The sequence below is a fragment of the Achromobacter insolitus genome (genome assembly GCF_002209555.1).
GTDB classification, from domain to species: domain Bacteria; phylum Pseudomonadota; class Gammaproteobacteria; order Burkholderiales; family Burkholderiaceae_B; genus Achromobacter; species Achromobacter insolitus.
This window is the reverse complement of record NZ_NJIF01000001.1, coordinates 569,539-626,171: the sequence shown is the minus strand read 5'-3', so window position 1 is coordinate 626,171 and position 56,633 is coordinate 569,539. Positions and strand designations below refer to the sequence as shown.

Here is a 56,633-nt window from a genome sequence, read left to right as displayed (position 1 = left end):
CCAAGGCCGCCGATTTCACGGAAGCTACGGCGCAGATCGGCACTGACAGCAATTACCGCGCAACGATCGACAGCAACTGGCGCCTGGCCGACAAGGCGGCGTTTCGCCTGAACGTCATGGGCAACAAGGGCGATACCCCGGGCCGCGACGACGCGGTGAACTTCGAGCGCTGGGGCGTGGCGCCATCGCTGACGCTGGGCGTGGGCACGCCGACCCGCATTACGTTGAGCTACTACCACTACCAAGACGACAGCATGCCGGATTACTCCATCCCGTATGACCCGAAGACGGGTCAGCCGGTGACGGAGACCATGGGCGTGAGCCGCAAGAGCTTCTACGGGCTGAAGGGCCGCGACTTCATGAAGACGCGCGACGACGTCGCGACCGTGGACTTCCAGCACGACTTCTCCGACAAGCTGCAATTGCGCAACGTGACGCGCTACGGCCGCGGTACGACCGATTTCGCGGCGACCAACCCGGACGACAGCAAGGGCAACATTCCGAACGGCCTGGTGTACCGGGCGCTCAAGTCGGGCTATTACGTCACCAAGAGCTTTGCCAACCAGACCAACCTGACCGGTGAATTCGATACGGGCAGCCTGAATCACTCGTTTGACCTGGGCTTCGAGTACAGCAACATCAAGCAGGACAAGGATGGCTACACCGAGTCGGGCGTACCCGCCGGTACCAGCGGCTGCGTGACGGGCACGGCGAACGGTAGGAATACCTACGCCAATCCGGCCCTCTGCGCCTCGTTGTGGGATCCGGACCCGGGCACCTATTACCCTGGCCATTTGCAACGCAACGGCAACCCGGCTCGCTACAACACGGATACGGTCGCCCTGTACGGCTTTGACACGATCAAGTTCAACGAGCAATGGCAGGCCAGCCTTGGGCTGCGCTGGGACAACTACCGTACCAGCGGCAGCAATATCGCGAAGGGTCGTAACGATCCGGCCAGCACCCCGGCGTTCTACAGCACCAGCCGCGAGGACAACCTCTTCAACTACCAGGTCGGCGTTGCGTATAAGCCGGTGCCCAATGGCACCATCTACGCTACCTACGGCACCTCGTCCACCCCGTCGGCCATCGCTGCAAGCGCGATCAGCGACGCTGTGTCGGTGACGAACCAGTCGCTCGAGCCGGAAAAGAGCCGCACGGTGGAACTGGGCACGAAGTGGCAAGTATTCGATGACCGCCTGACCCTGTCCGCGGCCGCCTTCCAGGACATCCGCAAGAACACCAGCGTCGCCGTGTCGGCCACCGAGACCGCGCAGGTTGGCGAAGCCAAGGTGCGTGGCTTCGAACTGGGCTTCTCGGGCAGCATTACGCCCAAGTGGAACGTGTTCGGCGGCTACACCTTCATGGACAGCGAAATGACCAAGGGCGCCTACAACAGCGGCGCCGTGGGCCAGGACCTGCCCAATACGCCCCGCAATGCCTTCAGCCTGTGGACGACCTACAAGGTGCTGCCCAAGTTGACGGTCGGCGGCGGCGCTTACTACGTCGACAAGGTGTACGGCAACTCGGACTCCACGAAGAACGCCGACGGCACGCCCAAGGCTCGCTGGGTGCCTTCGTACTGGCGCTTCGATGCCATGGCGGCCTACGAATTCAACGAGCATATGTCGGCGCAGCTGAACGTGCTGAACATTTTCGACGAAACGTACTACACCAAGGCCTACGCGGCGCACTATGCGGCGCTGGGTACCGGCCGGGCGGCGCTGCTTTCGCTGCGCGTGCGGTACTGATCCATCGAAGCAATGAAAAAGCCACCGAGAGGTGGCTTTTTTTATGTCGGAACGCGGGGATCCCGGCGCGTTGTGGTCAGCTTTCGAACCAGTTCAGCACCCCGTCCAGTCCCGACACGTTGAGCGCGTAGCGCGTCTGTTGCCGCACCAGCGGCTTGGCGTGGTATGCCACGGGGAAGCCCGCGATGCCGAGCATCTTGAGGTCGTTGGCGCCGTCGCCCATGGCGATGATCTGTTCGCGGGACGCGCCATGCTGGCGGGCGAACTCGCGCAGGTGGGCCTCCTTGGCGTCGGCATCCAGGATGTCGCCCAGGACCTTGCCGGTCAGCACGCCGTTGGCGACTTCCAGGGTATTGGCATGGGCGCTATCCAGGTTCAGGCGCTGCCGCAGGCGCTCCGTGAAAAAGGTAAAGCCGCCTGAGACCAACAGTACCTTTATGCCGGCTGCCTGGGCCGTGGTGATCAGGCGCTCGGCGCCGGGATTCAGGCGCAGCTTTTCCTCGTAGACCTGCTCCAGCGCAGAGGCGGGCACGCCTTCTAGCAGGGCAACCCGACGGCGCAGGCTTTCCGAGAAATCCTTGATTTCGCCGCGCATGGCGGCCTCGGTAATTTCGGAGACCTTGTCCTTCAGGCCTGCCATGCCCGCGATCTCGTCGATGCATTCGATGTTGATCAGCGTGGAGTCCATGTCCATGGCCAGCACTTTGCATGCCGACAGCTTCGTGCCCGCGGGCAGGAAGGCAGTGTCGACGCCATGGCGCTCGGCCCAGCCCACGACGTCGGCGCGAGTGGCGTCGTCGTGCTGCACGTCGAGCAGGCGGGCGGCGGTGGCGCTGATGCGTGCGACGCCTTGCGCCTGGGCAAGCGCCGCCAGCTGTTCCGCATGTTCCACGGTCAGGCCGGGGGATTGGACAACGAGGTGATGGGTAGTCATGGAAATCTGCATGGGTTGGGCAATTACTTCAGGGCGCGCAGCACGGCGCGCACGGCGTCGGCGCGGGCCGGGATTTGCGCGGCCTTGATCTCAACCCGCAATTTATCCTGTCCCGCCAGTTTGATGTGGCGCTGGCGCTGTACGAGTTCGATGATCTTGGCGGGGTCGACCGAGGTCTTGGGGCCGAATTGCAGCAGCGCCTGGGTCTCGCTGGCGTCGATCTTGACGATGCCCAGGGGCTGGGCGGCAAGACGCAGCCGGTGAGTGCCAAGCAGCGTCTGGGCGGCTTCGGGCAGTTTGCCGAAGCGGTCGATCAGTTCTTCCTGGATCTGGATCAGGTCGTCTTCATCCGCGGCATGCGCCAGGCGCTTATAGATGCCCAGGCGGGCGTGGACATCGGCGCAATAGTCGGATGGCAACAGCGCCGGAGCGTGTAGGTTGACTTCGCAGGCCAGGTTGAAAGGCGCGTCCAGATCCGGTTCTTCGCCGGCGCGCAGCGCGCGGACCGCCTCGTTGAGCATCTCGTTGTACATCGAGAAGCCCACCTCCTGGATATTGCCGGATTGCGAATCACCGAGCACTTCGCCCGTGCCCCGGATCTCCAGGTCGTGCATGGCCAGGTAAAAGCCGGAACCGAGCTCTTCCATGGCCTGGATCGCTTCCAGGCGCTTTTTTGCGTTATTGGTGATGGCGTCTTCGCCTGGGGTCAGCAAGTACGCGTAGGCTTGGTGGTGGGACCGTCCGACGCGGCCGCGCAGCTGGTGCAACTGGGCCAGCCCGAAGCGGTCCGCCCGGTGGATAACGATGGTGTTGGCGCTGGGCACGTCGATGCCGGTCTCGATAATGGTGGTGCACAGCAGCACGTTGTAGCGCTGCTGGTAGAACCCCTTCATTACCTGTTCCAGCTCGCGCTCGGGCATCTGGCCGTGGGCGACCGCGATGCGGGCCTCGGGCACCAGCTCTTCCAGGCGGGCTCGGCGGTTGTGGATGGTCTCGACCTCGTTGTGCAGGAAATAGCACTGGCCGCCGCGCTTGAGCTCGCGCAGCAGCGCTTCGCGCAGGGTGCTGCCGTCCTCGCGCCGCACGAAGGTCTTGATGGCCAGGCGCTTTTGCGGCGCCGTGGCGATGACGGAGAAGTCGCGGATGCCTTCCAGCGACATGCCCAGCGTGCGGGGAATGGGCGTGGCGGTAAGAGTCAGCACGTCGACCTCGGCGCGCAACGCCTTCAGAGCTTCCTTCTGGCGTACGCCGAAACGGTGTTCCTCGTCGATGATGACCAGGCCCAGGCGCTTGAACTTCACATCCTTGGACAGGATCTTGTGGGTGCCGATGACGATGTCCACCCGGCCATCGTTGATGCCTTCGATGGCGGCGGAGACCTCTTTGGCGGAGCGGAAGCGGGACAGCTCCACCACTTTTACGGGCCAGTCGGCAAAGCGGTCCGAAAAGGTCTGCGCATGTTGCTCGGCCAGCAGCGTAGTGGGGCAGAGCAGGGCGACCTGCTTGCCGTTGGCCACGGCCAGGAATGCGGCGCGCAGCGCCACTTCGGTCTTGCCGAAGCCGACGTCGCCGCAGACCAGGCGGTCCATGGGCCGCCCGGAAGTCATGTCGGCGATGACGGCTTCGATGGCGGCGGCCTGGTCGGCCGTTTCCTCGAAGCCGAAGCCTTCTGCGAAAGCCTGGTAGTCGTTGAGCGGCAGATTGAAGGCGTAGCCTTCGCGCGCGGCGCGCTGGGCATACAAGGCCAGCAGTTCGGCGGCGGTGTCGCGGACCTGGCGGGCCGCCTTGCGGCGCGCCTTGTCCCACTGCCCGGAACCCAGCTGGTGCAGGGGCGCGGCCTCTGGATCGGCGCCGCTGTAGCGGGCGATCACGTGCAGCTGCGACACGGGCACGTACAGCGTGCTGCCATTGGCATATTCGAGATGGAGGAATTCCATTCCTCCCTCGCCCATGTCCATGTTGACCAGGCCGTGGTAGCGGCCAATCCCGTGCTGCGCATGCACGACCGGGTCGCCCGCGCGCAGCTCGGACAGGTCCCGCACCATGGCTTCGACGTTGCTGGCGCGTTCCTGGTCGCGCTTGCCGCGACGGCCGGTGGTCGCCAGGCCAGGATACAGGTCGTTTTCGGTCAGGAAGGCCAGGTTGGCCTGGGGTAGCCCGAAGCCGGTGGAAAGCGGCGCGGCGACGATGCCGAAATGGGCGTCCGACGCCAGGAAGGCTTCAATGGTGTCCGGTTGCGCGTCGGGGGTGACGCCGAACTCATTCAGCATCTGCACCAGGGTCTCGCGCCGGCCGGCGGAGTCGGCGCACAGCAGTACGCGCGTCTGGCCAGACTGCACCAGCGTTCGCAGCTTGGCGATCGGGTCCTCGGAGCGCCTGGCCACGCTGACGTCGGGCGCGGCACGAAAGTCCGGATGCGGTTGGCCGGCGGCAAGTGACAGCCGGCGGAATTCTTTCAGCCGGGCGTAGAGCGCCTCGTTGTCCAGGAACAGTTCGGACGGCGGGAGCACCGGCCGCTCGCGGTCGCTCTTGAGGAAGCCGTAGCGGCTGGAAGTGTCCTGGTTGAAGCGCTGGATCGCGTCGTCGATGTCACCCACCGTGACGGTGACCGTGCCTTCCGTCAGGTAGTCGAACAGCGTTGCCGTTTCCTCGAAGAAGAGCGGCAGGTAGTACTCGACGCCTGCAAACGGAATGCCATTGCCGATGTCCTTGTAAGGCAGCGCGCGCGACGGGTCGCCCTCGAACACTTCGCGAAAGCGCGCGCGGAATCGGTTACGCGCGTCCTCATCCATGGGGAATTCGCGACCGGGCAGCAGTTGCACCTCGCGCACCGGATACAGGCTGCGCTGCGTATCCACGTCGAAACTGCGGATGGTCTCGATCTCGTCGTCGAACAGGTCCAGGCGGTACGGCACCACCGAGCCCATGGGAAACAGGTCGATCAAGCCGCCGCGCAGGCAGAATTCCCCGGGCGCCGTCACCTGCGTGACGTGGTTGTAGTTCGCCAGCGTCAGCTGGGCGCGCAGCGCCGCTTCGTTGAGCTTGTCCTTTTGCTTGAACGAAAACGTGTAGGCCGCGAGGAAGGAGGGAGGCGCCAGGCGGTACAGCGCGGTCGTGACCGGCACCGTCAGCACGTCCACCGACTTCGTCATCAGCGAATGCAGGGTGTGCAGGCGCTCCGAGATCAGATCCTGGTGCGGCGAAAACGCGTCGTAGGGCAGCGTTTCCCAGTCGGGCAGCTGGCGCACGCGCAGGTCCGGCGCGAACAGCTGGATTTCCTCGGCCAGGCGCTGGGCCTCGACGGGCTCGGCGGTCAGGATGACCAGCGGCGCGGAGGCCTGCCGCGCCAGGTCAGCCAGCAGCCAGGCGTCGCCGGAACCCGGAGGGCGCGGCTGAGCATAGCGCGTACCGGCCTTCAGGGCGGACAGGGTGGGGGCCGTCGCGGGAACGGGAGGCGCGGCTGTGGCGGAGGTAGAGGGGGCGGGCATCAGGCTGGAAGCAGGCATCAAGCGGAAGATTATAAAATCACCGCACCATGTCTGCCTCCCTCATTGCAATCGTGCCCGCAGCGGGCGTAGGGGCTCGCGCCAGCCGGCCCGGGCACGAAACCGTGCCCAAGCAATATCGTCCGTTGTCCGGACAGCCCATGCTGCGCCACGCGGTATGCGCACTGCTGGCCGACGAGCGCATCTCGCAGGTGCGCGTCGCCGTGACCCCCGGCGATGGCTGGGTGGACGCCGCGCTGGCGGGCCTGCCCCGCACGGTATGGCGGGCCTGCGGAGGCGCGACGCGCGCCGATACCGTGGCTGGCGCGCTGGCCGATAGCGGCGTGGCCGACGATACCTGGGTGCTGGTGCACGATGCCGCGCGTCCCGGGCTGCCGGCCGCCGCACTCGGACGCCTGATCGACGCCTGTCTCGGCGACCCCGTCGGGGGTTTGTTGGCATTGCCGGTGGCGGATACGGTCAAGGCAGGCCATGAGCGCGTGGAGCGCACGTTGGACCGCAATGGCCTGTGGCTGGCGCAGACTCCGCAGATGTTCCGGGCTGGCGTGCTGCGTGACGCGCTGACGGAGGCTTCCGTGAGCGGCGTGGCGGTCACCGACGAGGCTTCGGCCATCGAGGCGGCGGGCTATGCGCCGCTGCTCGTGCCCGGTGCCATGCGCAATTTCAAGGTGACATGGCCGGATGATTTCGAACTGATGGAAAAATGGTTATGAGTATTCCTTTCCGCGTCGGCCAGGGCTTTGACGTGCATGCGCTGGTCGAGGGCCGCCCGCTGATCATCGGCGGCGTGACGATTCCCCACACGCATGGCCTGCTGGGGCATTCGGATGCGGACGTCCTGCTGCACGCGATTACCGACGCGCTGCTTGGGGCCGCTGGCCTGGGCGATATCGGGCGTCACTTTCCGGATACCGATCCGGCCTTCAAGGGCGCCGACAGCCGCGTGCTGCTGCGCGAGGCCATGGCACGCGTGCGCGCGGCGGGCTGGGAACCGGTGAATATCGACGCCACGCTGCATGCGCAGGCGCCCAAAATCGGTCCGCATGCGCCGGCCATGGTGAAGAACATTGCCGCCGACACGGGGCTGGCCGAGACCGAAGTCAACATCAAGGCCAAGACCAACGAGGGCCTGGGCTACCTGGGGCGCAAGGAGGGTATCGCGGCCACGGTGGTGGCGCTGCTGTCGCGCGTGGCGAGCTAGCCGCGCTAGGGGTTTTAGCCAGCGTCCGAATGCATTTTTTCGCTATTCATTTAGTTTGGATACATCTTTAACAAATGAATAAGCGAGTCGAATTGATCTGGCATATTCTGCGCTACTTCATTTCGACTACAGAGACATTCGGATGCATTTACGTGGCATCGCCCTGGTTGCCGTCTTCGGCGCATTGAGTTCACCCGCGCACGCGCAGTATGAACAGCAGCTAGGTCCGCTAGCCGGCGTGGTCAAGCAGCAGATGCAGGAGGGTTGGACCGCCGGCGTGCAGGACGGATGGTTCACTCTGCATAACGCCTCGAAGGCCGACAGCGAACAGACCCTGTACATGAATGTCGGCCCGGCGCCTGACTCGGGCCGCGTGACCGACGTCAATGTGGTCGTCAAATCCCCGAATCCCAAAGCGTCCATCGGCATTGCCCTGAGCAACCGCGCCAACAAGAGCCTGTGCCTGCTTGAATTGACTGCCGACAAGAACACGCTGTTGTTCTGTCTGCAGGGGCAGAACCGCCGGGACATCGCCTCGCTGCCCAATGTGGCGAAGCTGGACGGTTCCGACCGGATCCGCGTGGTCGAGTTGCCCGGCGCGGCCCGCTTCATTGTGAATGGCAAGCAGATCGGCGACGTCAGCAACGAGCCCGCGACGGGCTCCGAACTCGGCATCATGGCCTACGATGTGGGCACTTTCGGCGTCGCCGACTTCAAGATCACCATGACCGGCCAGTCCGAGGCGGCGCCGGCGGCCGGCACCCTGCCGACTCGCGGCGGCTCGGGGGCGGCGCAGAAGCCCCAGGCGCAGGCGCCCACTGCCGCGCAAGGGGCCGGCAACGGCGGTGCTGCCTTGCCCGGAGCGGGGCCGTATCCGCGCTTTGGCGGCGACACCATGCGTATCGTGTCGGTGTATATCGGCATCATGCGCAGCATCTTCATGCACGAGTTCGGGCACGCCCTGATCGGCGAGCTGGAGCTGCCCTCGACGGGAGCGGAAGAGGATGCCGTCGATATCTACTCCGCGTTGCAGATCGTCGAGCCGACCATGTATCCGTCGGACAACAAGGAAGTGAACATCATGGCGCAGGATGCGGCGAAGTACGCCGCCTTGCAGTGGTATTACAGCGGCAAGCTGGCCGAGCGCAGGGGGGCGGACACTTCCTCGGCGTGGCAGGATGAGCACACTGGCGACCTGAAGCGGTTCCGCAACATGCTTTGCGTCATGTATGGCGGCAACCCTGGCGTGTTCGAGTCCATCGCCAAGCACGTCGGCCTGGAAGACCGGACCCGCGCGCGCTGCGCGGACGAATTCAACAAGCAGAACCGCGCCTGGCGCAAGATCCTGGCGCCGCATACCCGCGTGGGCACCTGGACGCCCGAGGGTCTGCAGCCGGCGAATGCGCCCGGTGCGCCGGTGAACGTGGTTTTCCAGCCGTCCAAGCGCAAGATCGGCAACCTGTTCGCGAACAATCTTTCGGATGCGATCACGAACAACATCAAGCTGCTGGGGCAGACCTATGTGTTGCCCCGTCCGGTGAACGTGGTGTTCAAGGACTGTGGCCAGTTGAATGCCTGGTACGCCCCGCGCGAGGGTTCCATCACGATGTGCTACGAGCTGATCGAGAACATCGCGGTAATGATCTCGGATATCGAGATGGGGACCGTGGGGGGCGAGGTTGCCGAGCAGGGAGGCGCAGCGCCGGCGGCGCCGCGGCAGCAACCGGCGCCTGGGCAAGGCATGCCTCCCAGCGCCATCGACGAGCTGAAGGACTTCGGCGTGCCCGCCACGACCATGCTGTTCACCTCGCCGTACAAGGGGCCGACGCCAAACAAGATCTACCGCGCCAAGGTGATCACGACCGGCGACCTGATCGGGATGATCCAGAACGACAAGAATCTTCTGATCGTTGATACGAGCGGTTTGCGCGATACGGTGCCAATCGCCTATCCGCTGGCCGATGCGGGCTCGGACGGCAGCGTGACCGACCATCTGCAAACCGAACTCGATGCCTGGCTGCTGAAGCAGAACGGCGGCAAGCGGGACGCGCCCGTCGTATTCCTGGGCGCCAGCATGAATGATCGTTCGGCCTACAACGCGGCGCTGCGCGCAGGCACCCTGGGATGGACTGTGTACTGGTACCGTGGCGGCGTGGAGGCCTGGGCCGCCAATGGCCTGCCCACGACCTCGACCATGCCGAAGAAGTGAGCCATCGCAGCATCGCCCGGCAATAGAAAAACCCGCCTGCGCAATGCAGGCGGGTTTCTTTTTGCCTTGCGCCTTACTTGCCTTGGGCGGCCAGCGCCAGGGCTGCGGCGTTGACTACGGCAGCGATGCGGCCGGCATCACGCAACTGCTCGGTCGACAGGCCGTCGTTCTTCAGGTTTTCGTAGTGCGAAGCCACGCAGAAATGGCACTTGCCGATGATGGAGGCCACCAGGGCAAACAGCTCGAAGCGCTTCTTTTCCACGCCGCCGTGAGTGGCGTAGGCGTTCATGCGCAATTGGGCCGGCAGGCTCTTCAATTGGGCATCGCCCGTCATTTCCACGTACGGATACCAGGTGTTGTTCATGCCCATGAGGGCCGAGGCCGTCAGCGCGGCGTTGGCGTCGCCTTCCGACAGGCCGCTCTTGAAGGCTTCGACCAGCACCGGGCTGCGCGCGGCGTAGGCGGCGGACAGGGCGGCGCCCACGGCATCTTCAGGGGCCAGCGTCGAGCGGGCGATCACGGCGTCCAGATTCAGGCGGATGTCCTTGGCCCAATCCGGCAGCTGTTCCTTAATGGTCGTAAGAAATTCCATAGTTTTTACCTATAATCTAGCGCAGTTAAAGCCCAGCGCAGGACCCGCCAGCGGGTCCCGGGCCGGGCTGGAAATTACAGCGTGGCGCCGCCAACCGTACGGTTGCACGGGCACAGCTCGTCGGTTTGCAGGCCGTCGAGCAGACGCAGAACTTCTTCCGGGTTACGGCCGACGTTCAGGTTGTTCACCGAAACGTGCTGGATCGTGTTGTCCGGATCGACGATGAACGTGGCGCGCAGGGCAACGCCAGCGCCCTTTTCACGCACGCCCAGTTGGTCGATCAGGGCGCCGGTGGTGTCGCCGAATTGGTAGTGACCCAGCTTGTTCAGGTCCGGGTGCTCACGACGCCATGCCAGCTTGACGAATTCGTTGTCGCTCGAACCGCCCAGCAGGACGGCGTCGCGGTCTTCGAAATCCTTGGCCAGCTTGTTGAAGCCGACGATTTCGGTCGGGCAAACAAACGTGAAGTCTTTCGGGTAGAAGTAGATGACCTTCCACTTGCCGGGGAACGAGCTTTCGGTGATGTCTTCAAACGCCGACACGCCATTTTCTTCGTGTTGGTTGAAGCCGGGCTTGACGCCGGTGACCTTGAAGGGCTCGAGTTTGTCGCCAACAGTTTTCATGTTTACTCCCAGTTGTTGGTGGAATTAAGGCCTGTGCCTCAAACCATAAATTCTACGCTATGGATTTTCATTGTCTAATTGATAATTCCTAAACTTCGCTTTGGGCAACTCTATCCTTGCGGTCAGGCCGCCGCCTTCACGGGGCAGCATGCGCAGCGAGCCGCCGACGTGCTTGAGCAGGCGCTCCACGATGGCCAGTCCCAGGCCGGCGCCGCTGACTCCGGTGCGTGCCGCCTCGCCGCGCGAGAAAGGCCGCAAGAGGCGATCCACGTCCTCGGGGGCGATGCCGGGACCACGGTCCGAGACCTCGATCACGATCATGGAGCCTTCAGCTTGCAATGTCATGACGAGATGCGCCATGCCATCGCTGGAGCGGCCATAACGCCGGGCGTTCTCGATCAGGTTGCTGACGATGCGCTTGAGGTCCAGCGCCGTGATGCGGGCGCGCAGGCCCGGCTCCAGAGTGGCCTCCAGCTCTCCGCCCACGGACGCCGTATGGCTGCGTTCGCGTTCGTAGAGTTCGGCCAGCACCGCGGAAATATCCGTGGCCAGTTGAGGCAGCGTGCCGGCCGGGCGCGCGTACTCCATCAATTGGCCGATACTGTGGTCGATCTGGCCCAGATCCTCGTCGATGGCCTGGCGCGCGTCCTCGGATACCCCGCTGAGCTCGATTTCCAGGCGCATGCGGGCAAGCGGCGTGCGCAGGTCGTGCGAGATCCCGGCCAGCATCAGCTCGCGGTCGGCCTCGGCCTGTCGCAGGTCCTTGGCCATGCGGTTGAACGAAGCGTTCAGGTCGCGGATTTCCAGGGGGCCTTGCTCGGGCAGGGCAGCGGGGGTCTCACCGCGCGAGAGCACCTGGGCAGCCCTGGCCAGGCGCGATAGCGGCCGGTTGACGAAGCCCACGCTGACCGCGGCGCCCACCAGAGATAGCAATAGCGCCGTGGCGCCCCAGCCCAGCCATTCGATCCCACCGGTCAGGCCGATCTGCTCGCGCTCGAACACCAGCCAGTAAAGGTCTTTTTCTATCTGGAAACTGACCCAGAAGCCGGGCACCTGGTTCACGCCCCAGGCGATCTGCGTCTCCGGGCCAAAGCGCGTGCGGATGTGCTGGGCAACGCGTTGCCAGTAGTCGTCGTCGGGAAGGGCCTCGGCGAAGTCGGTGACTTCGCGCGGATAGACCTGGATGCCTTCGTTGGTGGCCAGGTCCAGCAGGAGCTTGCTGCGTTCGTCGTTATGGGAGTAGATCAGCGCGGTGCGCGTGATATTGACGGCCGTGATCACCCGCTGCGCCATTTGATTGGCGCGCGGTCCCAGCTCCATGCTGAAGAAAACTTGTAGCCACGCGCCCAGGCTGACGAGCATCAGCGCGGCGAGCAACAGGAACGTGCGGCCGAACAAGCCGAGCCGCAAACGTGATGTCAGGTTCCTGAAGGTTCTGCGCAAGCGGGGCACGAGGCTGCGCTCCTGCCCGGGGCGGGCGAGTCGATCAGCTACCACCGTCCGGCACGAACACGTATCCGAGACCCCAGACGGTCTGGATGAATACGGGCTTGGACGGATTGGGTTCGATCAATTTGCGCAGGCGCGAGATCTGCACGTCCAGGCTGCGATCGAAGGCTTCGTATTCGCGGCCGCGCGCCAGTTCCATGAGCTTGTCGCGCGACAGCGGGATCTTCGGGTGGCGGGCAAACACCTTCAGCACCGAGAATTCGCCGGTGGTGATGGGCACTTGTTCGCCATTGCGCGTGAGCGTGCGGGTGGACAGGTTCAGCGTGTAGGGGCCGAAGGCGATGGATTCGTTTTCCTGGCTGGGGGCGCCGGGATGTTCCTCGGTGCCGCGGCGGCGCAGGATCGCGTTGATCCGAGCCAGCAGTTCGCGAGGATTGAACGGTTTGGACAGGTAATCGTCCGCGCCCATTTCCAGGCCGACGATGCGGTCGATTTCTTCCGCCTTGGCCGTCAGCATGATGATGGGCGTGTTGTCGTGACCACCGCGCAGCCGGCGACAGATGGACAGGCCATCTTCCCCGGGCAGCATCAGATCCAGCACGAGCAGGTCGAAATGCTCGCGTTGCCAGAGTTTGCCCATCTCTTTGGCGTCTTCGGCAACGAAAACGTTGAATCCCTGTTCGGATAAGTACCGACGCAGCAAATCGCGCAAGCGCGGATCATCGTCGACGACGAGGATTTTTCGGGTGGGGGTGGTGTTTTGCGTATTCATGGCCGGAAATGTAACAGTGGCAAGAACCAGCGGCTAGTGGGCGTTCACAAGATATTACACATTGCGATCCATGGTTGAAATCCCCCTGACATCCCCCTGATAACCGGGGGCGGAGTCGCGGTATTTCGTACAATCTGCACCTATGGAACTAAACCTGCTGGCTTTGGAAACTTCTTCGTCCCGTTGCGGCGTGGCCCTGCTGCGGGCGGCCGATGGCCGCCTGGAGGTCAGTGTCAGGGAACATGAAGGCTCCCAGGAGCACGCGGAACGGCTCTTGCCCATGGCCAACGAGCTGCTGGCGGCCTCCGGACTTGCGCCTTCCGCCTTGCATGCGGTGGCGTTCGGCCAGGGGCCGGGCGGCTTTACCGGCCTGCGGGTGGCTTGCGGCGTGGCTCAAGGCATGGGCTTGGGCCTGGGCATCCCGGTACTTCCCATTGTCTCTCATCAGGCGGTCGCCGCACAGGTGGATGCCACGCCTGCGGACGCGATCGTGGTGGCGCTGGATGCCCGCATGAATGAAGTCTATCTGGCCGTCTACCGCCAGGCGGACGTTTCGGATGGTGAAATTTCCTGGGAAGTCCTGCAGGCGCCGCTACTGATTGCTGCAGCTGAAGTGGTGCCCTGGACCGCCCATCATCTGCCTGGATGGTCGGCCCGCGCGGGCCGGCCGCTGGACCTGCTGCTGGCCGGCGATGCCTGGGATGCCTACGCGTCGGAGATGCAGTCTCCCTGGCGGCGAGCCGCCGGCGCGCAGCGGCCCGAAGCGGCCAGCGTCGCGCGCCTGGGACGCCAGGGCTGGATGCGGGGCGAGGCCCTGGCGCCGGAGCTGGCCGCGCCGCTGTACGTGCGCGACAAGGTGGCGTTCACGACGGCCGAGCGCATGCGCGGCGAGGGCGGCAATCCGAAAGCCCAGTCCTCGCTGGCCGCTTCCGTGCCTCAACCGATGACCGACGCCGATCTGGAAGAGGTCGTGGCGCTGGAAGCGCACGTGCAGGCGTTTCCCTGGACCCGCGGCAATTTCGCCGACGCCCTGGCGGCGGGTTATGGCGCCTGGGTGCTGCGGCGGGAAGGCAAAGTGGCGGGATTCTGCGTGCTGATGTTCGCGCCCGACGTGGCTCACCTGCTCGTGATCGCCGTGGCGAAGCCGTTGCACCGCCAGGGCCTGGGCGGCGTGTTGCTCGATTGGTGTGAACAGCAGGCGCGCGAACGGGGCCTGGAGGGCGTACTGCTGGAAGTGCGCCCGTCCAACGCCTCGGCCATCAGTTTCTATAAGCGGCACGGATATCTGCAGATCGGCATGCGCCGGGGCTATTACCCGGCCGAGAAAGGCGGCAGGGAAGATGCGCTGGTCATGCAGAAGCATTTCGCGGCGGGTGGAGGGGCGGCATGAGCCAGCCCACTGCAGCGCCGCCGTCGGCCGCGCCTCGCGTCAATCCGCTACAGCGCATCTGGCTGCGCGAGATCGGCATGGAGCGGCTGTGGCTGCGTCCGGCGCCGGCCGTCAACCGGCCTGCCGCGGAGCCGCAAGTTCTTGTTTCCAAGGAGGTTTTGCCGCCTTCGGTGCAAACGCCCGCAGCCGAGGCGCCGCCTGCGCCGCGGTCCCCCCAGGTCGGCACGCCGACCGCCCAGGCGCAGGCTCCCGACGCCTCGGCTCCCGCGGAAGCCGTACCTGGACGTCCCGGCATACCTGCGTCGATCCTGAACCGCAGCGGCCCGCCGCCGCGTCCGGTCCCGAAGGTTGAGGCCGAGGCGCCGCCACCGCCGCCGGTCCCTGTGGCCGAAGCGATCCGCAACGCCACGCTGGAAGAAATGCATGACCAGGTCCTCGCCTGCGAGGCCTGTGGCTTGTGCAAGGGCCGGCGCAACGCGGTGTTCGGCCATGGCGGCCAGCCGACCCGCTGGCTGGTGGTGGGCGAGGCTCCTGGCGAGCAGGAAGACCGGCAAGGGCAGCCTTTCGTCGGCCGTTCAGGCCAGTTGCTGGACGCGATGCTGTCCTCGGTGTCCATGAGCCGCGAACGCGATGTGTTCATCACCAATGTCATCAAATGCCGTCCGCCTGGCAACCGCAATCCCAAGCCTGAGGAAATTGCGGCGTGCAGCCCCTACCTGATGCGCCAGATCGCGCTGCTCAAGCCTGAGCGGATCCTGGTGCTGGGGCGTTTTGCGGCACAGACGCTGCTGGGCACCGACGCCACCATAGGCAGCCTGCGGGGCCGCATCCACCAGCTGAAGACCGACGAGGGTCTGGAGATTCCGGTGGTTGTGAGCTACCACCCCGCTTATCTGCTGCGCAGTCCGAGCGAGAAGGCGCGCGCGTGGCAAGACTTGCGGCTGGCGGTTGCGCGGTTGGGCTGAGGTCGGCGCCGCTGGATCTGCGGACCAAATAAAAAAACCGGGCCATCGCCCGGTTTTTTTCGTTCTGAACCTGCTTGCGTCTAGTGCGAGGAGTCCAGTGCGCGGCCGTGGCCTTCCTGGCCGATCTGATCGTGCAATTCGGGGTTGGCCTGCAGATTGCGCTTGCTCCAGCGCATGAAGACCACCATCAGCACGGCGACCACGGTGCCGAAAATCACAATGATGATGTTGATGGGCAGCTGCAGCCACAGCAGCACGGTATACATGGCCACCATCAACAGGATGTTGAGCTGTTCGTTGAAGTTCTGCACGGCGATGGAGTGGCCCGCCGACAGCAGCACGTGGCCGCGGTGTTGCAGCAGCGCGTTCATCGGCACCACGAAGAAACCGGCCAGGCCGCCCGTGATCAGCAGCAGCAGGTAGACGCTCCAGGGTGAGTAGACCAGCGGCATCAGGAGCACGACCAGACCCATGGCGGCGCCGACCGGCAGGACGGCCAGGGCGCGCCGCAGCGGAATGCGGCCAGCCAGGATGGATCCGACCACCGTGCCCAGCGCGGCCACGCCCATCAGCATCGAGGCTTTATCCAGCTGGTATCCGAGGTGGCTGCGGCCCCATTCGATGACGATCAGCTGCAGGGTGGCGCCGGCGCCCCAGAATAGCGTGGTGACGGCCAGCGAGATCTGGCCCAGCTTGTCCTTCCAGAGCACGCGGACGTAGCCCCAGAACGTGCGCACGAGCCGGACGGGATTCTTCTGCTGCGGCGGGTAGCGCACGTGGGTGTGCGGAATCATCAGGTTGCACAGCGCCGCCAGCAGGTACACGAACGAGATGACCAGGATCGCGGCCTCGGCCGGGGTGTGGACCAGCTTGCCGATGAAGGAATGGCTGAGCAGGGCGGTGGAAACGGAGGAGGAAATCAGCAGGCCGCCCAGGACCGTGCCCAGGATGATGGAGAAGACCGTCAGGCCTTCGATCCAGCTATTGCCCTTGACCAGCATGGCCGGGGGCAGCATTTCCGTGACGATGCCGTACTTGGCGGGAGAATAGGCCGCGGCGCCGATGCCGACGATGCCATAGGCCGCACAGACCAGGTAGGTCTGGTATTGGGGGGCGACGCCGATGCTGGCATACGAGAACATCAGCATGCAGCCGGCGACCTTCAGGGCGTTGGTGGAGAACATCACGCGGCCCTTGGGGAAAGAGTCCGCCAGCGCGCCGACAAAGGCGGCCAGGACGACGTAAGCCAGCGCGAACGACCACTTCATCATGGGTGCCAGCCAGTCCGGCCCATGCAGTTCCTGTATCAAGGCGATGGCTGCGATGAACAGCGCATTGTCCGCCAATGACGAGAAGGCCTGCGCGGCCATGACCAGATAGAAACCACGTTTCAAGAATGTCCCCGTTCTTTGGCCTGGCCCCGGCCAGTCCGCGTGAAAATTTATGTGTCGTGCAAAAAAGTGTCAGGGAGTATAGCCGGAGCCCCGGTGGCAGCCATTGAGCGTTTGCCCGTGGATTGACCGCCGGCAAGCCTTAGGGACAACGCGCCTTGACCCTTGCTGACGTTTGGGGACAGACTGCCTGCGGTATCATACGACCCATCTGTGCGCCGGCCCTACAGGGGCCGGTTTGCAATCTGTGCGGCAGGTCCGTTAACGCCTTTCGTTCAACCCACCCCGTCGTCATCGTATTGTGCGTCTTACTCAGCTAAAACTCGCCGGCTTCAAGTCCTTTGTCGATCCCACCGTGATTCCCGTGCCCAGCCAACTGGTGGGCGTGGTGGGTCCCAATGGCTGCGGGAAATCGAACATCATCGACGCCGTGCGCTGGGTGCTGGGCGAGGCCAAGGCCTCGGAACTGCGCGGCGAGTCCATGCAGGACGTCATTTTCAACGGTTCCGGCAACCGCAAGCCTGCGGCGCGGGCTTCGGTGGAGATGGTGTTCGACAACAGCGAAGGCCGCGCGGCCGGCCAATGGAGCACGTACGCGGAAATCGCGGTGCGCCGCGTGCTGACCCGCGACGGCACCAGCAGCTATTTCGTCAATAACCAGCAGGTCCGCCGCCGCGACATTCACGACATCTTCCTGGGCACCGGCCTGGGCGCCCGCGGCTACGCCATCATCGGCCAGGGCATGATCAACCGCCTGATCGAGGCGCGCCCGGAAGAGTTGCGGGTGTTCCTGGAAGAGGCGGCCGGCGTGTCCCGCTACAAGGAACGGCGCCGCGAAACCGAAAACCGCCTGTCCGACACGCGCGAGAACCTGACCCGCGTCGAAGACATCCTGCGCGAGCTCAACAGCCAGCTCGAAAAACTGGAAGCACAGGCCGAAGTGGCCACGCGCTACCGCGAACTCCAGGCGGACGGCGAAAAGAAGCAGCATGCGCTGTGGTTCCTGAAGGAAACCGGGGCGCGTGAAGAGCGCGCCAAGAAAGCCCAGGAGATGGCGCAGGCCCAGAACGAACTGGAAGCCGCCATTGCCGGCTTGCGGGCGGGCGAGGCCGCGCTGGAGTCCCGGCGCCAGGCCCACTACGCCGCCAGCGACGCCGTCCATGCCGCCCAAGGCGCGCTGTACGAGGCCAATGCCCAGGTCAGCCGCCTGGAAGCCGAAATCCGCCATGTCGTCGATTCCCGCAACCGCCTGCAGGCGCGCCGGGATCAGCTGCAGCAGCAGATCGGCGAGTGGACTGCCCAACGCGAACATTGCACCGAACAGATCGCGCAGGCCGAGGAAGACCTCGCTGCCGGCGCCGCCCGCACGGAAGAGGCGCGCGCCAAGGCCGAGGACGCCCAGGCCGCGCTGCCGGCCGTGGAACAGCGCGTGCGCGAAGCCGCCTCCGGGCGCGACGAGATGCGCGCCGCACTGGCGCGGGTTGAACAGAACCTCGCCCTGGTGGCGCAGTCGCAGCGCGACGCGGACCGCCAGATGCAGGCCCTGGAGCAGCGCCGCGAGCGTCTGCAGCAGGAATTGCGCGAACTCCACAGTCCGGATCCGGTGCGGCTGGAACAACTGGCCGGCGACCGCGTCGCCGGCGAGGACCAGCTCGAGGAAGCCCAGGAGGAACTGGCCACCCTGGAAGGCCGCGTGCCGGAAGCGGATGCCGAGCGCAGCCGCGCCCAGGCGGCCGCCCAGACCGAGGTGCAGAATCTGGCTCGCCTGGAGGCCCGTCTTTCGGCGCTGGTGAAGCTGCAGGAAGACGTGCAGAAGCAGGGCGCGCTGGAGCCTTGGCTGGCCAAGCATGAGCTGGCCGGGCTGTCGCGCCTGTGGCAGAAATTGCACATTGAGCCCGGCTGGGAAACCGCCCTCGAGGCCGCCCTGCGCGAGCGCATGGCCTCCATGGAAGTGCGCAACCTGGATTGGGCCCGCGCCTTCGCCGAGGACGCGCCGCCCGCCCGGTTGGCCTTCTACCAGTTGCCGGTGGCGGCGCCCACGCCGGCCGCGCCGGCCGGTCTGACGTCGCTGGCCAGCCTGCTGCGCATTACCGATCCCGACCTGCGCACGCTGCTCAACGAATGGCTGGGCGGCATCTACACGGCTACCGACGTGACCCAGGCCCTGGCCATGCGCGCCAGCCTGCCCGCTGGCGGCGCCTGCGTGGTCAAGGCCGGCCACCTGGTCGATGCCCATAGCGTGCGCTTCTACGCGCCGGATTCCGAACAGGCCGGGCTGCTGGCCCGCCAGCAGGAAATCGAGAACCTGCAGCGCGAGATCAAGGCGCAGCAACTGATCGCAGACCAGGCGCGCGCCGCGGTCGCCCGCGCCGAAGCCGCCTGGCAGCAAGTGTCCCAGGCCATTGCGCCAGCCCGCCAGCGCGTGGCCGAGGTCACCCGCCGGGTGCACGACATCCAGCTTGAACATTCGCGCCTGCAGCAGCAGGCCGAGCAGTCCGGCGAACGCGCCTCGCGCCTGCGCCAGGACCTGGAAGAGATCAAGGTCCAGGAAGAAGACCTGCGCGCCACCCGCGAAGAAGCCGAGGCCCGCTTCGAGGCGCTGGACGAAGAGCTGGCCGAACACCAATCCCGGTTCGCCGACGCCGAGATCGACGGTGAGACCCTGGCGGCGCAGGCCGAAGCCGCCCGCGCCGGCCTGCGCGAACTGGAACGCGCCGCCCAGGAAGCCGAATTCGCCGAACGCGGCATCCAGGTCCGCATTACCGACCTGCAACGCAACCAGCAACTGGCTGCCGATCAGAGCCAGCGTGGCAGCGTCGAGCTGGAACAGCTGCTGGTGGACTTGGCCGAACTGGACGCCTCGGCATCCCAGGCGGGCCTGCAGGACGCGTTGGAAGTGCGCGCCGAGCGCGAGGAAGCCCTGTCGCGTGCGCGCCAGGAACTCGAAAACCTGGCGGCTTTGCTGCGCGGCGCGGACGAAGACCGTCTGCAGCAGGAGCAGACGCTGGAGCCGCGGCGCGCCCGCATCATGGAACTGCAACTACAGGAGCAGGCCGCCCGCCTGGCCGAAGAACAGTTCACCGAGCAACTGAACGCGCGCGAGGTCGACCGCGAGGCGCTGGCCCAGGATCTGGCCAACCAGCCCGACGAATGGCGCCGCGCAAGCTGGCTGCAGTCGGAAGTCAGCCGTATTTCGCGCCAGATCGAAGCCCTGGGCTCGGTCAACCTGGCGGCGCTGGACGAACTGAACACCTCGCGCGAGCGCAAGGGCTTCCTGGATTCTCAGCATCAGGACCTGATGACCGCCATCGAGACTCTCGAGGACGCCATCCGCAAGATCGACCGCGAGACCCGAGAACTGCTGCAAGAGACCTTCAACGTCGTCAACGGCCATTTTGGCGAGCTTTTCCCCAAGCTGTTTGGCGGCGGAGAGGCCAAGCTGACCATGACGGGCGAGGAAATCCTCGACGCCGGGGTCCAGGTCATGGCCCAGCCTCCGGGCAAGCGCAACAGCACCATCCACCTGCTGTCCGGCGGCGAAAAGGCCCTGACCGCCACCGCGCTGGTGTTTGCGCTGTTCAAGCTCAACCCCGCGCCGTTCTGCCTGCTGGACGAGGTGGACGCGCCGCTGGACGACGCCAACACGGAGCGCTATGCGAACCTGGTCGCCAACATGAGCGAGCAGACCCAGTTCCTCTTCATCTCGCACAACAAGATCGCGATGCAGATGGCCAAGCAACTGATCGGTGTAACCATGCAAGAGCAAGGGGTTTCGCGTATCGTTGCGGTAGACATAGACTCGGCCGTCCAGATGATGGCCTCCGAAGCGGCATAAACCCAATATTCAGAAGGGCGTCGGGGTTTCGGCGCGGGATTTATACATGAGTGATTTGCAGATCGGGCTGATAGCCCTGGGCGTATTGCTGATACTGCTGGTGCTGGGATTCAACTGGTGGCAGGACCGACGTGTCCGTCGCAAGATGCAGACCCATTTCCCATCCTCCGAACAGGATCCGCTCTTGGGGGCGGGGGCCGGGGTGGCCGCCGGCGCGGCATCGGCAACGGGCGCGGCAGCGCGCCGCGAACCCGGCATGGGAGGCGATGCGCCTCGCGCGCAGCCCGGCCAGCCGGTGCCGGTTGACCCCGGTAGCGATGCCGACGATACCGAAGAGCCCGATCCCGCCTGCGAGGTGGTCATCGAGATCAACTTCGCTGAAGCGGTGCGCGGTGCCGACCTGCTGCCCTACATGCAAAGCCTGCGCCACGTGGGCCGCAAGCCCATGCGCGTGTTCGCCGAAACCGACCAGCGCCGCCATCGCGCGCGCGTTCATGCCGGCGAATCCTATGCCTCCATGCAACTGGCTGTGCTGCTGGCCAACCGCAGCGGCCCATTGACCGCCATCGAATGGTCGCAGGCCTGGGCCCGCGCCCAGGACATGGCCGAGCGTTTCGACGCCACCATCGAAGGTCCGGACCAGCAAGCCGTGCTTGAGCAAGGCGCCCGCCTGGACGATACCTGCGCTGCCCTGGATACCCAGGTTGGCCTGACCCTGCTGCTGGGCACGGCCCAGCCGGCCGCCGAAGTCCTGGCCGTGGCTCGCGACCTCGGCTTCGTCGCCGACGGCAGCCGCCTGGCCTGGCCGGCGGAAAACGGCGTGGCCCGCTTCACGCTGGCGCGCGCCGATGGCGCGGCGTTCGATGCCGGCATGGGCGGAATCGAACGCCTGTACCTGTTGCTGGACGTTCCCTGCAGCCCGGCGGACAGCCGCGCCTTCGGCCGCATGGTCGACGTGGGCCGCGACCTGGCCGCCCGCCTGCGCGCGGACCTGGTCGACGACCAGGGCAAGCCGCTGGCCGACGGGTCGGAAACGGTCATCGACGAGCGTCTGCAGGTGTTGTTCGGCCAGCTCGAACAAGCGGGCCTGCCCGCCGGCAGCGAGCGCGCCCAAAGGGTGTTTGCCTAAATGAGCGGCGCGTCTGGCGGTGAAAACCCGGCGCAAGCCGCGGCGCGCCTGCGCGCCGAGATTGAACAGCACAACGTCCGCTACTACGTCTACGACGATCCGTCGATATCGGACGCCGAGTACGACGGGCTGATGCGGGAACTGCAGGCCCTGGAGGCCGAGCATCCTGAACTGGTGACGCCGGAGTCCCCCACGCAGCGCGTGGGCGCGGCGCCTGTCTCCGCCTTTGGCAGCGTGCGCCATGTGGTGCCCATGCTCTCCCTGGGCAATGCCTTCGACGAAGAGGACGTGCTGGCTTTCGACCGCCGCGTGACCGACACGCTGCGCGGCGCGGGCCTGCTGGGGCCGGCCCAGGAAGCCGATTACTTCTGCGAGCTCAAGCTGGATGGGCTGGCGATCAGCCTGCGCTACGAGAACGGCCGCCTGGTGCAGGCCGCCACGCGCGGCGATGGCCAGACGGGCGAGGACGTCACCTCGAACATCCGCACGATCAAAGCGATTCCGCTGCAGCTCAAGGGCTCATTTCCGCAGGTGCTGGAAGTCCGCGGCGAAGTACTCATGAACCGCGCCGACTTTGAAAAACTGAATCAGGCCCAGGCCAAGCGCGACGAGAAAGTCTTCGTCAATCCGCGCAATGCGGCGGCTGGCAGCCTGCGCCAGCTGGATCCGCGCATCACCGCCAAGCGGCCGTTGCGCTTTTTTGCCTATGGTTGGGGCGAGGTCCAGGGTTTGGCGGGCACACAGGGCGGCTTGTTCGCCGAGGCATCGGCGGGCGCGGCCCAGGCGTCGCAGTTGCCCGAAAAATCCCATGGCGCGATGCTGGACTGGCTCGCTTCGCTGGGGCTGCCGGTGAACGTGAAGCACAATCACCGCGCCAGCGGCGCCGAGGGCCTGATGGCCTTTTACGCCAAGGTCGGACAGTTGCGGGCCGAACTGCCCTACGACATCGACGGCGTGGTCTACAAAGTGGATTCGCTCCCGGCTCAGAAGGTGCTGGGTTTCGTGGCGCGCGCGCCGCGCTTTGCGCTGGCGCATAAGTTCGCCGCCGAAGAAGCCACCACCACCTTGCTCGACATCGAAGTGCAGGTGGGCCGCACTGGCGCCATTACGCCCGTTGCGCGCCTGAAGCCGGTGTTCGTGGGCGGAGTTACCGTTACCAACGCCACCCTGCATAACGAGGACGAAATCCGCCGCAAGGATGTGCGCATCGGCGACACGGTCATCGTGCGCCGCGCGGGCGACGTGATCCCCGAGGTGCTGGCGCCCGTGCTCGACAAGCGGCCGGACGATGCCCGCGAATTCGTCATGCCCACGGCCTGTCCGGTCTGCGGTTCCGCCATCGAACGCCTGGAAGACGAAACCATCGCGCGCTGCACGGGCGGCCTGTTCTGCGGGGCGCAGCGCAAGCAGACGCTGTGGCACGCCGCCAGCCGCAAGGCGCTGGACATCGAAGGCCTGGGTGAGAAGCTGGTCGATCAGTTGGTCGACAGCGGCCGGGTCAAGACCTTGGCGGATCTTTACAGCTTGCGCCCGCTGGAGCTGGTGGGCCTGGACCGCATGGGCCAGAAGTCGGCCGACAATCTGGTGGCGGCCATCGACAAGGCGCGCGCGCCGGCGCTGAGCCGGTTGCTGTTCGCGCTGGGCATCCGCCACGTGGGCGAAACCACGGCGCGAGACGTGGCTCGCCATTTCGGCAGCATCGAGGCCATCATGGACGCCGATGAGGACGCCCTGTCCTCGGTGCCCGATGTCGGGCCGGTTGTGGCGGCGTCGATCCGCCGCTTCTTTGCCGAGCAGCACAACCGCGACGTCATCGAACAACTGAAAGCGCAAGGAGTGAACCCGGTAGCCGAGGCGGCGCCGCAAGGCACGACCCTGGCCGGCAAGACCTTTGTGTTGACCGGGACGCTGCCCAACTGGACGCGCGAAGAGGCCTCCATGCGCATCCAGGCGGCGGGCGGCAAGGTCAGCGGTTCGGTGTCCAAGAAAACGGCCTATCTGGTTGCTGGCGAGGATTCCGGCAGCAAACTGACCAAGGCCCAGGAACTGGGCGTGGCCGTGCTGGACGAGGACGGGCTGAAGGCCCTGCTGGGCGAGCAGGGCGGTTGAGGCCGCCCGGCCTGTAGAGCCGGTCAGATGGTGCTGCGAGGCATCATGTCGAGGATGGCAGCGGCTGCGCGCTGCAAGGCCGGCAAATGCTGCCGCTTCAATTCGTCGGGCTGGCGGGATCCGAGCACCATGCTGACGCTCAGGCCTGCCACCGCGCGGCCTTCATGGTTGTACAGCGGCACTGCCACGCCCGCGAATCCGTCCACCAATTCACTGACCGAAATGCAGTAGCCGTCCTGGCGCACCTGCCGGATCAGCTTGCGCAAGGCGCTGCGCGACACCGTGGTATAGGGCGTCAGCCGCTTCAGGTCGGCGCTTTCCAGATAGGCATCGAGCGCCTCGTCGTCCAGCGTCGACAGCAGCGTGCGGCCCAGCGAGTGGGCGTAGGCGGGCAGGCGGCTGCCCACCGACAGGTCCAGCTTGAGCAGCTTGGGGCCTTCTTCGCGCGCCAGGAACACGACGTGTTGCCTGTCCAGCACGCCCAATGAGCAGGTTTCTCCCACGGTCTGCGCGACTTCGCGCATGGTCGCGCGGGTCAGCTTGGGCAGGCTCAGCGAAGCGAAATAGGCATACCCCAGATCCATGACCTTGGGCGTAGGCGAAAAATTCCTGCCGTCCTGCCGCACATAGCCTAGCTTTTCCAGCGTCAACAGTATGCGCCGCGACGCCGCGCGCGTGACGTCCAGTTGCTCGGCCGCTTCCTGCACCGTCACGCTCGCCACGCCCGTGGCATAGATCTGCAGCAATTGCAGGCCGTTGGCCAGGCTGTCGAGAAACTCCTCTTTTCTTTCTTTGGGTTCCGGCAATGTCGTGTCCATGTATCGGCGGTCTTGTCGTTGAAGGCTCGATTGTAGTTTGACATCCGCCGCAATCTTCATAAAATGCCAATTAGCGAACAATTGTTCGTTAATTAGATGGGTCGGCCAGGGCACCCCGCCCGGTACGCCCCGCATATATGGAGACATGCCATGTGCAGGAGACTAATGCGCGCCTTGGGCGCATGCGCCCTGGCGGCGGGGATGGCGGCCAGTTCCGCCGCCGGCGCGGCCGAGGCCTATCCCAGCAAACCCATCCGTTTCGTGGTGCCGGCCGCGGCTGGGGGACCCACCGAAATCGTCACGCGGCTGCTGGCCGAGCGCATGACGCAGAGCATGGGCGTATCCGTCATCGTCGAGGCCAAGCCTGGGGCGGGCGGCAATATCGGTGCGGACGCGGTGGCGAAGTCGGCGCCTGACGGCTACACCATTCTCATGGGCACCATCGGCACCAACGCCATCAACCAGACGTTGTACAAGTCCATGCCGTTCCAGCCGCTGAAAGACTTCACGGCGGTGACGCAGGTGGTGTCGTATCCGTTGGTCGTGGTGGTCAATCCCAAGCTCCCGATCTATTCGGTGGCGGATTTGATCGCCTACGCCCGTGCCAACCCGGGCAAGCTCAACCGCGCTTCGGGCGGCAGCGGCACGTCCATGCACATGTCCGGTGAGCTGTTCAACGAGATGGCGGGCGTGCAGATGCAGCACATCCCCTACAAGGGCAGCCTGCCCGCGCTGACGGACGTGATCGGCGGCCAGGCCGACCTGGCGTTCGACAGCCTGGTCATCGCGCAGCCGCTGATCAAGGCCGGCAAGCTGCGCGCCATCGCCGTGACCGGTCCGAAGCGTTCTCCCGCTGCGCCCGACATCCCCACCGTGGCCGAAACCGTGCCCGGATATGCCATGACGTCATGGATCGGCGTGTTCGCGCCTGCCGGCACCCCGCGCCCCATCGTCGATCGCCTGCAGCAGGAAATCGCCCGGGCGTTGGCCGATCCCCGAGTGCGGGAACAACTGGTCTCGCAGGCTGCCGACCCGGTGGCCAGCAAGCCCGACGACTTCGCCCGCTTTACCGCCGACGAAACCGAGAAATGGGCCCCCGTGGTCAAGGCCTCCGGCGCGTCGGTTTCCTGAATCCCCAAATAGGAGCGATACATGCAGTCCATCGATTTTCAGGCGCGCCGCAAGCGCGTTGCCCAGCACGCGCGCGAACTCGGGTTTGACGCCTATCTTGGCACTCGCCAGGGCGCGCTGCATTACCTGAGCGGGGCGTTCATGCCGTGGCGCGGCGCCGTGCTGGTCACGGCGGACGGGCGCTGCGAGTTCATCTACTGGGCCATGGACGCCTCGCGGGTGCGGGCGGAAGGCCACGAGATGGAAATGTACGAGTTCGAATTCTCGGACTTTCCGCAATTGATACGCCAGCGCCTGGAACACCATGGCCTGACGCGGGGCAAGGTCGCGCTGGACCTGTCGCATCCGGGCGCCGCGCAGGTGGCGCCGGGCATGCTCACCGCCGCCGAATACTTCGACCTGTCCAGCCACTTGCCCGACATCCGCTTCGAAAACGGCGTGGACGTTATCGACGATGTCATGCTGATCAAGGACGGGGCCGAGATAGAGCGCCTGCGCCACGCCGCGGAGGTCTCGGATTACGGCTTCGAGCAGGGCATGAATGCAGTGCGGGCGGGCGCGACCGAGAACGAAATCGCCGGGGAAATCGAGCGCGCGATCCGGCAGCGGGGCAGCACCTGGTCCTGGGCTGTGACCGGGGGCACCGAAGTGGGCGCCGGCGAACGCACGGGATTCCTGCGCGGCGTTACCCAGCAGGCGACGGACCGCGCCATCCGGCCGAACGAATTCGTGATCCTGGACCTGCATCCCTTGCTGGACCTATATATGGCGGATACCGCGTTGCCTGTCTTCCTGGGCAAGCCGGACTCCGTCCAGAGCAAGCTGATCGATTGCTGGGAAGACACCGTGCAGACCATGCTTGCGTCCCTTACGCCCGGCCGCCCGATCGCGGAGTGCGCCAGCCGCGGCATCGCCGTGTTTGAAAAACATGGCTTGAGCGAGTTCGGGCTGCCGCTGTTCGGCCATGGCCTGGGCACCTGCGCGCGGACCCGGCCGTTTATCAATCTGCGCAGCCGCGACATCGTCACCCCGGGCATGGTGGTGGCGCTGGGCACGCACCTGTACCGCCCGGGCGTGGGCGGCATGCGGTTGGAATACCCGGTGTTGATCGGAGAGCATGGCGCAGAGCCCCTGGTGCGTACCGAGGCCCGCGTGCATCGCCTTCCCTGAACCTTGGCAGGAGTCTGATCATGAAAGCGATTCCCTTGAGCCCGCTGATCGGCGCGGCCGTGCATGGCGTGGACCTGGAAACTCTCGACGACACCGCGTTCGAGGACGTGAACCAGCTGTTCCTGCGCCACCAACTGCTGGTCTTCAAGAACCAGCGCCTGTCGCCCGAGGGCCAACTGCGTTTCAGCCGCCGCCTGGGCGAGCTGGATATCCATGTGCTCGCCCAGTACAACCATCCTGAATATCCCGAGATATTCGTGCTGTCCAACGAGGTAAAGAACGGCGTGCCGGCAGGCATCGCCGACGGCGGTTCGTACTGGCATTCGGACTTCGCCTTCCGCGAATGCCCGGCCAAGGCCACTATCCTCAATGCCCAATTGATCCCGCCGGAAGGCGGCAATACCTTGTTCGTCAACATGTACCGGGCATACGAGGAACTGGACGGCGGCATTCAAGCCCAGCTGGCAGGCTTGCGGGCAGTGCACCGCTACCGGCGCAAGAATACCCGCGCCGAGGAGGGCACCCAGGTAAAGATGGACGCGAGCCAGTTGGCCGGCACGCCGGACGTGGAGCACCCCATTGTGCGCACGCACCCTGAAACAGGCCGCAAGGCGCTGTACGTCCATCCCGGCATGACGGCCGAGGTGTCCGGCTGGGGCGAGGCGGACAGCCAGGAACTGCTGGAACGCCTGTTCGCGCATTGCACGCAGCAGAAGTACCAATACGCGCTGCAATGGGAGCCGGGCGACGTGGTCATGTGGGACAACCGCTGCGTGATGCACAAGGCAACCACGCGCGAACTGCCAGCCAGCATGCGGCGTACGATCTATCGCACGACGGTCATGGGCGAACGTCCCATCTAGGAGGGTCCGGTGTCCGCCAGCCCGTCTTCGGATCACGCCGCAGGCGTGATGCAATTCGACGCCCTGCCGCTGGAAAGCGGCAAGCGGCTCGCGCCGGCGCGGCTGGCGTGGTCCCGCTATGGTCCGGCGCCGGACCGAGCGCGCGCCGTGGTCCTGCTGCTGCACGGCATATCCGGCAGCCAGCAGGCGCTGAAGGCGGACGAGGGAGAGGCCTATCCCGACGCCGGGTGGGCGAGCCCTTGGCTGGGGCCCGGGGCGGCGCTGGACACACGCGATACTTGCGTGCTGGCGCCCAACGCGCTGGGTTCCTGTTTTGGCAGCAGCGCGCCGGTGGGCGCGGCCGCCAGCACATTTCCCGACGTGTCGATTGCCGATGGGGTGCGCCTTCAGGGGGAATGGCTGCGCGCCATCGGCGTCAAGCGGCTGGACGCGGTGTTGGGCTATTCCTATGGCGGTTATCAGGCCTTCCAGTGGGCGGTGGCCGCGCCGTTGCCGATCGGGCGGGCGGTGGTGCTGGCCTCGGCGCCGCGTGGCGGTGGCAGCATGGCGGATGCGCAGCGCCTGCGCCGGATCGCTGCCGCCCTGGACGCGGGCGATGCGGATGCGAGGCGAGAATGGGTCGAGTTGCGGTGCGCGACCTTGCGGCGCTATGGCTACGCGCGATGGTTGGCGGACGCCCGTGAGCCCGATGCGGAATCGCGCTTGCAGGCCGAGGCGCAAGCCTGGGCGGGGCGCTTTTCGCCGTGGTCCATGGCGGCGCTCAGGACGTCCGCCTGCCGCTACGACGCCCGGGCAGCATTGTTGGAGACAGCCACGCCCGTGCGGTGGCTGCGCTGCGTGTCGGATGAGCTGTTTGCGCCGGATGATCCAGACGCCCGGGCCCAGGCCCCATATCCCGCTAACGTCGTCCAAGTCAGCGTGGACGGGCGCTATGGCCATCTGTCGCCGCTGCTGGAAGGGCGGTTGTGGGAACCCCATCTGAAGCAGGCGCTGGCCTAGGTTGGAGCCACGCCTATTGGGAGCGCCCAACGCAGGCGCAAAAAAAATTGCCCGCATGAGCGGGCAATTTTCATTCTTGCGGCAAGGCTTACTGGATCTTGGCCTTTTCGCGCAGTTCCTTCTGGTAGTCGGCCAGGGTTTGCTGGCGCAGCATTTCTTCCAACTGCGGACGCACCTGGTCGAGCGGCGGGAATTCCACCGGACGGGTGTCGTCAACCATGATGATGTGCCAGCCGAACTGGGTTTGCACCGGCTTGTCGACCAATTCGCCCTTCTTCAGCTGCGTCACGGCCTGCGCGAACGGCTGGACGTAGTTGGTCGGGGGAGCCCAACCCAGATCGCCACCCTTTTCGGCGCTGCCGGGGTCCTTGGAGTTCTTCTTGGCCAGGTCGTTGAACTTGCCCTTGTTGCTCTTGATCTGGGCCAGCAGGTCGTTTGCCGTCTTCTCGTCTTCGACGAGGATGTGGCGGACCTTGTATTCCATCTTGCCGGCCTGTTCCTTCTTGATCTTTTCATATTCGGCCGTGACCTTGGCGTCCGACACCGGATGCTTGGCCAGGTAGTCGGCCATCAGGGCGCGGACCAGGATGCCTTGGCGGGCCAGCTCGACTTCGGTCTGGACGTCGGCCTGCTTGGCGATGCCGCTGGATTCGGCCGCTTGCACGAAGATCTGGCGGTTGATCATTTCCTGCTTGACCTGTTCGCGCAGCTGCGGCGAATCGGTGGCGCCCTGGCTGACCAACAGCTTGACGAATTGATCCAGGCTCTTTTGCGAGATGGCCTTGCCGTTGACGGTAGCCACGTTCTGGGCAAAAGCCGGCACGGCGATGACGCAGGCCGCAGCCAGCATGACGATGCGTTTCATGAATATCCTTTTACTTTCTATTTGGGAGCCTGGGCATCTAGCGCAAGCGCATGAATCGGATAAGGGATCAAATCTTGCAAATGATGATACACCAGCCTATGCCGCGCAACGGCGGAGAGCCCCGCAAAGCAAGGCGCTACGATGATCACGCGATAGTGGCCGGCGCCGTTTTTACTGCCTTCGTGGCCGGTATGCAAATGCGAGTCGTCCAGGATCTCCAGGCTGACGGGTTCCAGGGCGGCTAGACGCTCCCGGATCAGGGACATGCGGTCGGTGGTGTCTGACATTGGGGGTATGGGTTAGTTCCGGCGCGCGGGGCCCGGGAGGCGGGCGCGCCGGTCTGGAAGTGAGGGGGCGTCAGGGTTGGCGGGGCGGCGTATCGGAGGAGGGGGCCTGTTCCTCCGTCTGGATGTGCTTGCCCAGCCAGATCGACTGGCCGATCACGAAGACGACCATCAGGCCCATTAGGCCGAAGGCCTTGAAGCTGACCCACTGCGATTCCGTGAAGTGGCCGGAAAATGCCACGTACAGGTTGAGCGCGCCCGCGATCAGGAAGAATCCGGCCCAGACCAGGTTCAGGCGTTCCCAGGCGGCATCGGGCAACTGGATCTGCTTTTCCATCAGGCGGCGGATCAGGTTGCGGCCGAAGAACAGGCGTGCAAAGACCAGCGCGCCGCCGAACAGCCAATACAGCACCGTGGGCTTCCATTTGATGAAGACGTCGCTATGCAGCCAGATCGTGGCGCCGCCGAAGACCAGGATGACGGTGAGGTTGATCCAGTGCATGGCCTCGGTGGCGCGGCCCGTGGCCTTCAACCAGACGATCTGCAGCACGGCCGCCGCCATGGCGACGCCCGTAGCGATGAAAATGTCCGTGTACCGATACGCAATGAAGAAAAGGAACAGCGGAAACAGGTCGAACAGGAACTTCTTCATTCAGTCTTCTATGGGTTCAAACGTCATCGACAGGGAATTGATGCAGTAGCGCAGTCCGGTGGGCTCGGGGCCGTCGGGAAAGACGTGTCCCAGGTGCGAGTCGCAGACGTTGCATAGGACTTCGGTGCGGACCATGCCGTGGCTGGTGTCGCGCTCCTCGCGCACCAGTTCCGGGTCCAGCGGCTGGAAGTAGCTGGGCCAGCCGCAGCCGGCATCGAATTTGGTGTCGGAAGCGAACAGCGCGGTGCCACAGCCCACGCAGCGGTAGATGCCATGCGAGAACGTATTCCAGTAACGCCCGGTGAACGCCCGTTCGGTACCCTTTTCACGGGTGACGACGTATTCTTCGGGGGAAAGCTGGGCACGCCATTCGGCGTCGGATTTTCGTACTTTGTCCATATGAGCTCTTGGAGTCCCGATGCCCGAAATGGTTCGGGCATAATCCCGCCCCATGTTAATCGAGTTTGACCAGGCGGTTGTTTCCACGCCCCAGGCGCAAGTGCTGAATGGGGTGAGCCTGACGCTGGCCGAACGCCGCATCGGCATCGTCGGCCCCAACGGCGCGGGCAAGAGCACCCTCGCGCGCCTGATCAACGGATTGGTCCTGCCTTCCGCCGGCAGCGTGCGGGTGGGCGGCCTGGATACCCGGCACGACTTGAAGGCCGTGCGCCGGCAGGTCGGTTTCGTATTCCAGAATCCCGAGAACCAGATCGTCTTTCCTATCGTCCGCGAGGACCTGGCGTTCGGCCTGAAGCACCTGGCCCCGGACCGCCAGCAGCGCGAAGCCCGTATCGATGCCCAACTCGGCCACCTGGGCGTGGGCCACCTGGCGGACCGGACCAGCCACACGCTCTCCGGCGGCGAACGCCAGCTGGTTGCGTTGGCGGCGGTGCTGGTAATGGAACCGGCGCTGATCGTATTCGATGAACCCACCACCCAGCTGGACCTGCGCAACCGCAATCGCGTGCGCGATGCCATCGCGGGCCTTCCTCATGACGCCATCGTCGTCAGCCACGATCTGGAACTGCTGGAGGATTTCGACCGGGTGGTGGTGGTGCGCGACGGCGGCATCGCGGCCGACGACCAACCGGCAGCCGCCCTGCGCTGGTACCGGGAGCACTGCGCATGATGGAACCGCTCTACGTCGCGGGCAATAGTGTCCTGCACCGATTGCCGGCCTGGCTGAAACTGCTGGCGTTGATGGCGGCGGGCGCGGGCCTGTTCCTGCTGCGCGATCCGCGCTGGCTGGCGCTGGCTTTTCTGGCCGCTGCCGTGCTGGTCGGGACCACGGGCGTGACCGCGGCCGCGGTCTGGCGGCAGATCAAGGGATTGATCTGGGTGCTGTTGGCCGTCGGCCTCTTCACCGCCTGGTTCCAGGGGGGGATGGAGGCGCTGGCGGTCCTGCTGCGCGTGGGGGCGATGGTGGGCCTGGCCCTGGCCGTCACGTTGGCCACCCGCACGTCCGACCTGATCGCCGTTTGCGAAAAGGCGCTGATGCCGCTAGAACGCATGCGGCTGGTGGATGCCGGCAAAGTTGCGCTGGCCCTGGCGCTGGCGCTGCGCTTCGTGCCCGAAATCTGGCGCAATTTCCAGGAAATCCGCGAGGCGCAGGCGGCCCGTGGACTGGGCGCCAATCCCGTTGCGCTGATCGTGCCTTTGATCGTGTTAACGCTGAAAAGGGCGCAGGAAGTGTCCGAAGCGATAGACGCGCGCAGCCATTGAGGGGCCGCGCGCCCTGTTCCATCTCCCAAAGGGGAAAACCGTGAAATCCAGTAATACCGTGCTGATTGCGCTGTTCGCGGCGCTGATCGTCGTCCTGAGCCTGATTCCGCCGATTCCGCTGCCCGCCATCCCGGTGCCGGTCACGCTGCAGACACTGGGCGCCATGCTGGCGGGGGCGATGCTGGGCCCTGTGCGCGGCGCGCTGGCGTGCCTGCTTTATTTAGCGCTGGCGGCAGTAGGGCTGCCCGTGCTGCCGGGTGGCCGGGGAGGGTTGGGCGCTTTCTTCGGGCCGACCGGTGGTTTTCTCGTGGGCCTGGTGGCGGGCGCTTTTGTGACCGGCTGGCTGGCGCGGCGCCTTGCCGGCCGCGCCACGGGCGGGGCGGCCAGGTTCGCCGGCTACGTGGCGGCTTGCGTGGTAGGCGGCATCGCCGTGGTCTACGCCTGCGGCGTGCCCTGGCTGGCTGCGGTGACCAAGATGGGCTTTACGAAGGCGGCGCTGGCGGTGGCCGTGTTCCTGCCGGGCGACCTGGCCAAGGCACTGGTTGCCGCATGGGTGGCGTCGCGGGTAGAGCGTGTGTGGCCCATGTTGGGGCGCTGAGACGCGCGGTGGCGCCCCAGGGAATCCCCCAACTGACGTCCGCCAAGCTTTTCTAGTACAAGTTCGCCATTAACGAATGCATTTGCTGAAACGCGTTTTTCGTAGCACATCAGGGAATTACCGGAGTTGCGCATCGTCATCTGATACTGTTTTAACCCTATAATATTTTTTTCTGTATAACTTTAACTAGGCTCGCCCTGCCTCGACCGAGGCGCTCCAGAGCCACCACAGGAGACAAAAATATGCGCAAGCACTTCGGCTTGTCCGCGGCGGCTGCCGCCATTGCCCTGGCCCTGCCGCTACTGGCGAACGCCCAGGTCAAGGTTGGCGTGACCGTGTCCAGCACCGGCCCCGCCGCGTCGCTGGGTATCCCCGAGCGCAATACCGTGGCACTGCTGCCCAAGGAAGTGGCAGGCCAGAAGATCGACTGGATCGTCCTGGACGACGCTACCGATACGACGCAAGCCGTCAAGAACTCGCGCAAGCTGGCCTCCGACGACAAGGTCGACGTGCTGATCGGCACCTCGGTCACGCCGGGCTCGCTCGCCATGGTCGACGTGGCCGCCGAAGCCAAGGTGCCCATGATTAGCGTTGCCGCCAGCGCCAAGATCGTCGAGCCCGTGGACGACAAGCGCCGCTGGGTCTTCAAGACCCCCCAAAACGATGCCCTGATGGCCGGCGCCCTGGCTGACGCCATGGCCAAGTCCAAGGTCAAGACGCTGGGCTTCATCGGCTTTGCCGACGCCTACGGCGACGGCTGGCTGGACGTGATGCAGAAGGCCGCCAAGGCCAAGGGCATCGAGATCGTCGCCATCGAGAAATACAGCCGCACCGATACCAGCGTGACGGGCCAGGTGCTCAAGCTGGTCGGCGCCAAGCCCGACGCCATCCTGATCGCCGGCGCAGGCACGCCCTCGGCCCTGCCGCAGAAGGAACTGAAGGCCCGCAACTACGGCGGCACCATCTACCAGACGCACGGCGCCGCCAACAACGACGTGCTGCGCGTTTGCGGCAAGGACTGCGACGGCATGCTGCTGCCTGCAGGCCCGCTGCTGGTCGCGGCCCAGCTGCCGGACAGCAACCCGGTCAAGAAGTCGGCCCTGGCCTACGTGGAAGCGTACGAGAAGGCCAATGGCGCCGGTTCCACCAACACGTTCGGCGGCCACATGTGGGACGCCGGCCAGCTGGTCGTGGCCGCGCTGCCCGTGGCGCTGAAGTCGGGCGCCAAGCCCGGCACGCCGGAATTCCGCGCCGCCATGCGCGACGCCCTGGAAGGCGTGAAGGATCTGGCTGCCTCGCAAGGCGTATTCAACATGTCGCCGACGGACCACGCCGGCTTTGACGAGCGCTCGCGCGTCATCGTCAAGGTGGAAGGCGGCAAGTGGGTCTACCAACCCGGCCTGTAAACCTCCAGGATCGCCCGATCCAAGGGTGAACAAAGCGCGGCGGCGCCCGCCGCGCGGCACCCCAGCAATGCTTCGCACCGGCCTTTCCGGCCGGTGTGTCGTATCAGTGTCCCGGGTGCGGCCGGAACACCAGAATAAATAAGGTTGTTAGATGGATTCCTCAATTGCGCTGATCCTGCTGCAAGACGGTGTCGTCAACGGCGCCATCTATGCCCTCCTGGGCATGGCTTTGGTGCTGGTTTTTGCCGTTACGCGCGTCATTTTCATTCCCCAGGGCGAGTTCGTGGCGTTCGGCGCCCTGACCCTGGCTATGCTGGTGGACGGCAAAGTGCCGGGCACCGCCTATCTTCTGCCGCTGCTGGGCGTCGTCTGCCTGGCGCTTGAGCTGCTGCGCGCGTTGCGTACCCGTAGCGCCGCCGCGCTGCCCAAGGCCTTCGCCACGTGCGTGGTCCTGCCGCTGGCGCTGCTCTGGCTGACCGTGACCTACACCGCGCCCGGCAATTCGCTGTGGCTGAACATGCTGCTGACGCTGCTGCTGGTGATCCCCATGGGTCCGATGGTCTACCGCATCGTCTACCAGCCGCTGGCCGAGGCCACCGTGCTGGTGCTGCTAATCGTTTCCGTGGCAGTGCACTTCGCGCTCACCGGCCTGGCCCTGGTGTTCTTCGGCGCCGAAGGCTGGCGCACTCCCGCCTTCGTCAGCGGGCAGGTCGACCTGGGCTTCATGACCTGGTCCGCGCAAAGCCTGTTCGTGGTGGCGACCTGCGCCATCCTGATCATCGGCCTGTGGCTGTTCTTCGGCAAGACGTTGTATGGCCGCGCGCTGCGTGCCACGGCGGTCAATCGCCGCGGCGCCCGCCTGGTCGGCATCAGCACCACCATGTCCGGCAGCCTGACCTTCACGCTGGCCGTGGCCATCGGCGCCATGTCCGGCATGCTGATCGCGCCCATCACCACCGTGTACTACGACACCGGCTTCCTGATCGGCCTGAAGGGCTTCGTCGGCGCCATCATCGGCGGCCTGGCCAGCTACCCCGTGGCCGCCGCGGGCTCGCTGCTGGTGGGTGTGCTGGAATCCTTCTCGTCCTTCTGGGCCAGCGCCTACAAGGAAGTGATTGTCTTTACCTTGATTATCCCGGTTCTGGTCTGGCGTTCGTTCAGCACCCATCACGTGGACGAAGAGGAATAAACGTCATGAACCGCATTCTGCTTGCCGTCTTCATCGTCGTCCTGGCGGGCCTGCCTCTGTTGCCGGTCACGCCCGAATTCTGGGTGACGCAACTCAACTACATCGGGCTGGCCAGCCTGGTGGTGCTGGGCCTCGTGCTGTTGACCGGCGTGGGAGGCCTGACCTCGTTCGGCCAGGCGGCGTTCGTGGGCCTGGGCGCCTATACCACCGCCTACCTGACCACGCAGTACGACGTTTCGCCCTGGTTGGCACTGCCCGCCGGGCTGATTCTGACGGCCATCGTGGCCTATCTGCTGGGCGCGATCACCTTGCGCCTGTCGGGCCACTACCTGCCGCTGGGCACCATCGCCTGGGGGCTGTCGCTGTACTTCCTGTTCGGCAACATCGATTGGCTGGGCAAGCATGACGGCATTGCCGGCATCGAGCCCATCAGTATCTTCGGTGTGTCGCTGGCCAGCGGCCGCCACATCTATTACCTGATCTGGGTGTTCGTGCTGCTGGCGCTGTGGGCGACCCGCAACCTGTTGAACTCGCGTCCGGGCCGCGCCATCCGCGCGCTCAAGAGCGGCGCCGGCATGGCGGAGTCCATGGGCGTGAACACGGCTGCCTACAAGGTCGTGATCTTCGTCTGGGCGGCGTTGCTGGCTTGCGTGTCCGGCTGGCTCTACGCGCACATGCAGCGTGCCGTCAGCCCCAGCCCGTTCGGCATCAACTACGGCATCGAGTACCTGTTCATGGCGGTGGTCGGCGGCGCGGGCTACGTCTGGGGCGCCTTGCTGGGCTCCAGCGTGATCCTGGTGCTCAAGGACCAGTTGCAGAACCTCTTGCCCAAGCTGCTGGATACCAACGCCAACTTCGAAATGATCGTCTTCGGCGTGCTGCTGATCCTGATGCTGCAATACGCCCGTAACGGCCTGTGGCCGATCCTGGCGGGCTGGTGGAGCAGCATCACCGGGGCCGACGGTTCGCGCCGCAATCTCGCGCCGCCCGCGCCCGCGCCGGCGCTGCCGACGCGCGCTCGCCCGCAAGCCGGCCAGGTCGTGCTTGAAGTCGATGCCATCCGCAAGGAATTCGGCGGCCTGGTCGCTGTCAACGACATCTCCTTCAAAGTGGCATCCGGCGAAATCATGGGCCTGATCGGCCCCAACGGCGCCGGCAAGAGCACGACCTTCAACCTGATCAGCGGCGTGCTGCCGGTGACGCGCGGCAAGGTCACCTTCATGGGCCAGCGCATCGACAGCCGATCGGCGCGGGACATCGCCAAGCTGGGCGTGGGCCGCACCTTCCAGCACGTGCAATTGCTGCCCGGCATGACCGTGCTGGAGAACGTGGCGCTGGGCGCGCACCTGCGCTCGGATGTCGGCGTGCTGGCGGGAGCGATGCATTCCGACCGCGCTCGTGAAGCGCAGTTGCTGCACGAAGCCGCCGAGCAGATCAAGCGCGTCGGCCTCGGTGAATACCTGTACGAGCAGGCCGGCAACCTGGCTCTGGGCCAGCAACGCATCCTGGAAATCGCGCGCGCCCTGGCCGCCGATCCGGTGCTGCTGCTGCTGGACGAACCCGCCGCCGGCTTGCGCTACAAGGAAAAGCAGGACCTGGCGCGCGTGCTGGAGCAGTTGCGCGCAGAGGGCATGAGCATTCTGCTCGTCGAACACGATATGGATTTTGTGATGCGTCTGACCAACCACCTCGTGGTGATGGATTTCGGCACCAAGCTGGCGGAAGGCGTGCCGGCCGACGTGCAAAAGAACCCTGCGGTGCTGGAAGCCTACCTGGGCGGCATCGATGACGACCTGCCCGAAGCGGATCAGGCCAAACCCGTGTCGGCAGGAGGCGTGTAATGAGCTCTCCCGTACTCGAAGTCAGCAACCTGTCCGCCCGCTATGGCAAGGTGGGTGCGCTGGTGGGCGCTTCGCTCACCGTGCCCGCCGGCAGTATCGTCACGGTGATCGGCGCAAACGGCGCCGGCAAGTCCACCATGCTGAACGCCATGATGGGTTCGCTGCCGCAGACAGGCCACGCGGCCGGCACCGTGCAGTACGCCGGTACCGACGTGTCGGGCTGGCAGGTCGAACGCCGCGTCGCGGCCGGCATGTCGCTGGTACCTGAGCGCCGCGAACTGTTCGGCACCATGTCGGTGGAGGACAACCTGCTGCTGGGCGGTTTCCGCCGCTACCGCGCCCGCGAAAGCGGCTGGCGCGACACGCTCAACGAGGTATTCGATCTGTTTCCGCGGCTGCGCGAGCGCCGCGCCCAACAGGCGGGCACCCTGTCGGGCGGCGAACGCCAGATGCTGGCAGTCGGCCGCGCGCTGATGGCCAAGCCCAACCTGCTGATGCTGGACGAGCCCAGCCTGGGCCTGGCGCCACGCATCGTGCGCGAGATCTTCCACATCATCGCGCGCCTGCGCGAAACCGGCGTGGCGATCCTGCTGGTCGAACAGAACGCGCGCGCGGCCTTGCAAGTGGCCGACTACGGCTACGTGCTGGAGACCGGAGAGGTCATCCTGCACGGCCCGGCGCGCGAGCTGGCTGGCGACCCCAAGGTCATTGAAAGCTATCTGGGACTGGGTAAGGGCGGCGAGGAAGGCTGAGCCGTTTTACCGCTGTTCGCGGAAAGAGAAAGGGACGCCGCGAGGCGTCCTTTTTTATCTTTCGAAGACTTCCACCACGCGGAAGCGCTCGCATACAAGCATCATGTCCGGCGCATACCCGCCGTTGCGTTCGAAATACGCGATGTGTCCATCGCGCCAGGCCTCGTAGGGACCTTCACCCTCGGCGACCGCGAACGCTTCGTCCACTTGGTCAAAGCGCTGGATCAGCACGCTGAGCGTCTCGATGACGCAGGCCGGGCGGCCCCGTCCGTCCAGCACGACGTCGCGCCGACCGGCCTCGGGCACGGGTTCTTGCGCATTGAAGTCGCGCAACGCGCCGCAGGTGGCCGTCTTCGTGCCGGCCAGCACCAGCGCCAGCAACTCGTCGGCCAGCTCGGGCGAGTCGCCGAACTGGAACGTTACGGCGTTTTCATAGGGTGCGGGTGGTTTCATCATGCCAGGGGTGTCCATTGCAGTATCAGCTCTTGCCCCATCGCGGGGTCTGAGGTGGAGGGTGCGCCGGTCTCGATGCGTCCGGCCAGACGGCGAGTGTAGGCCGGGTCGCCGCCGTCGAGAACCGTCACGTCGTACCAGCCCCCGCTGCGCGTCATGTCCCAGGACAAGCTAACGCTCTCGCCGGGCCCGAGCTTGGTGTCGCTTGCTTGAGGATAGCCATAAGCATTGGCCTGGACTTGGAACGAACGGGCTTGCGGAGCGGGATTTTGTACCGTGAGTTGCAGGGATGCGCCCGGTCCCTGGTAGGCGGCCGTGACTTCCAACGGTGGCGCGCCGGCGCGGCCTGTGCAATGGCGGTGGAATCCATTGGGGCCCAATATCCACAGATCGTAGCGGCCGTCGTCGGACGCGGTATGCCATGTTCCTTCCAACTGCGTGCCAGCTTCGACGGTGTAGCGGCGCGGGCCTTGCGCCAGATGCAGCCGGTCATACACATGGAATACTGCGCCGGCTGTGCCGATGTTTTCGAAACGCAGCGCGACGCCGCCGTCATCCACGCGGGCGTGCACTTGCAGCGCATAGGGCAGGGGGCGTGACGGGCGCGTGCCGGCGGATTGCCGCGCCAGCGCGGGCTGTCTCGGCGCGGGCGGCGTGATCGTGCCCGGCAACGCAGAGGCCAGTCCGGCGCGTTCCGCCGTGGCTGGCAAGCCGCTGGGCAAGCCTGCGCCGTCCGGCGCGGAAAAGTCGAAGATCGATGTCAGGTCGCCACAGACGGCGCGGCGCCATGGTGAGATATTGGGCTCGGCCACTCCGAATCGCTGTTCGACGAATCGCAGCACGGAAGTGTGGTCGAACACCTGCGAGTTGACCCAGCCGCCCTTGGTCCAGGGCGACAGCACATACATAGGCACGCGCGGACCCAATCCATATACGCCGTGCAGATGCGCCAGGGTATCGTCCTTTTCCGCGCCCGCGACGATCTCGTGATATTCGCCGCGCGTGTCCACCGTCGAGGCTCCGGCCAACGCGCCCGAGGCATCGCGCGAGGGCGGTGCGGGCGGCGGCATGTGGTCGAAGAAACCGTCGTTCTCGTCGAACATCAGCAGCAGGACGGTCTTGCTCCAGACCTCGGGGTCGGCTGTCAGCGCGTCCAGTACCCGGGCGGTGTAGTCGGCGCCCTGGGCCGGGCTGGACGGGCTGGGATGCTCGGAACCAGCCTTGGTCGCACAGATCCACGACACCTGCGGCAGCGTGCCGTCCAGCACGTCCTGGCGCAGCAGGTCCAGGTCGCGCGTGGTCAGGGCCTTGTCCTTCAGCGCGGCGGCCGAACCCAGCACGCCATGATAGGCATCGCGGTAGGCTTTGAACCCGGCGGTGGGATTCAGGGAATAGTTGTCCGCCATGTTCTGGTAGATGCGCCAGCTGACGCCGGCTGCCTCCAGGCGCTCGGGGTAGGTCGTCCAGGTGTAGGCGCGCGCCGGGTCGCCTCCGGTGAGCTTGTTGTAGGTATTGCCCAATGCCGGTCCGTTGCCGCGTCCCAGCCCGTCGTTGGTGCCCGTCCAGACGAACAGCCGGTTGGTATTGGTGCCGCCGGTGAACGAGCAGTGATAGGCGTCGCAGACGGTGAAGGCGCGCGCCATGGCGTACTGGAAGGGCATGTCCTCCGCCGTGAAATATGCCATCGAATGGTTTTTCTTGGCGGCAGGCCAGTTACCCATGCGGCCGGCGTCCCAGGCGTCCTGGGCGTTGGACCACGTATGCGGCGTGCTGGCCACGCGCATGGTCTCGAAGGCCTCGCGGGTGTCCAGGTGAAAGGGCAGCACCGTGCGTGGCTGGCCGTCATCCGGCTTGTCGTTGTACTGAGCCCAGACGCTGCGGTGGCGGGCATCGGGACTGTCAGGCACCGGGATCGGAAAGCGGTCGCCGAATCCGCGTACGCCGGCAAGCGCGCCGAAGTAGTGGTCGAACGAGCGGTTCTCCTGCATGAAGATCACGATATGCTCAACGTCGCGGATCGTGCCCGTGCGGTGGTTGGCAGGAATGGCCAGGGCGCGCCGTATCGCTGCGGGGAACAGCGCCAGCGCGCTGCCGGCGCCGGCCAGGGCGGCGCTGTTGCGGAGAAAATCGCGTCGAGTCTGCATGGGCATTCCTGAGAAACGACGCTGCCCGCACGAGGCGGGCAGCGTTGAGGTGGGGGCTGAAGAGGCGGCGGACCCTATTTGGCGCCGGTGCTTTCCGCGTAGTCCATGTACAGCTTGTGTGCGCGACGTGCCATGGGGCCGTATTCGAGCGTGCGGTCTTCGACGCGGTTTACGTGCACCACCTTGCCATAGTTGCCCGACGAGAACACTTCGTCGGCTTCCTCGATGTCGGCACGGGTCAGGCTGCGTTCCTGGACGTCGACGCCATCTGCCTTCAGCAGGGCGAGCACGCGGCGGCGCGTGATGCCGTTCAGGAAAGTGCCGTTGTCGGCCGGCGTGGATACCACGCCATTCTTGGCGATCCACAGGTTGCTGGTCGCGAACTCGGCGATATTGCCGGCGCCGTCCAGCATGATGGCGTTGTCGAAGCCCTTCTCGGCGGCTTCGCGGATGGCGCGCTGGCCGTTCGGGTACAGGCAGGACGCCTTGGCGTCGGTGGGCGCCATATTGGGCCACGAGCGCGCATAGCTGGAGAAGCAGGCGGAGAAGCCCTGGTCGCCGGGCATCGGCACCTTGAACACGTGCAGCACGAACTGGGTCTTGTCGGCGTCCGGCAGCAGGAAGCCGTCGGCGCAGTAGAACATGGGCTTGATGTAGAGCTCGCTGCCCTGCGGGAATTTCGCCACGGCCTGCAGGCACAGCTTCTGGATTTCTTCCCAGCCGATCTGCGGCTTCATCAGCATTTTTTCGGCCGAGCGCACCACGCGCTGGCAATGCAGATCCAGGTCAGGCGTCAGGCCGCGGAAGGCGCGCGCGCCGTCGAACACCATGCTGGCCATCCAGAAGGCATGGTCGGCCGGGCCGAGCAATTTGGGGTTTTCAGTGGTCCAGTGACCGTTGTGCCAGAACAGGGCGTCCATGGTTGTCTTCCTTCGCTTGAATTGGGTTGGCGCTATCGGCGCGCCGAAACGTCAGGATACATGAGGCGGCAGGCGTCATTCGCGCGCCAGCGCGGCCTGCACGCGGTCGGCCTCCTGCGCCGGCATCCATTGCCGCCAGACGGGGGCGTATTGCTTGAGGAAATAACGCGCGGCGTCCTCGGGTTCCTTGCCTTCGTTTTCCAGCCAGCCCAGCGTGGCGTCGATCGCATCGCTGGGCACCGTCAGCTTGCTCAGGAACTCAGCGACCTTCGGCGCCTGTTTCGCGAACTCGGCATTTACGCCGGTGACGACGGGATTGGGCTTGAATTCGGTGGCCACGGGCTTTGCGCATTTGGGATCGGTCATGCAGGTGTAGGCGGCCTGGTTGAAGGGCGGCAATTCCAGCTTCACCAGGTCCAGCGCCCCGACCAGCGAGGTGGGTGTCCAGTAGTAGAAGACGATGTCGCGCTTGCGCTTGTAGGCGGACACGATGGCGGCCTTTTGCGCGGCGCCGGAGCCGGGAGCGAACATCGTGTAGTCCTGTTCGAGGTTCAGCGCGCGCAGCAGGTTCTCGTTCAGGGTGCCGCAGGCCCAGCCTGCCGGGCAGCCGTAGATGCGGCCGCGGCCTGGCTCTTCGGGATCGGCGAAAACTTTCTTGAAGCGCGCCAGGTCGGCGGCGGATTTCAAGCCGGGATGGCGTTCGACCGTGTAGCGCGGCACGTACCAGCCTTCGCCGGCGTCGTATACGTGGCCCACGCCCAGCACTTTGCCGCTGGCCAGCGCCTTCTTCCAGGCGCCTTCGATCTGGCCGGGCCACACCTCCGGCGTGACGTCTACGTCGCCGCGTTGCAGAGCGGCCAGCATGGGAAGGGTCTCGCCGATCTCGACCGTGGTCTTGCAGCCGTAGCCGTGTTCCAGGACGTAGCGTTCGATTCCGGCCAGCACCAGGTTGGATTCCCAGTTCAGGCCGCTGAAGCGTACCGGCCGGTTGACTTCACAGACGGGGGCGCCGGATTCAGCGGCTTGCGCGGCCGCGGGGAGCAGGGCGGCGGCCAGCGCCAGGGCGCCAATGACGGGGGCGAGCGGATGCGGGTTGCGCATGGTCAGGCACCTGTTTGGTTGGGTGCCGTTCATTGTACGGGTGACGGGCGTCTCGCCAAATGGAAACGGGGCCGCATGAAGCATGCGGCCCCGTGCAAGCGGATGCCAGGTCTCAGGCGCGGGCCGCGCGCCGGCGATTGATGAACGCGCCGATCTCGCCCACGATGCCGCGGCGGAAGGCCAGCACGCAGATCACGAAGATCAGGCCGATCACGATGGTGACGGATTCACCCAGGCGCAGGAACCAGTCCACGCCGGTCAGCTTGGCCATCATCTGGCCGAAGTCGCCGACTTTGTTTTCCAGCAGCACCACGATGAAGGCGCCGAGGATGGGGCCGGTCAAGGTGCCAAGCCCGCCGATCAGCGTCATCAGGATGACCAGTCCGGACATCTGCCAGGTGGCGTCGGACAGCGTGGCCGACACGAAGACCAGGGTCTTGGTCGCGCCCGCCAGTCCGGCCAGCGCGGCGGACAGTACGAAGGCCAGCAGCTTGAAGCGGTCGACGTCGTAGCCCAGCGAGATGGCGCGCGGCTCGTTCTCGCGCAGCGCCTGCAGCACCTGGCCGAAGGGCGAATGCACCGTGCGCCAGATGATGAAGAAGCCGATGATGAAGATGGCCATCACCAGGTAATACAGGTTCAGGTCCTTGGACAGGTCGATCAGACCGAGCAGGGTGCCGCGCGGCACGCTTTGCAGGCCGTCTTCGCCGCCAGTGAACTTCGCTTGCAGGAAGAAGAAGAACACCATCTGCGCCAGCGCCAGGGTGATCATGGCGAAGTAGATGCCGCTGCGCCGGATGGCCAGGGCGCCCATCGCCAGGCCCAGCAGCGCGGCCACGGCCACGCCGAACAGCAGGCCGATCTCGGTGGGAAAGCCCCAGACCTTGAGCGCGTGCCCCGTTGCGTAGGCCGCGCTGCCCAGGAAGGCGGCATGGCCGAACGACAGCAGCCCGGTAAAGCCCAGCAGCAGGTTGAATGCGCAGGCGAAGAGCGCGTAGCACATGATCTTCATGGCGAAGATCGGATACACCCCGACAAAGGGAAGAATGGCCACCACGACGGCCAGTACCGCATAGCCCAGGAATTGACGATTCATTTTTCTTTTCCGAACAGCCCGGCCGGGCGGATCAACAGAACGATGGCCATGATGATGAACACGACCGTGCTCGAGGCCTCGGGCCAGAACACTTTGGTCAGTCCTTCAATCACGCCCAGGCCCAGACCGGTCACGATGGCGCCCATGATGGACCCCATGCCTCCGATCACGACCACGGCGAACACGACGATGATGAGGTTGGAGCCCATCAGCGGGGAAATCTGCAGCACAGGCGCGGCCAGCACGCCGGCAAAGCCTGCCAGCGCGACGCCGAAGCCGTAGGTCAGGGTGATCATGCGGGGCACGTTCACGCCGAAGGCTTCGACCAGGCGCGGGTTTTCGGTGCCAGCGCGCAGCAGGGCGCCCAGGCGGGTGCGCTCGATGACGAACCAGGTGGCCAGGCACACCACCACGGAGGCCGCCACGACCCAGCCACGATAGTTGGGCAGGATCATGAAGCCCAGGTTGGTGGCGCCGCGCAGCGCATCGGGCGTCGGATAGGGCTGGCCCGAAACGCCATAGAAGCTTCGGAACAGGCCTTCGATGAGCAGCGTCAGGCCAAAAGTGAGCAGCAGTCCGTACAGGTGATCGAGCTTGTACAGATGCCGCAGCAACAGTTTTTCTATGATGATGCCGAATAGCCCGACGACCAGCGGCGCGAGTATCAGCATGATCCAGTAATTCAACCCCAGGTACGACAGGCCCATCCAGGCGATGAAAGCGCCCAGCATGTAGAGCGCGCCGTGCGCGAAGTTGATGACGTTCAGCAGCCCGAAGATAACGGCCAGCCCGAGCGACAGCATGGCATAGAAGGAGCCGTTGACCAGGCCTAGCAATAGCTGGCCGAACAAGGCCTGTATGGGGATGCCGAAAATGTCAGTCATCTTGTGAAAGTCCTGCGCGTACGGATGAAAGCGAGCTAGTCGAAAACGCGACCCGGTCAAAGACGCGGCCCGGCGCCTTGGGCTGCCGGGTCGCGCCTGGGATCACATGGGCTGGTTTATTTCTTGACCAGCTTGCAGGTGGACTCGGACAACTTGGTGTAGACCTCGTCGCCGGGCAGCGTCGCCACGACCTTGTAGTAGTCCCACGGGGCCTTGGATTCGGCCGGCGTCTTGACCTGCATCAGGTACATGTCGTGGATCATGCGGCCGTCTTCGCGCACATAGCCGCCCTGTGCGAAGAAGTCGTTGATCTTGTTCGACTTCATCCACTTCATCACGGCGTCGCCGTCATCCGTGCCCAGGGACTTGATGGCGTTCAGGTAGAAGGCCGTGGCCGAATAGTCGCCCGCTTGCAGCATGGAAGGCTTGCGGCCCACCTTGGCTTCGAACTTCTTCGACCAAGCGCGCGAGGCGTCGGATTGGTCCCAGTACCAGCCATCGGTCAGGTACATGCCCTGCGTGGCGGGCAGGCCCAGCGCGTGCACGTCGTTGATGAAGACCAGCAGGCCGGCCATCTTCATGGTCTTGGTCACGCCGAATTCGTTGGCGGCCTTGACGGAGTTGATGGTGTCGCCGCCCGCGTTTGCCAGGCCCAGGATCTGGGCCTTGGAGGCTTGCGCCTGCAGCAGGAAGGACGAGAAGTCGGATGCGCCGAGGGGGGCTCGCACCTGGCCCTTGACCTCGCCGCCGGCCGCCTTGACCACGGCCATGGTGTCACGCTCCAGGGCGTGGCCGAAGGCATAGTCCGCGGTCAGGAAGAACCAGCTCTTGCCGCCGTCCTTCACCACGGCGGAGCCAGTGCCGCGCGCCAGCGCCACGGTGTCGTACGCATAGTGCACGGTGTAGGGCGAGCACTGGGCGTTGGTCAGGTCCGACGCGCCCGCGCCAATGGCCATGAAGGGCTTTTTCTTCTCGGCGGCCACGCCGGCCATGGCCAGGCTGGTCGACGAGTTCGTGCCGGCGATGATGACGTCCACCTTCTGCTCGTCGAACCATTCGCGCACGCGCGCCGACGCGACGTCGGCCTTGTTCTGGTGATCCGCCGACACGACTTCGATCTTCTTGCCGTTGATCGAACCGCCAGCGTCTTCGATCGCCATGCGCACGGCTTCCAGACCGGCCTTGCCGTCGATGTCGGAATACACGCCAGACATGTCAGTGATGAAGCCGATGCGGATGACATCGTCGGAGATACCTTGCGCATGGGCGGTTGCCCCAGCAAATCCCAGGCCCGCCATGGCCAGTGCAGCAGTGATGGTGTGCAGCTTCATGGGATGACTCCTCTCTTCCCTACGGTGTAGTGTTGCCGGATTTCCGGCGGATGACACAGGTTCTAGACGCCCAGCAGTTCGTTGAGCGTGTCCTGTTTTTCTGAAAGTTCTGCGGCTTCGAAGTGCTCGACGATCTGGCCGTGCTCCATGACGTAGAAGCGATCGGCCAGCGGCGCGGCGAAGCGGAAGTTCTGTTCCACCATGACGATGGTGTAGCCGCGCTGCTTCAGCGCGGTGATCATGCGTGCCAGCGCCTGCACGATGACGGGAGCCAGGCCTTCCGAAATTTCGTCCAGCAGCAGCAGGTTCGCGCCAGTGCGCAGGATGCGCGCGACGGCCAGCATCTGCTGTTCGCCGCCAGACAAGCGCGTGCCCGGAGAATTCCGGCGCTCTTGCAGGTTCGGGAACATATCGTAGATTTCGGCCAGCGACATGCCGCCGCCCAGCGATCCCACGACCGGGGGCAGCAGCAGGTTTTCTTCGCAGGACAGGCTGGCGAAGATGCCGCGTTCTTCGGGGCAATAGCCCACGCCCAGATGAGCGATCTTGTAGGTGGGCAGATCGATGGCTTCGGTGCCGTGGATGCGTACCGAGCCCTTGCGCGAGCCCGTCAGGCCCAGGATGGCCCGCAGTGTCGTGGTGCGTCCGGCGCCGTTGCGTCCGAGCAGCGTGACCACTTCGCCTTGTCCAACCCGCATATCCACGCCGTGCAGGATATGCGATTCCCCGTACCAGGCTTGCAGGCCCGAAATTTCCAGTGCCGGGGTGCTCATGCGTGCGCTCCTTGAAGTTCGCCCTCGGTGGTGCCCATGTAAGCCTGCATCACGGCCGGATGGCGGGAGACTTCGGCGTACGATCCTTCGGCCAGCACGCTGCCGCGCGCCAGCACAGTGATGGTGTCGGCGATGGAGGACACGACATTCATGTTGTGTTCCACCATCAGGATGGTCCGTCCGGCGCTGACGCGCTTGATCAGCTGCGTGACGCGGTCCACGTCCTCGTGGCCCATGCCCTGCGTCGGTTCATCCAGCAGCATCAGCTCGGGCTCCATGGCCAGCGTCGTGGCGATTTCCAGCGCGCGCTTGCGGCCATAGGGCAGGTTGACGGTGGTTTCGTTGGCGAAGGCACCGAGGTCGACCTGGTCCAGCAAGGCGCGCGCCGGTTCGTTCAGCGCGGCCAGCTGTTTGTCGCTTTTCCAGAAGTGGAACGACAGACCGGTCTTGCGCTGCAGGCCGATGCGCACGTTTTCCAGAACGGTCAGGTGCGGGAACACCGCCGAGATCTGGAACGAACGGATCACGCCGCGCCGCGCGATCTGCGCGGGTCGCTCGCCGGTGATGTCGATACCGTTGAACTTGATGGTTCCCGACGTGGGAGAGAGAAACTTGGTAAGCAGGTTGAAGCAAGTGGTCTTGCCCGCGCCGTTAGGCCCGATCAAGGCATGAATCTCGCCCCGCTTGATACGCAAATCGACCCCATTGACCGCGACGAATCCGCGGAATTCCTTGGTGAGGCCTTTTGTCTCCAGGATCGTGTCGTCCATGTTCGCTGCACCGGCGTTGTATTTATTTCGGTCTCCACCTGTCGTCGTTGCGTCAGGTCCCCGCAGGGTCCGGAAAACTGGCGAAGCCTCGCAGTTTTCTTATGAGTTGCCGGCGAGTATGCGCACCTCTTTATCAAAATTCCATGAGGGTTTGTCATAGGTTTTGCAGTGCGGAAAGGGCAATTGTCGGCAGGCCGACAATGCTTGCGCCACAAGGGAAGAGAGCCTTTCCATAATGGAAATGCATTGCAGCAAATACGCGTTGATCGTCATCAACGCGTCATGCATTTCGTAGCGAGGGAAAACCCGGTTTTCCGCAGGCCGATGCGGTGTCGGCGTTCGCGGCGCAGGCGCTCAGGCGGGAGTTTTCTGCTTGAATTCGCAGAGGTCGGAAATGCCGCATTGAGGGCATTTGGGTTTGCGCGCCACGCAGACGTAGCGGCCCAGCAATATCAGCCAGTGATGCGCGTCCTGCATGTATTCGCGCGGCACGAATTTTTCGAGTTTCTGTTCGACTTCCAGCACGTTCTTGCCAGGAGCGATGCCGGTGCGGTTGGACACTCGGAATATATGCGTGTCCACCGCCATCGTGGGTTGGCCGAAAGCCGTGTTGAGTACTACGTTGGCGGTCTTGCGCCCCACGCCGGGCAGGGCTTCGAGCGCCTCGCGAGTCTGCGGCACTTCACCGCCGTGCTGCTCGATCAGGATCTTGCAGGTGGCGATGGTGTTCTTTGCCTTGGTGCGATAGAGGCCGATAGTCTTGATGTAGTCGGCGAGGCCTTCTTCGCCTAGCGCCAGCAAGGCCTGCGGCGTGCCATAAGCAGGGAAGAACTTGCGCGTGGCGATATTGACGGATTTGTCGGTGGCTTGCGCCGACAGCAACACGGCGATCAGCAACTGGAACGGGGTGTCGTATTCGAGCTCGGTGGTCGGGTGCGGGTTGGCGGCTTGCAGGCGGGCGAAGATCTCTCGGCGTTTGGCGGCGTTCATGATTGCGTCGGGTTGCGGCGGGCCCGGGCGCGGGCCAGCGCGGATTCAATGGCGGAACGCTTGCGGTCCTCGTTGCGCGTATCGTCCGCGGCGGGAGCGGGCGTGGTCGCGTTTGAGGGGGCGGCTGCTTCGGGCGCCATCAGGCGCGCGTTGTCGGCGGCCAGGCGTTCGGTACGCGCCAGATGGCTGCGGTGGCGCTGGCGGCTGACGGTGGCGTCGTGCGGGCCCCAGGCGCGGCCTGCCGGCACCATCTGGATGCAATCGACCGGACAGGGCGCTACGCACAGGTCGCAGCCGGTACACCAGTCGGCCAGTACGGTATGCATATGCTTATTGGCGCCCACGATGGCGTCCACGGGACAGGCCTGGATGCATAGCGTACAGCCGATGCAATGCGCTTCGTCGATGCGCGCGACCAGCAACGGGCTGGGTTCCCCGCGGGTGGTGTCCAGGGGCAGGGCGGGCACGTCGAGCAGCGCCGACAGCGCGGCGATGCCTTCATCGCCTCCGGGAGGACAACGGTTGATCGGGGCGGCGCCGTCCGCGATGGCATCGGCGTAGGGCCGGCAGCCGTCGTATCCGCACTTGGTGCATTGCGTCTGGGGCAGCAAGGCATCGATGCGGTCGGCTAGTGAGCGACAGGACATGGATATGAAGAAAAAACCGTGGGACGGGAGCGCGAAGGACGGGCGCCAGGAATCCAAATGCGGATCGCGCGCAACCCATCAAGCAACGGTGATACTTCTAGCCACCGTAGTTTGATGGATTGCGCGCGTCGAAGGTCCGGGTGCTAGTCCAGGTTGACTCGCGCGATACCCATCCTACGCAGATTGCCGGATGAATTCGGCAATTTTAGGACAGATCATTTCGCGCCAGCGGCGGCCCGAGAAAATGCCGTAGTGGCCGCAGTTGGGCGCGGTGTAATGCATCTTGCGTTCGGCCGGAATGTTCTTGCACAGCTTGATGGCGGCGCGGGTCTGGCCCTGGCCCGAGATGTCGTCCAGTTCACCTTCGATGGTGAAAAGGGCGACGTTCTTGATATCCGCCGGCCGCACAAGCTTGCCGTCTACTTCCCAGGTGCCGTTGGGCAGCTGGAATTCCTGGAACACCATGCGGATCGTGTCCAGGTAGAACTCGGCCGGCATGTCCAGCACGGCGTTGTATTCGTCGTAGAAGCGGCGGTGCGCTTCGGCGTCGCTATCGTCGCCGCGCAGCAGGTCCAGGTAGAAGTCATAGTGCGACTTCATATGGCGGTCGGGATTCATTGCCATGAATCCGGCATGCTGCAGAAAGCCTGGATAGACCTTGCGGCCGGCGCCCGGGTAGCGCGGCGGCACGGGGTGGATGACCTGGTTCTCGAACCAGGCGTAGGGCTTGGTCGTGGCCAGGCGGTTCACCTGCGTGGGCGACTGGCGCGGGTCGATGGGGCCACCCATCATCACCATGCTGCGCGGTTGGCAGGGATCATTGGCGGAGGCCATCAGCGAGACCGCGGCCAGCACCGGCACCGTGGGCTGGCACACGGAAATGACATGCACGTCCGGGCCCAGGTGACGGATAAAGTCCTGCACGTAGCGGACGTAGTCATTGAGGTGGAACGGCCCGGCAGACAGCGGCACCATGCGGGCATCGACCCAGTCGGTAACGTACACGTCGTGGGCTGGCAACAGGGCGCGCACGGTGTCGCGCAGCAGCGTGGCGTGGTGGCCCGACAGCGGCGCGACCAGCAGCACCTTGGGATCGTCACGTCCCGCGTGGCGGACGTCGCGCTGGAAGTGCAACAGGCGACAGAACGGCTTGTCCATCGCGACGCCTTCGATGACGCGGACGGATTTGCCCTTGATTTCGGTGGTGGGCAGGTTCCAGGCAGGCTTCTGGTATTCCTTGCCGATGCGGGTCATCAGCTCATACCCGGCCGCCATCTGGCGGGAAATCGGGGTATAGGCGAGAGGGCTGTAGGGGCTGGAAAACAGCTGGGAACCGGCGTCCGTGAATGCTGCGAACGGAGTCAGGAAGGCGCGCTGCATTTCGTGCAATTGATACAGCATTTGAGAAAAGTCCTTCTGGGTCGTGCGTGTGTCCCGATTATTGCCCCGGGCACTAACGATATTTCTAAACAGCCTGAAGAAACGCCGACAAAAAAAGCAAATCTGTTGCTAAAAAGCGACCCATTACCCATTGGGCACCAGTTTAGGGCGCTTTTTGCGAGGTGTTGCAGCACCAAACGGAGGATTTATGCACTAAGTCGGGCGGCGTGGCGCTACCAGTAGTTTTCCACCGCCAGGTTGCCGGGGATGCCGCGGCGTCCGGGCTTGAAACCGCGCTCGCCCAGCAGCTTGCGGGCGTCCGCCAGCATGTCGGGATTGCCGCAGAGCATCACCTTGGCTTGGGCGGGATCCAGCTGCTGCCCCGCCAGTTGCTCCAGGCGGCCGTCGGCGATCAGCGTGGTCAGGCGTTCCTGGGGCATGCCCGGCAGGGCCTCGCGGGTCGCGATGGGCAGGTAGATGAGTTTTTGCGGGTCGGCGGCGAAGAACTCGGCCAGCTCCGGCTGGACGCGCCAGGATTCGATTTCGCTACGGTAGGCAAGCTCCGCGGCGGTGCGCACGCCATGCACCAGGATGATGCGGCGGTAGGCGCGCCAGACGGCGGGGTCGCGCAGGATCGACAGGTAGGCCGACAGGCCCGTGCCCGAGGCCAGCAGCCAGAGATCGCCGCCAGGCGCGAAGCGTTCCAGGGTCAGGAAACCGTAGGGGTTCTTTTCCACGTATAGGGAATCGCCGGGCTGCAGCCGCGCCATGCGCGGGCTGAACAGGCCTTCGGGGACAACGATGGAATAGAACTCCAGCCAGGGCTGATGCGGCGCCGACACCATGGAGTAGGCGCGCCACAGGGTGGGTTCGCCTTCAGAGGCGCCGGCTTCCGGCAGGCCGACCCGGGCGAACTGGCCCGGCAGGAACGTATACGCGTCGTCGCGCGTCACGCGCACGGAGAAAAGCTTGTCGGGCACCCAGGTATGAACGTGGGTTACGGTCTGGCGCGTGTATTTGGAGTCGTCGGTCATCGGCACATCGCGCGAGGCCGGCCGCCAGGCGGCGGCCGGCGTTCGCGGATTATTTTTCCAGGTATTGCAGCTTGTCCTGCTTGCCGTTCCATTCGTCGGCGTCGGGCAGGGGCTTCTTGGCGCGGCTGATGCTGGCGAACTCGGGGGAGAGTTCGGCATTCAGGGCGATGAAATTCAGTTGGTCCTGCGGCACGTCTTCTTCCGCGTAGATTGCATTGGCCGGGCATTCCGGGATGCAGACGGCGCAGTCGATGCATTCGTCAGGATCGATCACGAGGAAGTTCGGACCCTCACGAAAACAGTCCACCGGGCACACGTCTACGCAGTCGGTGTACTTGCACTTAATACAGTTTTCGGTGACAACGTGGGTCATTCAGGAACTCCGGGAGCGGCGGCATATGTGTCTTTGTTGGGCGGATTTTACCCAATGCGGCGCCGATGTGCCGGCAATACCCGTATTGACATAGTGGCCCTTCGCCCCGGACGGCGCGGGCTCTATGCTATGGTGTCGCGAAACGAAACGCGCCATCATGATAATCACTTCGCTGCTCGACACCGATCTGTATAAATTCAGCATGATGCAGGTGGTTCTGCATCAGTTTCCCGCTGCTCAGGTCGAGTACCGTTACAAATGCCGCACGCCGGGGATCGACCTGCGTCCCTACCTGGACGAAATCCGCGAAGAAGTGCACCAGCTGTGCCAGCTGCGCTTCACGGAAGACGAACTTAAATATCTGGGCGGCTTGCGCTTTATCAAAAGCGACTTCGTCGATTTCCTCGAGCTGTTCCACTTGCCGGAGCGGTGCATCCATATCGGCGAAGGCGAAGGCCCGGGCGAAATCAGCATCGAGGTCAAGGGGCCTTGGCTGCACACCATCCTGTTCGAAATCCCGGTCCTGGCCATCGTCAACGAGGTCTACTTCCGCAATACGCGCAAGAATCCCGACTGGGAAGAAGGCCGCAAGCGCCTGCAGTCCAAGATGCACCTGGTGCTGGACGATCCGGCGCTGGCCGACTTCCGCGTGGCTGAATACGGCACGCGACGCCGCTTCTCCAAGATTTGGCACGAAGAGATCGTGTCCACCATGAAAGCCCAGATGGGCGTGCATTTTGCCGGCACCAGTAACGTGTTGCTGGCCAAGCAGCATGAAGTGCTGCCGCTGGGCACGATGGGCCACGAGTACCTGCAGGCCTGCCAGGCGCTGGGTCCGCGCTTGCGCGATTCGCAGGTTTTCGCGCTGGAAGTGTGGGCCAAGGAGTACCGGGGCGACCTGGGCATTGCGTTGTCCGACGTCTACGGCATGGATGCCTTCCTGCGCGATTTCGACATGTATTTCTGCAAGCTGTTCGACGGCGCGCGGCATGACTCCGGCGATCCCTTCGTCTGGGGCGAGCGCCTGCTCGAGCACTACCGCAAGAACCGCGTGGATCCCAGGGCCAAGACGCTGGTGTTCTCGGATTCGCTGACTTTCCCGCGCGCCATCGAGCTGGCCCGCCAGTTTTCCGGCCGCTGCAAGGTGTCTTTCGGCATCGGCACCAACCTGACCAACGACCTGGGCCACGAACCCTTGCAGATCGTCATGAAGATGGTCCGCTGCAATGGGCAGCCGGTGGCCAAGGTGTCCGACGCGCCGGAAAAGACCATGTGCGACGATCCAGCCTACCTGGCCTATCTGCGCCAGGTATTCCAATTGCCTCCCGCCTGATGGCGGCTCGGGGTAAATTGCGGGTTCTTCTGCATTGTTCCACCCAACCCACTCGAATCTAGGGGACTATTCATGAGCAGCATCAAGCGCTTCCACGTGGCCAAGCGCCTGTCCGACATGGCCGTGTACAACGGCGTCGCGTACCTGGCCGGCCAGGTGCCGGACGATTCCACGCTGGACATCACCGGCCAGACCGAACAGGTGCTCGCCACGATCGACCGCCTGCTGGCCGAAGCCGGCACCGACAAGACCAAGATCCTGATGGCCCAGATCTACGTGGCCAACATGAAGGAATTCGATGGCATGAACAAGGCCTGGGACGCCTGGGTCGCCGACGGCAATTCGCCTCCGCGCGCCACCGTTGAAGCCCGCCTTGCCAATCCGGATTACAAGGTCGAAATCGTCGTGACGGCTGCCGTCTAAGACGCCTTCCCCGCGTTGGGCGCATCAGCGCCCGGCGCATGCCAGGGCGATCCCCTGGGGGCGGGTGCGCGCATCCGCCCATGCATGCCTCTTCTTCCGCTCTGCCGTCTATTGCCCGAGCAGCAGCGTCGCGGCCAGCAGGCCCCCCAATTCCTCGCACTTATCCAGGTCCGCGCCGGCCACCGTCTTCGGCGCCAGGATTTGCTGCGCGGTTTGAGCGCCCATGTTGACGATGAGCGGCGGCGCCAGCGATCGGAGCCGCCAGCCGGTGCAGATGCGTTCCACCTGCCGCGCCGCGCCCGTGCCGTCGCTGCCCGCGCTGATGGCGCAGGCGTAAGGCAATCCCTGTATCCGATCCAGCACCGCATAGTAGTTGCGGTCGAAGAATTCCTTCATCTCGCCGCTTAGCGTCGCCAGGTTTTCGGGCGCGCAGAACAGGTAGCCGTGGCTGGCAAGCAACTCCTCTGCCTGAACCTCCGCGGCCGGCCGCAGCACGACGCTCAGATCGGACGCCTGATCCAGCTGGGTGGCGGCCGAGCGCGCGCCGCGCGCCGCGGCTTCGGCCATCTGCCGCGCGGCGCCGGTGCGCGAATGCCACACGATCAGCAGCTGTTTCATGCGTAGCGTTCCAGCGGATCCTGCCGGTAGTAGGCCCGCAGCAGCCCATACCATTGCGGCAGGGCTTCGTGCATGGGGTAGGGATCCACGAAGAAGTGTTCCGAGCTGACCGCGAAGAACTCGGCTTCGTCGGTGGCGGCATATGGGTCCATCGGCAGTTGGCCGTACCAGGCGTCAGCAGCCTCGCTCTCGGGGTCGACGTCGTGCGGAATGGCTGCCTCGACCGCGTCCACGGCTGCAATGAAACGATCCAGGCTGTCGTCCAGGATGCGGCGCCAGGACTGCGGCTTGAGCTCGGGGTGGGCGGCCAGCGAGGGCATGCCGTCGGCGTAACCCGAGCGCAGGTCGAGTTTGTGGGCGAATTCGTGGATGACCACATTGAAGCCGCCATCGGAGAACTGCGTGTCTTCCCAGGACAGGACCAGCGGCCCGCCTTCCCAGGCCTCGCCGGCCGCGTCCTCCAGGTATTCGTGCACCACGCCATCGTCGTCCTGGCGCGAGCGGGGAATGCGGAAACTGGCGGGGTACACGATGATCTCGTCCCAGCCTTCGTACAGTTCCGGCGCCAGGTTGAGGATGGGCAGACTGGCCTGCGCGGCGATACTCAGGCGCATGAAATCCGAGACCTCGAGCCCCTGCGCGCCGTTGATGTTCTTGCTGGCCAGCAACCAGGCCGAACGCGCCAGCAATTGAGCGGCTTCCTCGGCGGTCAACGCCGCCAGGAACGGGTGGGCGTCCAGCACCTGGCGCCACAATTCCGGCGAGATGCGGGCCTGCATTTCGGCCACCGCGGACGGGCGGGCACCCCGGCCCTTCAGCCAGCGCAACATAAGCTTTGGTTCCTTCCATATGCCGGGGCTAGCGGCTTGTTTTAGCGATAACAAACCCTAGTGTAGAGTGTCGGGATATCAAACTACATCTGCTCGACATCCGTCATGTCCGCCCCGCCTGTTCCCGACGCGCCTACGCCTTTCGACGCTTCCTGGCGGCAGGAGGTAGGCGCCGGCCTGGACGCCGACGGCATGACGCTGATCGACCAGGCCGTGGCCTGGGCCGAGCCGCGTTTTGAAGGACAGCACGCCTTGACCGGCGAGCCCCTGGCCGGGCATGGCGCGGGCGTGGTCCGCATACTTGCAGCCTTGCATACCGATGCCGCCACCCGCGCGGCGGCGTTGCTGGCCGCCTTGCCCACCGACCTGATGGCGCCTGCGCCGTCCTTGCGCAACGATCCGGTCGCCGCCGCATTCGGCGCCGAGATCGCGCGGCTGGTGCAGGGCGCGCGCGCCCTGTTGCGGCTGGGCGTGGTGGCCCGGCAGGCAAGCGATGCCGCTGCCGAAAGCGGTTCGCAGAAGGAAATGCAGCGCAAGATGCTGCTGGCCATGGCGGCCGACTTGCGCATCGTGTTGATGCGGCTGGCGTCGCGCCTGCGCACCTTGCGTTGGCACGCGGAAAGCAAGGCGCCGTGCTCTACCGATTTCGCGCGGGAGACCCTGGATCTGTACGCGCCCCTGGCAAACCGCCTGGGGATCTGGCAGATCAAGTGGGAAATGGAAGACTTGGCCTTCCGCTTCCTGGAGCCCGAAAAATACAAGCAGATCGCCCGCCTGCTCGAAGAAAAGCGGGTGGAGCGCGAGGCCTTCATCGCCGGGGCCATCGAACGCCTGCAGACCGGCCTGGCCCGCGCCGGGGTCGAGGCCGAGGTCAGTGGCCGTCCCAAGCACATCTACAGCATCTGGAACAAGATGCGCGTGAAGCGGCTGGATTTCTCGCAGATGTACGACCTGCGCGCGTTGCGCATCATCGTGGACGACGTGCGCGCCTGTTATACGGCGTTGGGCATGGTGCACGAAATGTGGACGCCGATCTCCGAAGAGTTCGACGACTATATTTCGCGGCCCAAACCCAACGGCTACCGCTCCTTGCACACGGTGGTGGCCGATGACGACGGCCGTCCTTTCGAGGTGCAGATCCGCACGCGCGAGATGCACCAGTTCGCCGAGTACGGCATGGCCGCGCACTGGCGCTACAAGGAAGCGGGCGCCAAGGGTGGCCAAGTGGCCGCCTCCAGCGAATACGACCGCCAATTGGCGTGGATGCGCCAGTTGCTGGCCTGGAATAGCGATGTCGAGGGCGGTAGCGAACCCGCCAAGGCCGTGCCCGCCAAGCCGGCGTCGGGCAAGAGCCGTGGCCCCGCGGCAGCCCCGCCGCATACCGACG

51 protein-coding genes (2 of these 51 only partly in view) are annotated in these 56,633 nt (G+C 65.0%); 23 read left to right on the top strand and 28 right to left on the bottom strand.

Annotation, left to right across the window (positions count from 1 at the left end; translation table 11 throughout):
* Positions 1-1,751, top strand: partial view of a TonB-dependent receptor gene (locus CEY08_RS02775; RefSeq protein WP_063642040.1) — the 3' portion only. Its footprint begins 526 nt before the window's first position; only the last 1,751 of its 2,277 coding nucleotides appear in the window; its start codon lies off the left edge, out of view; its stop codon occupies positions 1,749-1,751.
* 76 nt (positions 1,752-1,827) lie between these two features.
* Here the strand turns inward: CEY08_RS02775 and serB are convergent, their stop codons facing one another.
* Both serB and mfd read right to left on the bottom strand, forming a co-directional pair.
* Positions 1,828-2,685 (bottom strand): phosphoserine phosphatase SerB, encoded by an 858-nt coding sequence (gene serB, locus CEY08_RS02770; protein WP_063642322.1) that lies wholly within the window; start codon positions 2,683-2,685, stop codon positions 1,828-1,830.
* A 23-nt stretch (positions 2,686-2,708) separates the two neighbouring features.
* Positions 2,709-6,191, bottom strand: coding sequence for a transcription-repair coupling factor (mfd, locus tag CEY08_RS02765; protein ID WP_063642039.1), 3,483 nt, complete (start codon positions 6,189-6,191; stop codon positions 2,709-2,711).
* 29 nt (positions 6,192-6,220) lie between these two features.
* Between mfd and ispD the strand changes: the two genes are divergently transcribed.
* From ispD to CEY08_RS02750, 3 genes are all read left to right on the top strand, one after another.
* Positions 6,221-6,904: a 2-C-methyl-D-erythritol 4-phosphate cytidylyltransferase gene (gene ispD / locus CEY08_RS02760; protein WP_063959857.1), complete on the top strand. Its 684-nt coding sequence runs from the start codon at positions 6,221-6,223 to the stop codon at positions 6,902-6,904.
* Complete coding sequence (gene ispF, locus CEY08_RS02755) at positions 6,901-7,392, top strand: 2-C-methyl-D-erythritol 2,4-cyclodiphosphate synthase (protein ID WP_042796791.1); 492 nt, start codon at positions 6,901-6,903, stop codon at positions 7,390-7,392. Before ispD ends, ispF begins: the two co-directional genes overlap by 4 nt.
* A 142-nt stretch (positions 7,393-7,534) precedes the next feature.
* Positions 7,535-9,601: a DUF4344 domain-containing metallopeptidase gene (locus CEY08_RS02750; protein ID WP_076815844.1), complete on the top strand. Its 2,067-nt coding sequence runs from the start codon at positions 7,535-7,537 to the stop codon at positions 9,599-9,601.
* 73 nt (positions 9,602-9,674) lie between these two features.
* Here the strand turns inward: CEY08_RS02750 and CEY08_RS02745 are convergent, their stop codons facing one another.
* From CEY08_RS02745 to risA, 4 genes are all read right to left on the bottom strand, one after another.
* Entirely contained in the window at positions 9,675-10,193 is a 519-nt protein-coding gene (locus tag CEY08_RS02745) for a carboxymuconolactone decarboxylase family protein (protein WP_042796792.1), read from the bottom strand.
* Positions 10,194-10,267: 74 nt separating this feature from the next.
* Complete coding sequence (locus CEY08_RS02740; RefSeq protein ID WP_006389231.1) at positions 10,268-10,816, bottom strand: peroxiredoxin; 549 nt, start codon at positions 10,814-10,816, stop codon at positions 10,268-10,270.
* Positions 10,817-10,873: 57 nt separating this feature from the next.
* Positions 10,874-12,268: a sensor histidine kinase RisS gene (gene risS / locus CEY08_RS02735; RefSeq protein WP_063642036.1), complete on the bottom strand. Its 1,395-nt coding sequence runs from the start codon at positions 12,266-12,268 to the stop codon at positions 10,874-10,876.
* A gap of 34 nt (positions 12,269-12,302) precedes the next feature.
* A complete protein-coding gene (gene risA / locus CEY08_RS02730; protein ID WP_013392162.1) occupies positions 12,303-13,037 on the bottom strand; it encodes a response regulator transcription factor RisA in 735 nt (244 codons plus the stop codon).
* Positions 13,038-13,179: 142 nt separating this feature from the next.
* Between risA and CEY08_RS02725 the strand changes: the two genes are divergently transcribed.
* Together CEY08_RS02725 and CEY08_RS02720 are read left to right on the top strand one after the other, a co-directional pair.
* Positions 13,180-14,427: a bifunctional tRNA (adenosine(37)-N6)-threonylcarbamoyltransferase complex dimerization subunit type 1 TsaB/ribosomal protein alanine acetyltransferase RimI gene (locus CEY08_RS02725; RefSeq protein ID WP_063959855.1), complete on the top strand. Its 1,248-nt coding sequence runs from the start codon at positions 13,180-13,182 to the stop codon at positions 14,425-14,427.
* Positions 14,424-15,392 carry a uracil-DNA glycosylase gene (locus CEY08_RS02720; protein ID WP_076815841.1) on the top strand — a complete coding sequence of 323 codons (969 nt, stop codon included), beginning with the start codon at positions 14,424-14,426 and terminating at the stop codon, positions 15,390-15,392. Before CEY08_RS02725 ends, CEY08_RS02720 begins: the two co-directional genes overlap by 4 nt.
* Before the next feature lie 80 nt (positions 15,393-15,472).
* Here CEY08_RS02720 and lplT read toward each other — a convergent pair whose 3' ends face one another.
* Complete coding sequence (lplT, locus tag CEY08_RS02715; RefSeq protein WP_063642034.1) at positions 15,473-16,786, bottom strand: lysophospholipid transporter LplT; 1,314 nt, start codon at positions 16,784-16,786, stop codon at positions 15,473-15,475.
* Between the two features lie 298 nt (positions 16,787-17,084).
* Here lplT and smc point away from each other — a divergent pair, with 298 nt between their 5' ends.
* From smc to ligA, 3 genes are read left to right on the top strand one after another with little or no spacing between them, the layout of a single operon-like run.
* On the top strand, positions 17,085-20,618 hold the full coding sequence (gene smc, locus CEY08_RS02710; protein WP_076815839.1) for a chromosome segregation protein SMC: 3,534 nt from the start codon (positions 17,085-17,087) through the stop codon (positions 20,616-20,618).
* Positions 20,619-20,664: 46 nt separating this feature from the next.
* Positions 20,665-21,747: a cell division protein ZipA C-terminal FtsZ-binding domain-containing protein gene (locus CEY08_RS02705; RefSeq protein WP_088607578.1), complete on the top strand. Its 1,083-nt coding sequence runs from the start codon at positions 20,665-20,667 to the stop codon at positions 21,745-21,747.
* Positions 21,748-23,856, top strand: coding sequence for an NAD-dependent DNA ligase LigA (ligA, locus tag CEY08_RS02700; RefSeq protein ID WP_076815837.1), 2,109 nt, complete (start codon positions 21,748-21,750; stop codon positions 23,854-23,856).
* A 23-nt stretch (positions 23,857-23,879) separates the two neighbouring features.
* Here the strand turns inward: ligA and CEY08_RS02695 are convergent, their stop codons facing one another.
* A complete protein-coding gene (locus CEY08_RS02695; RefSeq protein ID WP_082884696.1) occupies positions 23,880-24,674 on the bottom strand; it encodes an IclR family transcriptional regulator domain-containing protein in 795 nt (264 codons plus the stop codon).
* A gap of 150 nt (positions 24,675-24,824) precedes the next feature.
* Here CEY08_RS02695 and CEY08_RS02690 point away from each other — a divergent pair, with 150 nt between their 5' ends.
* From CEY08_RS02690 to CEY08_RS02675, 4 genes are read left to right on the top strand one after another with little or no spacing between them, the layout of a single operon-like run.
* Complete coding sequence (locus CEY08_RS02690) at positions 24,825-25,805, top strand: tripartite tricarboxylate transporter substrate binding protein (RefSeq protein ID WP_082900529.1); 981 nt, start codon at positions 24,825-24,827, stop codon at positions 25,803-25,805.
* Positions 25,806-25,826: 21 nt separating this feature from the next.
* Entirely contained in the window at positions 25,827-26,975 is a 1,149-nt protein-coding gene (locus CEY08_RS02685; RefSeq protein ID WP_076815835.1) for a M24 family metallopeptidase, read from the top strand.
* 20 nt (positions 26,976-26,995) lie between these two features.
* Positions 26,996-27,838: a TauD/TfdA dioxygenase family protein gene (locus tag CEY08_RS02680; RefSeq protein WP_063959851.1), complete on the top strand. Its 843-nt coding sequence runs from the start codon at positions 26,996-26,998 to the stop codon at positions 27,836-27,838.
* 9 nt (positions 27,839-27,847) lie between these two features.
* Complete coding sequence (locus CEY08_RS02675; RefSeq protein ID WP_076815833.1) at positions 27,848-28,837, top strand: alpha/beta fold hydrolase; 990 nt, start codon at positions 27,848-27,850, stop codon at positions 28,835-28,837.
* Positions 28,838-28,925: 88 nt separating this feature from the next.
* Here the strand turns inward: CEY08_RS02675 and CEY08_RS02670 are convergent, their stop codons facing one another.
* The 4 genes from CEY08_RS02670 to msrB form a co-directional block, all read right to left on the bottom strand.
* Entirely contained in the window at positions 28,926-29,702 is a 777-nt protein-coding gene (locus CEY08_RS02670; RefSeq protein ID WP_076815831.1) for a peptidylprolyl isomerase, read from the bottom strand.
* Positions 29,703-29,719: 17 nt separating this feature from the next.
* The gene (locus tag CEY08_RS02665; RefSeq protein WP_076815829.1) at positions 29,720-29,989 is read right to left on the bottom strand and encodes a BolA family protein; all 270 of its coding nucleotides are present in this window, start codon (positions 29,987-29,989) and stop codon (positions 29,720-29,722) included.
* Positions 29,990-30,059: 70 nt separating this feature from the next.
* Positions 30,060-30,638, bottom strand: a complete 579-nt coding sequence (locus CEY08_RS02660) for a septation protein A (protein WP_063959849.1) — start codon at positions 30,636-30,638, stop codon at positions 30,060-30,062.
* Positions 30,639-31,037 (bottom strand): peptide-methionine (R)-S-oxide reductase MsrB, encoded by a 399-nt coding sequence (msrB, locus tag CEY08_RS02655; protein WP_042796806.1) that lies wholly within the window; start codon positions 31,035-31,037, stop codon positions 30,639-30,641. It abuts the gene before it with no gap.
* A 52-nt stretch (positions 31,038-31,089) separates the two neighbouring features.
* On the opposite strand from msrB, the gene CEY08_RS02650 reads away from it, so the two are divergent.
* The 7 genes from CEY08_RS02650 (at position 31,090) to CEY08_RS02620 (ending at position 38,146) form a co-directional block, all read left to right on the top strand.
* Positions 31,090-31,767, top strand: a complete 678-nt coding sequence (locus CEY08_RS02650) for an energy-coupling factor ABC transporter ATP-binding protein (protein WP_042796807.1) — start codon at positions 31,090-31,092, stop codon at positions 31,765-31,767.
* Positions 31,764-32,360, top strand: a complete 597-nt coding sequence (locus CEY08_RS02645; RefSeq protein WP_042796808.1) for an energy-coupling factor transporter transmembrane component T family protein — start codon at positions 31,764-31,766, stop codon at positions 32,358-32,360. Before CEY08_RS02650 ends, CEY08_RS02645 begins: the two co-directional genes overlap by 4 nt.
* Before the next feature lie 40 nt (positions 32,361-32,400).
* Positions 32,401-32,958, top strand: a complete 558-nt coding sequence (locus tag CEY08_RS02640; RefSeq protein WP_042796809.1) for a biotin transporter BioY — start codon at positions 32,401-32,403, stop codon at positions 32,956-32,958.
* Positions 32,959-33,200: 242 nt separating this feature from the next.
* The gene (locus CEY08_RS02635) at positions 33,201-34,364 is read left to right on the top strand and encodes an ABC transporter substrate-binding protein (protein WP_042796810.1); all 1,164 of its coding nucleotides are present in this window, start codon (positions 33,201-33,203) and stop codon (positions 34,362-34,364) included.
* Positions 34,365-34,515: 151 nt separating this feature from the next.
* Positions 34,516-35,553 (top strand): branched-chain amino acid ABC transporter permease, encoded by a 1,038-nt coding sequence (locus tag CEY08_RS02630; RefSeq protein ID WP_042796811.1) that lies wholly within the window; start codon positions 34,516-34,518, stop codon positions 35,551-35,553.
* Between the two features lie 5 nt (positions 35,554-35,558).
* On the top strand, positions 35,559-37,394 hold the full coding sequence (locus tag CEY08_RS02625; protein ID WP_063642023.1) for a branched-chain amino acid ABC transporter ATP-binding protein/permease: 1,836 nt from the start codon (positions 35,559-35,561) through the stop codon (positions 37,392-37,394).
* Positions 37,394-38,146: an ABC transporter ATP-binding protein gene (locus CEY08_RS02620; RefSeq protein WP_042796812.1), complete on the top strand. Its 753-nt coding sequence runs from the start codon at positions 37,394-37,396 to the stop codon at positions 38,144-38,146. The genes CEY08_RS02625 and CEY08_RS02620 overlap by 1 nt, the downstream gene beginning before the upstream one ends.
* A 54-nt stretch (positions 38,147-38,200) precedes the next feature.
* On the opposite strand, the gene CEY08_RS02615 is transcribed toward CEY08_RS02620, so the two are convergent.
* The 14 genes from CEY08_RS02615 to fdxA all read right to left on the bottom strand — a co-directional run bounded on the left by CEY08_RS02615 (position 38,201) and on the right by fdxA (position 52,042).
* Positions 38,201-38,602: an ASCH domain-containing protein gene (locus CEY08_RS02615; RefSeq protein ID WP_063642321.1), complete on the bottom strand. Its 402-nt coding sequence runs from the start codon at positions 38,600-38,602 to the stop codon at positions 38,201-38,203.
* Positions 38,599-40,743: a phosphocholine-specific phospholipase C gene (locus CEY08_RS02610; RefSeq protein WP_076815827.1), complete on the bottom strand. Its 2,145-nt coding sequence runs from the start codon at positions 40,741-40,743 to the stop codon at positions 38,599-38,601. The genes CEY08_RS02615 and CEY08_RS02610 overlap by 4 nt, the downstream gene beginning before the upstream one ends.
* A gap of 74 nt (positions 40,744-40,817) precedes the next feature.
* Positions 40,818-41,663: a branched-chain amino acid aminotransferase gene (locus CEY08_RS02605; RefSeq protein ID WP_063642021.1), complete on the bottom strand. Its 846-nt coding sequence runs from the start codon at positions 41,661-41,663 to the stop codon at positions 40,818-40,820.
* A gap of 75 nt (positions 41,664-41,738) precedes the next feature.
* Positions 41,739-42,764, bottom strand: coding sequence for an ABC transporter substrate-binding protein (locus tag CEY08_RS02600; protein ID WP_076815824.1), 1,026 nt, complete (start codon positions 42,762-42,764; stop codon positions 41,739-41,741).
* Between the two features lie 112 nt (positions 42,765-42,876).
* Positions 42,877-43,860: a branched-chain amino acid ABC transporter permease gene (locus CEY08_RS02595; RefSeq protein ID WP_042796816.1), complete on the bottom strand. Its 984-nt coding sequence runs from the start codon at positions 43,858-43,860 to the stop codon at positions 42,877-42,879.
* Positions 43,857-44,744 (bottom strand): branched-chain amino acid ABC transporter permease, encoded by an 888-nt coding sequence (locus CEY08_RS02590; RefSeq protein ID WP_042796817.1) that lies wholly within the window; start codon positions 44,742-44,744, stop codon positions 43,857-43,859. Before CEY08_RS02590 ends, CEY08_RS02595 begins: the two co-directional genes overlap by 4 nt.
* A gap of 116 nt (positions 44,745-44,860) precedes the next feature.
* Complete coding sequence (locus tag CEY08_RS02585) at positions 44,861-46,075, bottom strand: ABC transporter substrate-binding protein (RefSeq protein WP_042796818.1); 1,215 nt, start codon at positions 46,073-46,075, stop codon at positions 44,861-44,863.
* A gap of 62 nt (positions 46,076-46,137) precedes the next feature.
* Positions 46,138-46,848 (bottom strand): ABC transporter ATP-binding protein, encoded by a 711-nt coding sequence (locus CEY08_RS02580; RefSeq protein ID WP_013392192.1) that lies wholly within the window; start codon positions 46,846-46,848, stop codon positions 46,138-46,140.
* Positions 46,845-47,618, bottom strand: coding sequence for an ABC transporter ATP-binding protein (locus tag CEY08_RS02575; protein ID WP_042796819.1), 774 nt, complete (start codon positions 47,616-47,618; stop codon positions 46,845-46,847). Before CEY08_RS02575 ends, CEY08_RS02580 begins: the two co-directional genes overlap by 4 nt.
* Before the next feature lie 354 nt (positions 47,619-47,972).
* Positions 47,973-48,608 (bottom strand): endonuclease III, encoded by a 636-nt coding sequence (nth, locus tag CEY08_RS02570; RefSeq protein WP_054450563.1) that lies wholly within the window; start codon positions 48,606-48,608, stop codon positions 47,973-47,975.
* Entirely contained in the window at positions 48,605-49,255 is a 651-nt protein-coding gene (gene rsxB, locus CEY08_RS02565) for an electron transport complex subunit RsxB (protein WP_076817948.1), read from the bottom strand. Before rsxB ends, nth begins: the two co-directional genes overlap by 4 nt.
* Positions 49,256-49,429: 174 nt before the next feature.
* Positions 49,430-50,656 (bottom strand): polyhydroxyalkanoate depolymerase, encoded by a 1,227-nt coding sequence (locus CEY08_RS02560; protein ID WP_042796822.1) that lies wholly within the window; start codon positions 50,654-50,656, stop codon positions 49,430-49,432.
* 212 nt (positions 50,657-50,868) lie between these two features.
* The gene (locus CEY08_RS02555) at positions 50,869-51,669 is read right to left on the bottom strand and encodes a ferredoxin--NADP reductase (RefSeq protein WP_076815822.1); all 801 of its coding nucleotides are present in this window, start codon (positions 51,667-51,669) and stop codon (positions 50,869-50,871) included.
* A 49-nt stretch (positions 51,670-51,718) separates the two neighbouring features.
* Entirely contained in the window at positions 51,719-52,042 is a 324-nt protein-coding gene (gene fdxA, locus CEY08_RS02550) for a ferredoxin FdxA (RefSeq protein WP_006389264.1), read from the bottom strand.
* A gap of 157 nt (positions 52,043-52,199) precedes the next feature.
* Here fdxA and pncB point away from each other — a divergent pair, with 157 nt between their 5' ends.
* Both pncB and CEY08_RS02540 read left to right on the top strand, forming a co-directional pair.
* Complete coding sequence (gene pncB, locus CEY08_RS02545; protein ID WP_042797612.1) at positions 52,200-53,375, top strand: nicotinate phosphoribosyltransferase; 1,176 nt, start codon at positions 52,200-52,202, stop codon at positions 53,373-53,375.
* A 72-nt stretch (positions 53,376-53,447) separates the two neighbouring features.
* Positions 53,448-53,798, top strand: coding sequence for a RidA family protein (locus CEY08_RS02540; RefSeq protein ID WP_042796825.1), 351 nt, complete (start codon positions 53,448-53,450; stop codon positions 53,796-53,798).
* A 108-nt stretch (positions 53,799-53,906) separates the two neighbouring features.
* On the opposite strand, the gene CEY08_RS02535 is transcribed toward CEY08_RS02540, so the two are convergent.
* Entirely contained in the window at positions 53,907-54,416 is a 510-nt protein-coding gene (locus tag CEY08_RS02535) for a flavodoxin family protein (RefSeq protein ID WP_042796826.1), read from the bottom strand.
* Positions 54,413-55,246 carry a M90 family metallopeptidase gene (locus CEY08_RS02530; RefSeq protein ID WP_042796827.1) on the bottom strand — a complete coding sequence of 278 codons (834 nt, stop codon included), beginning with the start codon at positions 55,244-55,246 and terminating at the stop codon, positions 54,413-54,415. The genes CEY08_RS02535 and CEY08_RS02530 overlap by 4 nt, the downstream gene beginning before the upstream one ends.
* 105 nt (positions 55,247-55,351) lie before the next feature.
* Between CEY08_RS02530 and CEY08_RS02525 the strand changes: the two genes are divergently transcribed.
* A protein-coding gene (locus tag CEY08_RS02525; protein ID WP_076815820.1) for a RelA/SpoT family protein crosses the window boundary here: on the top strand, positions 55,352-56,633 show its 5' portion. It continues 986 nt past the right edge of the window; the window shows 1,282 of its 2,268 coding nt (coding positions 1-1,282); it begins with the start codon at positions 55,352-55,354; its stop codon lies off the right edge, out of view.

Excerpts from the sequence above, each read along its gene's own strand:
- serB (WP_063642322.1), bottom strand. The coding sequence starts at position 2,685 with ATGACTACCCATCACCTCGTTGTCCAATCCCCCGGCCTGACCGTGGAA.
- mfd (WP_063642039.1), bottom strand. The coding sequence starts at position 6,191 with ATGCCTGCTTCCAGCCTGATGCCCGCCCCCTCTACCTCCGCCACAGCC.
- ispD (WP_063959857.1), top strand. The coding sequence starts at position 6,221 with ATGTCTGCCTCCCTCATTGCAATCGTGCCCGCAGCGGGCGTAGGGGCT.
- ispF (WP_042796791.1), top strand. The coding sequence starts at position 6,901 with ATGAGTATTCCTTTCCGCGTCGGCCAGGGCTTTGACGTGCATGCGCTG.
- CEY08_RS02750 (WP_076815844.1), top strand. The coding sequence starts at position 7,535 with ATGCATTTACGTGGCATCGCCCTGGTTGCCGTCTTCGGCGCATTGAGT.
- CEY08_RS02745 (WP_042796792.1), bottom strand. The coding sequence starts at position 10,193 with ATGGAATTTCTTACGACCATTAAGGAACAGCTGCCGGATTGGGCCAAG.
- CEY08_RS02740 (WP_006389231.1), bottom strand. The coding sequence starts at position 10,816 with ATGAAAACTGTTGGCGACAAACTCGAGCCCTTCAAGGTCACCGGCGTC.
- risA (WP_013392162.1), bottom strand. The coding sequence starts at position 13,037 with ATGAATACGCAAAACACCACCCCCACCCGAAAAATCCTCGTCGTCGAC.
- CEY08_RS02725 (WP_063959855.1), top strand. The coding sequence starts at position 13,180 with ATGGAACTAAACCTGCTGGCTTTGGAAACTTCTTCGTCCCGTTGCGGC.
- CEY08_RS02720 (WP_076815841.1), top strand. The coding sequence starts at position 14,424 with ATGAGCCAGCCCACTGCAGCGCCGCCGTCGGCCGCGCCTCGCGTCAAT.
- CEY08_RS02705 (WP_088607578.1), top strand. The coding sequence starts at position 20,665 with ATGAGTGATTTGCAGATCGGGCTGATAGCCCTGGGCGTATTGCTGATA.
- ligA (WP_076815837.1), top strand. The coding sequence starts at position 21,748 with ATGAGCGGCGCGTCTGGCGGTGAAAACCCGGCGCAAGCCGCGGCGCGC.
- CEY08_RS02695 (WP_082884696.1), bottom strand. The coding sequence starts at position 24,674 with ATGGACACGACATTGCCGGAACCCAAAGAAAGAAAAGAGGAGTTTCTC.
- CEY08_RS02690 (WP_082900529.1), top strand. The coding sequence starts at position 24,825 with ATGTGCAGGAGACTAATGCGCGCCTTGGGCGCATGCGCCCTGGCGGCG.
- CEY08_RS02685 (WP_076815835.1), top strand. The coding sequence starts at position 25,827 with ATGCAGTCCATCGATTTTCAGGCGCGCCGCAAGCGCGTTGCCCAGCAC.
- CEY08_RS02680 (WP_063959851.1), top strand. The coding sequence starts at position 26,996 with ATGAAAGCGATTCCCTTGAGCCCGCTGATCGGCGCGGCCGTGCATGGC.
- CEY08_RS02670 (WP_076815831.1), bottom strand. The coding sequence starts at position 29,702 with ATGAAACGCATCGTCATGCTGGCTGCGGCCTGCGTCATCGCCGTGCCG.
- CEY08_RS02665 (WP_076815829.1), bottom strand. The coding sequence starts at position 29,989 with ATGTCAGACACCACCGACCGCATGTCCCTGATCCGGGAGCGTCTAGCC.
- CEY08_RS02660 (WP_063959849.1), bottom strand. The coding sequence starts at position 30,638 with ATGAAGAAGTTCCTGTTCGACCTGTTTCCGCTGTTCCTTTTCTTCATT.
- msrB (WP_042796806.1), bottom strand. The coding sequence starts at position 31,037 with ATGGACAAAGTACGAAAATCCGACGCCGAATGGCGTGCCCAGCTTTCC.
- CEY08_RS02650 (WP_042796807.1), top strand. The coding sequence starts at position 31,090 with ATGTTAATCGAGTTTGACCAGGCGGTTGTTTCCACGCCCCAGGCGCAA.
- CEY08_RS02645 (WP_042796808.1), top strand. The coding sequence starts at position 31,764 with ATGATGGAACCGCTCTACGTCGCGGGCAATAGTGTCCTGCACCGATTG.
- CEY08_RS02635 (WP_042796810.1), top strand. The coding sequence starts at position 33,201 with ATGCGCAAGCACTTCGGCTTGTCCGCGGCGGCTGCCGCCATTGCCCTG.
- CEY08_RS02630 (WP_042796811.1), top strand. The coding sequence starts at position 34,516 with ATGGATTCCTCAATTGCGCTGATCCTGCTGCAAGACGGTGTCGTCAAC.
- CEY08_RS02625 (WP_063642023.1), top strand. The coding sequence starts at position 35,559 with ATGAACCGCATTCTGCTTGCCGTCTTCATCGTCGTCCTGGCGGGCCTG.
- CEY08_RS02620 (WP_042796812.1), top strand. The coding sequence starts at position 37,394 with ATGAGCTCTCCCGTACTCGAAGTCAGCAACCTGTCCGCCCGCTATGGC.
- CEY08_RS02615 (WP_063642321.1), bottom strand. The coding sequence starts at position 38,602 with ATGATGAAACCACCCGCACCCTATGAAAACGCCGTAACGTTCCAGTTC.
- CEY08_RS02610 (WP_076815827.1), bottom strand. The coding sequence starts at position 40,743 with ATGCAGACTCGACGCGATTTTCTCCGCAACAGCGCCGCCCTGGCCGGC.
- CEY08_RS02605 (WP_063642021.1), bottom strand. The coding sequence starts at position 41,663 with ATGGACGCCCTGTTCTGGCACAACGGTCACTGGACCACTGAAAACCCC.
- CEY08_RS02600 (WP_076815824.1), bottom strand. The coding sequence starts at position 42,764 with ATGCGCAACCCGCATCCGCTCGCCCCCGTCATTGGCGCCCTGGCGCTG.
- CEY08_RS02595 (WP_042796816.1), bottom strand. The coding sequence starts at position 43,860 with ATGAATCGTCAATTCCTGGGCTATGCGGTACTGGCCGTCGTGGTGGCC.
- CEY08_RS02590 (WP_042796817.1), bottom strand. The coding sequence starts at position 44,744 with ATGACTGACATTTTCGGCATCCCCATACAGGCCTTGTTCGGCCAGCTA.
- CEY08_RS02585 (WP_042796818.1), bottom strand. The coding sequence starts at position 46,075 with ATGAAGCTGCACACCATCACTGCTGCACTGGCCATGGCGGGCCTGGGA.
- CEY08_RS02580 (WP_013392192.1), bottom strand. The coding sequence starts at position 46,848 with ATGAGCACCCCGGCACTGGAAATTTCGGGCCTGCAAGCCTGGTACGGG.
- CEY08_RS02575 (WP_042796819.1), bottom strand. The coding sequence starts at position 47,618 with ATGGACGACACGATCCTGGAGACAAAAGGCCTCACCAAGGAATTCCGC.
- nth (WP_054450563.1), bottom strand. The coding sequence starts at position 48,608 with ATGAACGCCGCCAAACGCCGAGAGATCTTCGCCCGCCTGCAAGCCGCC.
- rsxB (WP_076817948.1), bottom strand. The coding sequence starts at position 49,255 with ATGTCCTGTCGCTCACTAGCCGACCGCATCGATGCCTTGCTGCCCCAG.
- CEY08_RS02560 (WP_042796822.1), bottom strand. The coding sequence starts at position 50,656 with ATGCTGTATCAATTGCACGAAATGCAGCGCGCCTTCCTGACTCCGTTC.
- CEY08_RS02555 (WP_076815822.1), bottom strand. The coding sequence starts at position 51,669 with ATGACCGACGACTCCAAATACACGCGCCAGACCGTAACCCACGTTCAT.
- fdxA (WP_006389264.1), bottom strand. The coding sequence starts at position 52,042 with ATGACCCACGTTGTCACCGAAAACTGTATTAAGTGCAAGTACACCGAC.
- pncB (WP_042797612.1), top strand. The coding sequence starts at position 52,200 with ATGATAATCACTTCGCTGCTCGACACCGATCTGTATAAATTCAGCATG.
- CEY08_RS02540 (WP_042796825.1), top strand. The coding sequence starts at position 53,448 with ATGAGCAGCATCAAGCGCTTCCACGTGGCCAAGCGCCTGTCCGACATG.
- CEY08_RS02535 (WP_042796826.1), bottom strand. The coding sequence starts at position 54,416 with ATGAAACAGCTGCTGATCGTGTGGCATTCGCGCACCGGCGCCGCGCGG.
- CEY08_RS02530 (WP_042796827.1), bottom strand. The coding sequence starts at position 55,246 with ATGTTGCGCTGGCTGAAGGGCCGGGGTGCCCGCCCGTCCGCGGTGGCC.